This window comes from Pseudomonas cannabina (assembly GCF_900100365.1).
Lineage (GTDB): Bacteria > Pseudomonadota > Gammaproteobacteria > Pseudomonadales > Pseudomonadaceae > Aquipseudomonas > Aquipseudomonas cannabina.
In genome coordinates, this window is the sequence record NZ_FNKU01000001.1 from 171,126 (window position 1) to 227,799 (window position 56,674).

51 protein-coding genes and 3 pseudogenes (2 of these 54 only partly in view) are annotated in these 56,674 nt (G+C 59.5%); 27 read left to right on the top strand and 27 right to left on the bottom strand.

The genetic code is table 11. From position 1 onward, the window contains the following. The 3 genes in view from BLT55_RS00835 to BLT55_RS00845 are tightly spaced (at most 20 nt apart) and all read left to right on the top strand, a layout consistent with a single transcriptional unit that may run on beyond the window. On the top strand, window positions 1-75 hold the end of the coding sequence (locus BLT55_RS00835) for a DUF3649 domain-containing protein (RefSeq protein ID WP_055001778.1). The gene continues 270 nt to the left of window position 1, outside the view; the window shows 75 of its 345 coding nt (coding positions 271-345); the start codon falls outside the window, past its left edge; it ends in the stop codon at window positions 73-75. A 20-nt stretch (window positions 76-95) separates the two neighbouring features. Continuing rightward, entirely contained in the window at window positions 96-1,637 is a 1,542-nt protein-coding gene (locus BLT55_RS00840; RefSeq protein WP_055001779.1) for a PepSY-associated TM helix domain-containing protein, read from the top strand. Further along, on the top strand, window positions 1,637-1,969 hold the full coding sequence (locus tag BLT55_RS00845; RefSeq protein ID WP_055001780.1) for a DUF3325 domain-containing protein: 333 nt from the start codon (window positions 1,637-1,639) through the stop codon (window positions 1,967-1,969). Before BLT55_RS00840 ends, BLT55_RS00845 begins: the two co-directional genes overlap by 1 nt. Here BLT55_RS00845 and BLT55_RS00850 read toward each other — a convergent pair. Next, window positions 1,958-2,833, bottom strand: a complete 876-nt coding sequence (locus BLT55_RS00850; protein WP_055001781.1) for an AraC family transcriptional regulator — start codon at window positions 2,831-2,833, stop codon at window positions 1,958-1,960. The genes BLT55_RS00845 and BLT55_RS00850 overlap by 12 nt on opposite strands. A gap of 135 nt (window positions 2,834-2,968) precedes the next feature. On the opposite strand from BLT55_RS00850, the gene BLT55_RS00855 reads away from it, so the two are divergent. Beyond that, window positions 2,969-3,871, top strand: coding sequence for a DMT family transporter (locus tag BLT55_RS00855; protein ID WP_055001782.1), 903 nt, complete (start codon window positions 2,969-2,971; stop codon window positions 3,869-3,871). Window positions 3,872-3,921: 50 nt separating this feature from the next. On the opposite strand, the gene BLT55_RS00860 is transcribed toward BLT55_RS00855, so the two are convergent. Continuing rightward, complete coding sequence (locus BLT55_RS00860) at window positions 3,922-4,896, bottom strand: 2-hydroxyacid dehydrogenase (protein ID WP_055001783.1); 975 nt, start codon at window positions 4,894-4,896, stop codon at window positions 3,922-3,924. A gap of 87 nt (window positions 4,897-4,983) precedes the next feature. Then, window positions 4,984-5,931 (bottom strand): LysR family transcriptional regulator, encoded by a 948-nt coding sequence (locus BLT55_RS00865; RefSeq protein WP_055001784.1) that lies wholly within the window; start codon window positions 5,929-5,931, stop codon window positions 4,984-4,986. A gap of 215 nt (window positions 5,932-6,146) precedes the next feature. Between BLT55_RS00865 and BLT55_RS00870 the strand changes: the two are divergent. The 4 genes and pseudogenes from BLT55_RS00870 to BLT55_RS00885 all read left to right on the top strand — a co-directional run bounded on the left by BLT55_RS00870 (window position 6,147) and on the right by BLT55_RS00885 (window position 10,870). Continuing rightward, window positions 6,147-7,613, top strand: a pseudogene (locus tag BLT55_RS00870) (efflux transporter outer membrane subunit). Continuing rightward, window positions 7,610-9,796, top strand: a complete 2,187-nt coding sequence (locus tag BLT55_RS00875; RefSeq protein WP_055001785.1) for an FUSC family protein — start codon at window positions 7,610-7,612, stop codon at window positions 9,794-9,796. Before BLT55_RS00870 ends, BLT55_RS00875 begins: the two are co-directional and overlap by 4 nt. After that, entirely contained in the window at window positions 9,786-9,986 is a 201-nt protein-coding gene (locus BLT55_RS00880; protein WP_055001786.1) for a DUF1656 domain-containing protein, read from the top strand. The genes BLT55_RS00875 and BLT55_RS00880 overlap by 11 nt, the downstream gene beginning before the upstream one ends. A 23-nt stretch (window positions 9,987-10,009) precedes the next feature. Further along, window positions 10,010-10,870, top strand: a pseudogene (locus tag BLT55_RS00885) (efflux RND transporter periplasmic adaptor subunit). Window positions 10,871-11,215: 345 nt separating this feature from the next. Here BLT55_RS00885 and BLT55_RS00890 read toward each other — a convergent pair. The 15 genes from BLT55_RS00890 to yaaA form a co-directional block, all read right to left on the bottom strand. Continuing rightward, window positions 11,216-12,034: an SDR family oxidoreductase gene (locus BLT55_RS00890; protein WP_055001629.1), complete on the bottom strand. Its 819-nt coding sequence runs from the start codon at window positions 12,032-12,034 to the stop codon at window positions 11,216-11,218. 18 nt (window positions 12,035-12,052) lie between these two features. Further along, the gene (locus BLT55_RS00895; RefSeq protein ID WP_055001628.1) at window positions 12,053-12,517 is read right to left on the bottom strand and encodes a hypothetical protein; all 465 of its coding nucleotides are present in this window, start codon (window positions 12,515-12,517) and stop codon (window positions 12,053-12,055) included. 168 nt (window positions 12,518-12,685) lie between these two features. Beyond that, window positions 12,686-14,137 (bottom strand): mannose-1-phosphate guanylyltransferase/mannose-6-phosphate isomerase, encoded by a 1,452-nt coding sequence (locus tag BLT55_RS00900; RefSeq protein WP_054079491.1) that lies wholly within the window; start codon window positions 14,135-14,137, stop codon window positions 12,686-12,688. 119 nt (window positions 14,138-14,256) lie between these two features. Then, on the bottom strand, window positions 14,257-14,925 hold the full coding sequence (locus BLT55_RS00905; protein WP_055001627.1) for an alginate O-acetyltransferase AlgF: 669 nt from the start codon (window positions 14,923-14,925) through the stop codon (window positions 14,257-14,259). A 12-nt stretch (window positions 14,926-14,937) separates the two neighbouring features. Beyond that, window positions 14,938-16,113 carry an alginate O-acetyltransferase gene (locus tag BLT55_RS00910; protein WP_055001626.1) on the bottom strand — a complete coding sequence of 392 codons (1,176 nt, stop codon included), beginning with the start codon at window positions 16,111-16,113 and terminating at the stop codon, window positions 14,938-14,940. Window positions 16,114-16,123: 10 nt separating this feature from the next. Next, window positions 16,124-17,680: an MBOAT family O-acyltransferase gene (locus BLT55_RS00915; protein ID WP_055001625.1), complete on the bottom strand. Its 1,557-nt coding sequence runs from the start codon at window positions 17,678-17,680 to the stop codon at window positions 16,124-16,126. Window positions 17,681-17,867: 187 nt separating this feature from the next. Next, entirely contained in the window at window positions 17,868-19,004 is a 1,137-nt protein-coding gene (locus tag BLT55_RS00920; protein ID WP_055001624.1) for a mannuronate-specific alginate lyase, read from the bottom strand. An 8-nt stretch (window positions 19,005-19,012) separates the two neighbouring features. Beyond that, window positions 19,013-20,452: an alginate O-acetyltransferase AlgX-related protein gene (locus BLT55_RS00925; protein ID WP_055001623.1), complete on the bottom strand. Its 1,440-nt coding sequence runs from the start codon at window positions 20,450-20,452 to the stop codon at window positions 19,013-19,015. Between the two features lie 14 nt (window positions 20,453-20,466). Continuing rightward, a complete protein-coding gene (algG, locus tag BLT55_RS00930) occupies window positions 20,467-22,074 on the bottom strand; it encodes a mannuronan 5-epimerase AlgG (RefSeq protein ID WP_074799849.1) in 1,608 nt (535 codons plus the stop codon). Between the two features lie 26 nt (window positions 22,075-22,100). Beyond that, window positions 22,101-23,582 carry an alginate export family protein gene (locus BLT55_RS00935; protein WP_054999158.1) on the bottom strand — a complete coding sequence of 494 codons (1,482 nt, stop codon included), beginning with the start codon at window positions 23,580-23,582 and terminating at the stop codon, window positions 22,101-22,103. Next, window positions 23,579-24,991, bottom strand: coding sequence for an alginate biosynthesis TPR repeat lipoprotein AlgK (gene algK / locus BLT55_RS00940; protein ID WP_007252965.1), 1,413 nt, complete (start codon window positions 24,989-24,991; stop codon window positions 23,579-23,581). The genes BLT55_RS00935 and algK overlap by 4 nt, the downstream gene beginning before the upstream one ends. A gap of 2 nt (window positions 24,992-24,993) precedes the next feature. Beyond that, window positions 24,994-26,166: an alginate biosynthesis protein Alg44 gene (locus BLT55_RS00945; protein WP_007252966.1), complete on the bottom strand. Its 1,173-nt coding sequence runs from the start codon at window positions 26,164-26,166 to the stop codon at window positions 24,994-24,996. A gap of 40 nt (window positions 26,167-26,206) precedes the next feature. After that, entirely contained in the window at window positions 26,207-27,688 is a 1,482-nt protein-coding gene (alg8, locus tag BLT55_RS00950) for a mannuronan synthase (protein ID WP_007252967.1), read from the bottom strand. A gap of 100 nt (window positions 27,689-27,788) precedes the next feature. Then, entirely contained in the window at window positions 27,789-29,105 is a 1,317-nt protein-coding gene (locus tag BLT55_RS00955; protein WP_007252968.1) for a nucleotide sugar dehydrogenase, read from the bottom strand. Between the two features lie 821 nt (window positions 29,106-29,926). After that, entirely contained in the window at window positions 29,927-30,706 is a 780-nt protein-coding gene (gene yaaA, locus BLT55_RS00960) for a peroxide stress protein YaaA (protein WP_054999157.1), read from the bottom strand. 202 nt (window positions 30,707-30,908) lie between these two features. Here yaaA and BLT55_RS00965 point away from each other — a divergent pair, with 202 nt between their 5' ends. From BLT55_RS00965 to BLT55_RS01000, 8 genes are all read left to right on the top strand, one after another. Then, window positions 30,909-32,087: a polysaccharide deacetylase family protein gene (locus tag BLT55_RS00965; RefSeq protein WP_054999156.1), complete on the top strand. Its 1,179-nt coding sequence runs from the start codon at window positions 30,909-30,911 to the stop codon at window positions 32,085-32,087. Window positions 32,088-32,381: 294 nt separating this feature from the next. Then, window positions 32,382-33,776, top strand: a complete 1,395-nt coding sequence (locus tag BLT55_RS00970) for a PhoH family protein (RefSeq protein WP_007252971.1) — start codon at window positions 32,382-32,384, stop codon at window positions 33,774-33,776. 562 nt (window positions 33,777-34,338) lie between these two features. After that, on the top strand, window positions 34,339-34,824 hold the full coding sequence (moaC, locus tag BLT55_RS00975) for a cyclic pyranopterin monophosphate synthase MoaC (protein WP_054999155.1): 486 nt from the start codon (window positions 34,339-34,341) through the stop codon (window positions 34,822-34,824). After that, window positions 34,821-35,066: a molybdopterin converting factor subunit 1 gene (gene moaD, locus BLT55_RS00980; RefSeq protein ID WP_054999154.1), complete on the top strand. Its 246-nt coding sequence runs from the start codon at window positions 34,821-34,823 to the stop codon at window positions 35,064-35,066. Before moaC ends, moaD begins: the two co-directional genes overlap by 4 nt. Before the next feature lie 2 nt (window positions 35,067-35,068). Beyond that, window positions 35,069-35,515 (top strand): molybdopterin synthase catalytic subunit MoaE, encoded by a 447-nt coding sequence (gene moaE / locus BLT55_RS00985; RefSeq protein ID WP_054999153.1) that lies wholly within the window; start codon window positions 35,069-35,071, stop codon window positions 35,513-35,515. 248 nt (window positions 35,516-35,763) lie between these two features. Beyond that, window positions 35,764-36,414, top strand: coding sequence for a CsgG/HfaB family protein (locus BLT55_RS00990; RefSeq protein WP_007252975.1), 651 nt, complete (start codon window positions 35,764-35,766; stop codon window positions 36,412-36,414). A 27-nt stretch (window positions 36,415-36,441) separates the two neighbouring features. Continuing rightward, window positions 36,442-36,819, top strand: coding sequence for a DUF4810 domain-containing protein (locus BLT55_RS00995; protein WP_054999159.1), 378 nt, complete (start codon window positions 36,442-36,444; stop codon window positions 36,817-36,819). After that, window positions 36,816-37,475 carry a DUF799 domain-containing protein gene (locus BLT55_RS01000; RefSeq protein WP_054999152.1) on the top strand — a complete coding sequence of 220 codons (660 nt, stop codon included), beginning with the start codon at window positions 36,816-36,818 and terminating at the stop codon, window positions 37,473-37,475. The genes BLT55_RS00995 and BLT55_RS01000 overlap by 4 nt, the downstream gene beginning before the upstream one ends. Window positions 37,476-37,553: 78 nt before the next feature. On the opposite strand, the gene rhlB is transcribed toward BLT55_RS01000, so the two are convergent. Beyond that, a complete protein-coding gene (gene rhlB / locus BLT55_RS01005) occupies window positions 37,554-39,014 on the bottom strand; it encodes an ATP-dependent RNA helicase RhlB (RefSeq protein ID WP_054999151.1) in 1,461 nt (486 codons plus the stop codon). Between the two features lie 115 nt (window positions 39,015-39,129). Beyond that, window positions 39,130-39,789 (bottom strand): alpha/beta hydrolase, encoded by a 660-nt coding sequence (locus BLT55_RS01010; protein ID WP_054999150.1) that lies wholly within the window; start codon window positions 39,787-39,789, stop codon window positions 39,130-39,132. A gap of 483 nt (window positions 39,790-40,272) precedes the next feature. Here BLT55_RS01010 and BLT55_RS01015 point away from each other — a divergent pair, with 483 nt between their 5' ends. From BLT55_RS01015 to BLT55_RS01055, 8 genes are all read left to right on the top strand, one after another. Then, window positions 40,273-41,301, top strand: coding sequence for an amino acid ABC transporter substrate-binding protein (locus BLT55_RS01015; protein WP_054999149.1), 1,029 nt, complete (start codon window positions 40,273-40,275; stop codon window positions 41,299-41,301). Between the two features lie 70 nt (window positions 41,302-41,371). Continuing rightward, window positions 41,372-42,553, top strand: coding sequence for an amino acid ABC transporter permease (locus BLT55_RS01020; protein ID WP_054999148.1), 1,182 nt, complete (start codon window positions 41,372-41,374; stop codon window positions 42,551-42,553). 10 nt (window positions 42,554-42,563) lie between these two features. Next, window positions 42,564-43,661, top strand: a complete 1,098-nt coding sequence (locus BLT55_RS01025; protein ID WP_007252982.1) for an amino acid ABC transporter permease — start codon at window positions 42,564-42,566, stop codon at window positions 43,659-43,661. A 10-nt stretch (window positions 43,662-43,671) separates the two neighbouring features. Continuing rightward, window positions 43,672-44,436 carry an amino acid ABC transporter ATP-binding protein gene (locus tag BLT55_RS01030; RefSeq protein WP_005891362.1) on the top strand — a complete coding sequence of 255 codons (765 nt, stop codon included), beginning with the start codon at window positions 43,672-43,674 and terminating at the stop codon, window positions 44,434-44,436. A gap of 167 nt (window positions 44,437-44,603) precedes the next feature. Next, window positions 44,604-45,833, top strand: a complete 1,230-nt coding sequence (locus BLT55_RS01040) for a CynX/NimT family MFS transporter (protein WP_042914261.1) — start codon at window positions 44,604-44,606, stop codon at window positions 45,831-45,833. Between the two features lie 73 nt (window positions 45,834-45,906). Further along, a complete protein-coding gene (locus BLT55_RS01045; protein WP_054999147.1) occupies window positions 45,907-46,398 on the top strand; it encodes a nuclear transport factor 2 family protein in 492 nt (163 codons plus the stop codon). Beyond that, window positions 46,391-46,732 carry a GIY-YIG nuclease family protein gene (locus tag BLT55_RS01050; protein ID WP_007252986.1) on the top strand — a complete coding sequence of 114 codons (342 nt, stop codon included), beginning with the start codon at window positions 46,391-46,393 and terminating at the stop codon, window positions 46,730-46,732. Before BLT55_RS01045 ends, BLT55_RS01050 begins: the two co-directional genes overlap by 8 nt. A gap of 64 nt (window positions 46,733-46,796) precedes the next feature. Continuing rightward, window positions 46,797-47,729, top strand: coding sequence for a glutathione S-transferase family protein (locus BLT55_RS01055; protein WP_054999146.1), 933 nt, complete (start codon window positions 46,797-46,799; stop codon window positions 47,727-47,729). A gap of 79 nt (window positions 47,730-47,808) precedes the next feature. On the opposite strand, the gene BLT55_RS01060 is transcribed toward BLT55_RS01055, so the two are convergent. Together BLT55_RS01060 and yejK are read right to left on the bottom strand one after the other, a co-directional pair. Continuing rightward, window positions 47,809-48,159, bottom strand: a complete 351-nt coding sequence (locus BLT55_RS01060; RefSeq protein WP_054999145.1) for a glutaredoxin family protein — start codon at window positions 48,157-48,159, stop codon at window positions 47,809-47,811. Window positions 48,160-48,164: 5 nt separating this feature from the next. Further along, the gene (gene yejK, locus BLT55_RS01065) at window positions 48,165-49,166 is read right to left on the bottom strand and encodes a nucleoid-associated protein YejK (protein WP_054999144.1); all 1,002 of its coding nucleotides are present in this window, start codon (window positions 49,164-49,166) and stop codon (window positions 48,165-48,167) included. A gap of 393 nt (window positions 49,167-49,559) precedes the next feature. Here yejK and BLT55_RS01070 point away from each other — a divergent pair, with 393 nt between their 5' ends. After that, window positions 49,560-49,841 carry an HU family DNA-binding protein gene (locus tag BLT55_RS01070; RefSeq protein WP_007252990.1) on the top strand — a complete coding sequence of 94 codons (282 nt, stop codon included), beginning with the start codon at window positions 49,560-49,562 and terminating at the stop codon, window positions 49,839-49,841. A gap of 248 nt (window positions 49,842-50,089) precedes the next feature. Here the strand turns inward: BLT55_RS01070 and rlmF are convergent, their stop codons facing one another. Continuing rightward, a complete protein-coding gene (rlmF, locus tag BLT55_RS01075; RefSeq protein WP_104442709.1) occupies window positions 50,090-51,076 on the bottom strand; it encodes a 23S rRNA (adenine(1618)-N(6))-methyltransferase RlmF in 987 nt (328 codons plus the stop codon). Window positions 51,077-51,178: 102 nt separating this feature from the next. Further along, window positions 51,179-54,025 (bottom strand): valine--tRNA ligase, encoded by a 2,847-nt coding sequence (locus tag BLT55_RS01080; RefSeq protein WP_054999142.1) that lies wholly within the window; start codon window positions 54,023-54,025, stop codon window positions 51,179-51,181. Window positions 54,026-54,194: 169 nt separating this feature from the next. Here BLT55_RS01080 and BLT55_RS33345 point away from each other — a divergent pair. After that, window positions 54,195-54,938: pseudogene (locus BLT55_RS33345) on the top strand (RHS repeat-associated core domain-containing protein); the annotation flags it as partial. 160 nt (window positions 54,939-55,098) lie between these two features. Further along, a complete protein-coding gene (locus BLT55_RS01090; protein WP_054999141.1) occupies window positions 55,099-55,431 on the top strand; it encodes a hypothetical protein in 333 nt (110 codons plus the stop codon). A gap of 49 nt (window positions 55,432-55,480) precedes the next feature. Here BLT55_RS01090 and BLT55_RS01095 read toward each other — a convergent pair whose 3' ends face one another. The 3 genes in view from BLT55_RS01095 to BLT55_RS01105 are tightly spaced (at most 59 nt apart) and all read right to left on the bottom strand, a layout consistent with a single transcriptional unit that may run on beyond the window. After that, window positions 55,481-55,906: a hypothetical protein gene (locus tag BLT55_RS01095; protein ID WP_054999140.1), complete on the bottom strand. Its 426-nt coding sequence runs from the start codon at window positions 55,904-55,906 to the stop codon at window positions 55,481-55,483. Between the two features lie 7 nt (window positions 55,907-55,913). Beyond that, window positions 55,914-56,342 carry a DNA polymerase III subunit chi gene (locus tag BLT55_RS01100; protein WP_054999139.1) on the bottom strand — a complete coding sequence of 143 codons (429 nt, stop codon included), beginning with the start codon at window positions 56,340-56,342 and terminating at the stop codon, window positions 55,914-55,916. Between the two features lie 59 nt (window positions 56,343-56,401). Then, window positions 56,402-56,674: the final stretch of a leucyl aminopeptidase gene (locus tag BLT55_RS01105; protein WP_007252997.1), read on the bottom strand. Its footprint extends 1,218 nt past the window's final position; only the last 273 of its 1,491 coding nucleotides appear in the window; its start codon lies off the right edge, out of view; its stop codon occupies window positions 56,402-56,404.

Here is a 56,674-nt window from a genome sequence, read left to right on the forward strand (position 1 = left end):
CAAGCCTGGGCGGGTGTGCTGGCACCTTGCGCCGTGCTCGGCGCAGCTTGGGCCTGCACTCGGTGGTTTTTGTGAAGGAGGGCTTTCGGCAGGCAATGGCCTGGTTGCACACCTGGGTTGGTCTGCTGTTTGGCTGGCTGCTGTTCGCCATTTTTCTGACCGGCACGCTTTCCTATTTCAAGGACGAGATCACCCAGTGGATGCAGCCGGAGATTCCGCTGCGCGCCCTTGACGCCGGTGCCAGTGTGCAACGGGCTCAGGATTACCTGCAAAACCATGCCGCCGGGGCGACGCGCTGGTTTATCAGCCTGCCTGACGAACGCACGCCGGGCCTGACGGTGGGCTGGTTGCCGGAGGGCAAGGCCGGGCAGCGCAACAACTTCGTGCGCAAACGGCTTGACCCGCAGATCGGCAACGAAGTGCAGGCGCGCGACACGCGGGGCGGTGACTTCTTTTATCGATTCCATTATCAATTGCAGATGCCGCATCCCTGGGGGCGCTGGCTGGCGACCATCGCCGCCATGGTGATGTTCGTTGCTTTGATCACCGGGATCATCATTCACAAGAAGGTCTTCAAGGAATTCTTCACCTTCCGCCCGCGCAAGGGGCAGCGCTCATGGCTGGACGGGCATAACGCGTTGGGCGTGCTGGTGCTGCCGTTCCACCTGATGATCACTTACAGCAGCCTGGTGATCTTCATGTCGATGGTCATGCCTGCGAGCATTCTGAGCCAGTACGACACGGTTCAGGCGTTCTATCGCGACGCCTACCCGTCCCCTGGCATGCTCAAACCCGCGGGCCAACCCGCGCCGTTGGTAGCCCTCGCGCCGTTGGTCAACTCGGCGAACGCGAAATGGGACAGCGGCCAAGTCGGTCGGGTGGTCGTCAATAATCCGGGGGACAGCACAGCGATCGTCCTGCTCACGCGCGACGACAAAGGCAGCATCGTGCCGGACCGTGGCGGGGCGCTGACCTTCAGTGGTGTCAGCGGTGAGCTACAGAACGAGGTGCCGCAGCGTCCGACGGCTTTATTGATAGCGAGCGGGATGTACGGATTGCACGTTGGCCATTTCGCCGAACCGCTGTTGCGCTGGCTGTATTTCATCTTTGGTGTTGCCGGGACCGCCATGATCGGCACCGGGCTGGTGATGTGGCTGGGCAAGCGTCAGCTCAAACACACCAAAACCGGTGTGCTGCCGCTGGAGTTGCGTTTGGTGGAAGTGCTGAACATCGCCAGCATGTCGGGGCTGATGATCGCTGTGGCGGGCTTCTTCTGGGCCAACCGTTTGCTGCCCTCGGGTTTCTCCGGGCGCGCCGACTGGGAAATCAGCGTGTTTTTCATACTCTGGGCCTTGTCAGTCGTGCATGCGCTGATGCGCAAAGGGCGTAATGCATGGCAAGAACAACTGGGGCTGGGCGCGCTGCTGTTTGCCGGGCTGCCGCTGCTCGATCTGCTGACCAGCGGCCGCTATCTGCTCGATTCGCTGTCGGCAGGCAGCTGGGTGCTGACCGCCTTTGACCTGACAGCGCTGGTCACTGGCGTGTTTCTTGGCTGGGCGGCGCTGAAATTCAAGGCTGTACCTGTCGCCAAAACAGCCCGCGTTGCCGTGCAGGCCACACCTCAGGAGACTCACTGATGCTGTTGGCAGCCTTGCTGTGTTACGTAGGCTTCACCTGCCTGTGTCTGTCGATGGCGCGCCATTACAGCGAGCTGCTCAAAGGCCCGCTGACCGGGCGTCGTCGCCGTGTGCTCAAACTGATCGGCTGGAGCGCATTGGCGCTGTCGTCATGGGCGGCGGTGGATGCCGACGGCTGGATGATGGGGCCGGTGCACTGGTTTGCCGTATTGATGAGCAGCGTGCTGTTGCTGGTTGCGCTGCTGGCTTTTCGTCCGCGCTGGGTGCTGATGCTGGCAGGGTGCGGCGTGCTGCTCACTCCGCTGGCAGCCTTGAGTCAATCATTGGCCTAGCGCCAAACGGTACTCGCCAGGCGTAGCCCCCACCGCCTGGCGAAACCGGTTGCTGAAGTGACTTGCGCTGGCAAAGCCGCAGGCCAGGGCAATCTCACCGAGCGACGTTGCGGTCTGGCGCAGCAATCGGCGGGCTTTGTCGATGCGTCGTGCCAACAGGTATTGATGCGGCGGCAGTCCGAAGCTTTCGCGGAACATGCGTGCGAAGTGGTATTCCGACAGCGCACACAGCCCCGCCAGTTGGCCAAGGCTCAGCGGGTCGGCGAGGTGCATTTCGATGAAGTCCACCAGATGACGCCGCAAGTGCGGCGCCAGTCCGCCTTTCAGGCGTAAACCCTCGCGCAACCCTGCCTGGCTGAGCAGCGCATGGCTGACCATCTCGTGCGCCAGGCTGCTGGTCAGCAGGCGCTCGCCGGGCTCGGCCCAGTTCAGGCGGATCAACTGCTGGAAGCGGGTCGCTTGTGCGTGGTCTTCCAGGAAGGTGTTTTCATGCAGTTGCATCGCGCGCGGCTCGCGATCCAGCAGCGTGATGCAGCCCAGCGCAAAGTGTTGCGGGCTGAAATACAAATGCGCCAGACGGATCTCGCCATTCACCACCCAGGCCGATTCGTGGCCTGCGGGCAGTATGCAAAGCTTGCCCGGCGCGCCTTTTCGATCCGGCTGACCGCGCCGAAACGTACCGGTGCCGTCTGCGATGTAGCACGATAAGGTGTGGTGAGTGGGCGCGTGATATTCCTGCGAGTCATGCCGATTGTTCCACTGCGCCGCCACCAACCCGTCGCCCAGCGGCGCGCTCTGCTCCAGACGGGCGTGCGGTGAGCTGTTCAAAGCCTGGAAGACCTGGATGGATTCAATGGCTGGCATGGCGATTCCTCTAGGCTTCGTATCCTACCCGCAGCCTGTGCCGCTGCCATTAGCTGTTCAATCAAAAGCGCAAGATTATGCAAACGGGTTGCGCACAGGACGCAGCAGACTGATGGCTCATTGAGGAGCCGCGCTATGAACATCTCGCTTTATCTGCTAACCGTGCTGATCTGGGGCACGACCTGGATCGCCCTGAAACTTCAACTCGGCGACGTCGCCATTCCGGTCTCCATCGTCTATCGCTTCGCACTGGCGGCCTTGGTGCTGTTTGCGTTTTTGCTGCTGAGCAAACGTCTGCAACCGGTCAACCGCCGCGGCCAGCTGATCTGTCTGGCGCAAGGCGTGTGCCTGTTCTGCGTCAACTTCATGTGCTTCTACACCGCCAGCCAATGGATACCCAGCGGTCTGATCGCCGTGGTGTTCTCGACCTCGACGTTGTGGAATGCGCTGAATGCGCGGGTGTTCTTTCGCCAGAAAATCGCTGGCAACGTCCTGGCGGGCGGTGCGTTGGGCCTGTTGGGGCTGACGTGTCTGTTCTGGCCCGAACTGTCCGGGCACAGTGCCAGCCATGAAACCCTGCTCGGCCTGGGTCTTGCACTGCTCGGCACGCTGTGTTTCTCGGCGGGCAACATGCTGTCGAGCCTGCAACAGAAAGCCGGTCTGCGTCCGCTGACCACCAATGCCTGGGGCATGTTCTACGGCGCGAGCATTCTTGGCATTTACTGCGTGCTCAGCGGTACACCCTTCACGTTTGAGTGGAACACTCGTTACGTCGGCTCGCTGTTTTATCTGGTGATCCCCGGCTCGGTGATCGCCTTTACCGCCTACCTGACCTTGGTCGGACGCATGGGCCCGGAGCGCGCAGCGTATTGCACGGTGCTGTTCCCGATTGTGGCGCTGAACATCTCGACGTGGCTTGAGGGCTACCAGTGGACCCTGGCCGCTTTGCTGGGGCTTATACTGGTGATGGCGGGTAATGTGCTGGTGTTCAGAAAAGTCAGGCCGGTTGCCGTTGCGGTCGGTGCCAGGCTGGCTTGAGCCAATGTCGATCGTTCCTCATACAAGGAACGATCGATAGCGGTATGACCTCAGCCCTTCCACACCTGCGGATTGACCAGATCCTGCGGACGCTCGCCCAGCAGTGCACTGCGCAGGTTGTTGACGGCGCGGTCGGCCATGGCCTGACGGGTTTCGGTGGTCGCTGAGCCGACGTGGGGTAGGGTGACGGCGTTCTTGAGCTGGAACAGTGGCGATTCGCTCAACGGTTCTTTTTCATAGACGTCCAGGCCGGCACCGCGAATAGTGCCGTTCTGTAAGGCTTCGATCAGTGCGGGTTCGTCGACGATCGGGCCACGCGCGATGTTGATCAGGATGGCGCCGGGCTTCATCAGGCTCAACTCGCGACGGCCGATCAGGTGTCTGGTCTTTTCGCTCAACGGCACCACCAAGCAAACAAAATCCGCTTCGGCCAACAGTTGATCCAGGCTGCGAAACTGCGCGCCCAGTTCCTGTTCCAGTTCAGTCTTGCGGCTGTTGCCGCTGTACAGGATCGGCATGTTGAAGCCCAGACGACCGCGTCGCGCAATCGCTGCGCCGATATTGCCCATGCCGACGATGCCCAGCGTCTTGCCATACACATCGGTACCGAAATGTGGCGCTTCGATGCTGCGGGTCCACTGCCCGGCCTTGGTGAAAGCGTCCAGTTCGGCAACGCGGCGGGCGCAGCTCATGATCAGGGTGAAACCCAGGTCAGCGGTGGTCTCAGTCAACACGTCCGGGGTGTTGGTCAGCAGAATGCCGCGCTCGCTGAGGTAGCCGACGTCGTAGTTGTCGTAGCCCACCGAGATGCTGGACACCACTTCCAGTTTCGCCGCGTTCTGCAATTGTTCGCGACCCAGTTTGCGGCCCGCTCCGATCAGCCCGTGGGACTCGGGCAGCGCTTCTGCGAACTGGGCGTTGATGTCGCCCTTCTTCGGGTCAGGCACGATCACGTTGAAGTCTTGCGACAGACGCTCAGCCATTTCAGGGGAAACACGGCTGAAGGCGAGTACGGTTTTTTTCATCGGGCAGTCACTCTTGAGCGATTGAATGAGTAGCACGCTAACATTCCTGTCCGCTCTTGGGCAGCCGCTTTTTGCAGTTGTACGATGTCAGCAGGACGCCTTGAGTGCCTGCACGTGCAAGTCGGCTTCATCGGCGGCGAGGATTTCCGGCAGCGAGCCGCGCAGGTATTCGACCCAGGTCCTAATCTTTGCGTCCAGGTACTGGCGCGACGGGTAGATGGCGTACAGGTTCAGCTCCTGCGAACGATAGTCGGACAGCACGCGTACCAGCGTGCCGTTGCGCAAGCCTTCGATGGCCGAGTAGATCGGCAGGATGCCCACGCCCATGCCGCTGGAAATCGCGGTTTTCATCGCGTCCGCAGAATTGACTAGCAATGGCGAGCTGTTGATGGTGACCATCTCCTGGCCATCCGGACCGTCGAACAGCCACTTCTCCAGTGGGAACACCGGGCTCACCAGGCGCAGACACGCGTGGTTCAAAAGGTCTGCGGGCTTGTGCGCCATGCCGAAGGTTTTGACGTACTCGGGAGACGCACAGACGATGCTGTAAGTGATGCCCAGCCGTTGCGACACAAAACCCGAGTCGGCCAGTTCGCTGGCCAGCACGATCGACACGTCGAAACCTTCCTCGAGCAAGTCCGGCACCCGATGAGTCATGGTCAGGTCGAACGCCACGTCAGGATGATTGCGTCGATAGCGGGCGATGGCATCGATCACGTAATGCTGGCCGACGCCGGGCATCGAATGCACCTTGAGCTGTCCGGCCGGGCGCGCGTGGGCGTCGCTGGCTTCGGCCTCGGCCTCTTCCACCGACGCGAGAATCTGTTCGCAACGCAGCAGGTAGCGTTTGCCCGCTTCAGTGAGTGCGATGCGGCGGGTGGTGCGGTTGAGCAAACGGGTCTGCAAGTGCGCTTCCAGGTTGGAGACAGCGCGCGAGACGTTGGCCGTTGTGGTGTCCAGCACGGCAGCGGCAGCGGTAAAGCTGCCCGCTTGCGCCACACAACTGAAGGCACGCATGTTTTGCAGGGTGTCCATGGGTACTTCTCTGAGTGGTTACTTCTCTGAATGGGGACTTCGCCGGGTGATGGCAAATTGTGACATGAAGTAACGGGGGCATGTCAGCCAGACCAAAGCATTATCGCCATTTCGGTAACAAAGATTCACACAACTCCCTGCTTATCGCCGCGCAGAGCGCCGCCTAGAATCGCCGCCAACGCTCGTGTATCACCTCCGTTCGGGAATTTTTCGCTGTGCCGCGTCGCATCATCAGAGGGCTTGAACCTCTCGGTATTCTGGCTTTGACGCTGGTCATCAGCGGTTGCATCGGAACCCATGGCATCCAACCGCACGCCAGCCTGCTGGCCGCTGACCGTCTGACGACCGATCAGGCCATCCAGAGCGCTGCGCGCGACGCACGTTGGCCGACAGCGCAGTGGTGGCGTGCCTATGGAGACGCGCAACTGGATCGCTGGATTGAGCTCGCAACGCTCGGCAGCCCAAGCCTGGCGATAGCGGCGGCTCGGGTGCGGCAGGCGAAGGCAATGGCGGGCATTGCCGAATCGAACGAATCGCTGCAGATTCAGAGCAACGCCAGCCTGCAACGCCACGACTGGTCGAGCGATCAGTTTTATGGGCCAGGCGCCCTGGCCGATACTCGCACCTGGGACAACAATGCGTCGCTGGGCTTGAGCTACTCGCTCGATATCTGGGGCCGTGAGCGCAATGCCAGTGAGCAGGCGCTCGATCTGGCACACGTGAGCGCGGCCGAGTTGCGTCAGGCGCAGCTCGAGTTACAGGAAAATATCGTCCGCGCCTACATTCAACTGGCCCTGAACTACGCCCGTCTGGACATCGCCGAGGCGGCGCTGGAGCAGCAGCAACAGATACTCGACCTGGCACAACGTCGCTTGAAGGGCGGCATCGGTACGCATTTCGACGTCAGTCAGGCCGAGACGTCCTTGCCCGAAGCGCATCGGCAGATCGATGCACTGGAGGAGGCCATCGCCCTGAGTCGCAATCAACTGGCGGCGCTTGCCGGCAAGGGGCCGGGGCAGGGCGTCGAGTTGCAGCGGCCGGCGTTGGCATTGCACAGCGCATTGAAACTGCCATCCGCCTTGCCAGCCGAGTTGCTGGGTCAGCGGCCGGATGTGGTGGCTGCTCGCTGGCAGGTCGAGGCACAGGCGCGCGGTATCGATGTGGCTCGTGCCGGTTTTTATCCGGATATCGATCTGGTCGGCAGCCTGAGTTATATGGCCACGGGCGGCGGCCTGCTGGAGTTTTTGAGCGGCAGCAAACTCGGTTACAAGGTCGGCCCGGCCATCAGCCTGCCGATCTTCGACGGCGGACGCTTGCGTGCGCAACTGGGCCAGGCGTCATCCGGTTATGACCTGGCGGTGGCGCATTACAACCAGACGCTGGTGATGGCGCTGCGCAGTGTTTCCGATCAATTGATTCGTCGCGCATCAATGGACAACCAGCAGGTGTTCGCCGCCCGTTCGGTGGCGTCGGCGTAAAAGACTTATGACATCGCCCTGATCGCCTGGCAACGCGGCCTGACTGATTACTTGAACGTCCTCAACGCCCGGACACAGCTTTTTCATCAGCAGGAGGTACAGCAGCAGGTCGAAGCGGCACGCTTGAAGGCGTATGCCGGGTTAGTGGTGGCGCTGGGTGGCGGAGTTGCGGCAGGCAACGAGCGCGGAACGTCGGGACAATGAGCACCACCGTGCAACGCCTGGTAGCCTTACCCTGGCGCCGCGAATTCAACAGTTGGGCGCGCATCGACGGGGTGACATGGATTTACCTCTTCAAGGTGCTGATCGCTGCATTCCTCACCTACTGGCTGGCGCTGCGCCTGGAGTTGCCGCAGCCGCGCACGGCGCTGATCACAGTATTCATCGTCATGCAGCCGCAAAGCGGGCAGGTGTTTGCGAAAAGTTTCTATCGGCTGTTGGGCACGCTGGCCGGATCGGCGGTGATGGTGGTGCTGATGGCGCTGTTTGCGCAGGACCCGGTGCCTTTTCTCGGCTGTCTGGCGCTGTGGGTGGGGGTCTGCTCGGCAGGTGCTGCGCGTTATCGCAATTTTCGTGCTTACGGTTTTGTGCTCGCCGGGTACACCGCCGCGATGGTCGGTCTGCCGGCGCTGGCCCATCCTGAAGGGGCGTTCATGGCGGCCGTATGGCGCGTGCTGGAAATCACCCTGGGGATTCTCTGCGCCACCGCAGTGAGTGCCGCGATCTTGCCGCAGAGTGCCAGCGCCGCCATGCGCAACGCGCTGTACCTGCGCTTCGGGGGCTTCGCCGGTTTTATGAGCGACGGCCTGCGCGGCGGTATTTCACGCGCTGCATTCGAAACCGGCAACGTGCGTTTCGTTGCCGAAGCCATCGGCCTTGAGGGCATGCGCAGCGTCACAGTGTTTGAAGACCCGCACATGCGCCGTCGCAACGGTCGGCTCAATCGCCTGAACAGCGAGTTCATGGCGGTGACGACACGTTTCAACGCGCTGCACCAATTGCTCGAACGGCTTCGCAACGAGCGCGCCGAGGCCGTGTTGACGCACATCGATTCCGGTCTGCAAACCCTGACCGAGCTGCTCGACGCTTTTGCAGAGCGCGCCCTGACCAACGACGACGCCGCTGTCTTGGTCAGGCGGCTGGAGCACTGCAAAGCGCAGTGGCCAGACCGGGTCAGGAAGGTGCGCGCCGAGCTTGAGAACACCTGTCCGAGCGAGGCTGAGCGGCTGGACTTTCACACTGCATTCGAGCTGCTGTACCGGCTGATCAGCGAACTGCTCGATTACGCCCGGACCCATGCATCACTGGCGGATCACACGCATGTGCGTGAGCGCTGGAAAGAGCCCTTCGTGTCACGCACCCACTGGCTGACGGCGCTGGCTGCGGGTGCGCGCGCAACCAGTGTGGTCGGCCTGATGAGTGCCTGGTGGGTGCTGACCGCTTGGCCCAGCGGCGCCAGCATGACTTTGGCATCGGCCGCCACGGTGGCGCTGTCATCGACCACCCACAACCCGAAGCGCATGTCGTTGCAGATGGCCTGCGGCACGTTGCTTGGTGCGCTGCTGGGCTTTATCGAAACCTTTTTTCTGTTCCCGCTTATCGACGGGTTTGCGCTGTTGTGCGTGCTCCTTGCACCGGTCTTCATGTTCGGCGCGTTGCTTGGTTCGCGGCCGCAATGGGCTGGATACGGGCTGGGCCTGCTGATCTTTTTCAGCCTCGGCTCGGTGCCGGATAACCTGACGGTCTACAACCCTTACACCTTCATCAATGATTACCTGGCGATGGTCATCGGCATGCTGACGTGCGCGGCGGCCGGCGCGATCATCCTGCCGCCCAATAGCCGATGGATGTGGCAGCGGCTGGAGCAGGCGTTGCGCAATCAGGTGGTGTTCGCGATCAGTGCGCCGCTGCCTCGTCTTGGTTCCAGCTTCGAAAGCCAGACCCGAGACCTGATGCATCAGGCTTACGGTCTGGCCATCAGCAAGCCGCTGGTGCAACGCGATCTGCTGCGCTGGATGTTCGTGGTGCTGGAAATCGGTCACGCGATCATCGAATTACGCCGCGAGCAGGCCGTGTTGCCGATTCATCCCGCTTACGCCGAATACCAACCCTGGCGCATCGCGTTGCGGGTCATGGGCCGGGCCTTGATTCGCCTGTTCATTCAGCCCGACGCCGTCAACCTTCAACGCTGTCTGCTGGCCGTCGATCAGGCGATCAAACGCGTGCAGGACGCGGATGAGCCGTTTGCTTCGCACTTCGACACGTCGGTGTTGCGTCGGGTGAAAAGCTACCTGCACTTCATCCGTACCTCGCTGCTCGACCCGCAGTCGCCGCTGGCTGCCTACGGCCTTGATCACACTTCTTCAGGACAGGCGCATGCCGCGTGAAATAGCGTTCCACGGCGTTTACCTGCCGACCCTGACCCTGATGTTTCTGATCGCTGTCGTGCTGGCCTGGGCGCTGGATCGCTTGCTGACCGGTTTCGATCTGTACCGTTATTTCTGGCACCCGGCCTTGCTGCGCATGAGTCTGTTCATGTGCCTGTTCGGCGCGCTGGCGCTGCCCCTTTATCGTTGATGTCTGAGTCGAGAACGCTCTGGATGAAAAAGTTGTTCAGTCTGATCGCCACCTTGCTGGTCCTGGCCGTGGCGCTGTGGATCGGCCGGGCCCTGTGGGTCGATTAAATGGAGACGCCGTGGACCCGCGACGGCCGGGTGCGCGCCGACATCATCAATGTGGCTGCCGATGTGTCGGGCACCGTGGTGGAGGTGCCGGTGCGCGACAATCAGTGGGTCAAACGCGGCGATCTGCTGATGCAGATCGATCCCGAGCATTATCGGATTGCCGTCAAACAGGCACAGGCGCTGCTGGCGTCGCGCAAGGCGACCTGGGAGATGCGCAAGCTCAACGCCAAACGCCGCTCCGACATGGATGAGTTGGTGATTTCGGCAGAAAACCGTGACGACGCGAGCAACGTGGCTACTTCGGCGCTGGCCGATTATCAGCTGGCACAGGCGCAACTGGAGGCGGCGGAGCTGAACTTGTCACGCACACGGGTACTGGCGGCGGTCGACGGGTATGTCACCAATCTGAACGTGCATCGCGGCGACTATGCGCGGATCGGCGAAGCGAAAATGGCGGTGGTCGACATGAATTCGTTCTGGGTCTACGGCTTCTTCGAGGAAACCAAATTGCCGCACCTGAACGTGGGCGATTCGGCAGATCTGCAACTGATGAGCGGTGAAGTCCTCAAAGGGCACGTCGAAAGCATCGCCCGAGGCATCTACGACCGCGACAACCCGCAAAGCCGCGAACTGATTGCCGACGTCAACCCGACCTTCAACTGGGTGCGCCTGGCCCAGCGCGTGCCGGTGCGGATCCATCTGGATCAAATACCGGAGGGCGTGTTGCTGGCCGCAGGGATGACGTGCACAGTGATTGTCAGACCGGTAGGCGGCTGATGATCGTCGAGGACCGGGCGACGCTTCGTTTGTCCGCGATCTCTCGGTTTTCGTAGGAGCGGACTTGTCCGCGAACTGCCGGGAACCGGCAGCAAAACCAGCCGCCTCGGTGTATCAGACAGCACCGAGGTAGCCTGTTTTAGGGCCGCTTCGCACCCCTTCGCTTTTGTGGGAGCGGACTTGTCCGCGAACTGCCGGGAACCGGCAGTAAAACCAGCCGCCTCGGTGTACCAGATACAACCAAAGTGGCCGGTTTTGGGCCGCTTCGCAGCCCATCGCAACCGTTGTAACCTCCTGAAGTTTTACGCCCTCCGGGCAAAAGCCCGCTCTTCATAGCGTTCTGCGTCACAAATCAATATCCAGCCCGAAGCGCTTTCTCAGCCCTTTTTCCAGCAACCCCTTGGGCAACAACCACGCCATCAGCGGCAGGATGCGCGAGCCGTTGCCCAGGCGCAGCAGGCGGGGTGGATCGGCTCGCTGCACGGCTTCGAGCAGATCCCGGGCGAACGCTGTAGCGGATGTCGGGTTGTCCAGCGAAGCCCTGGCACGTGCCCGGATACCTTCGCGGATCGGCCACCAGGGTGACTGTTCGCTGATCAACTGTTCGGCTTCATGACTGGCGTTTTTTGCAAAGCTCGATGCAATCGCCCCAGGTTGCACTTCCATCACCTGCACACCGAACGGCGCCAGTTCCAGACGCAGGGCATCACTGAGCGCATGCACGGCGGCCTTGGACGCGCAATAAGCGCCCGCGAACGGGGTGACCAGAACGCCCGACACGCTGCCAATGTTTACCACGAGCCCTTTGTTGCGCCGCAATGCCAGGAACAGTGCCTGAGTAACACCGACAATCGAGAAGACGTTGGTTTCAAACTGGCGCTGCAAGGCACCCACACCACCGTCCAGCAGCGGGCCCATTGCGCCGTAACCTGCGTTGTTGATCAGTACATCAAGGCCGCTGTGTTCCAGCCTGAAAGCCAGTTGCGCCAGCGCCAGGCCGTCGTTGACGTCCAGTTGCACGGCAATAAAACCGGCAGCGCTTAGCGTTGCAACGTCCTCTGCTTTGCGCGCCGTAGCCCAGACTTCATAGCCAGTGGCCTTGAACGCATCGGCCAGGGCACGGCCAATTCCACTTGAGCAGCCGGTGATAAGAGCGACGGGCATGAATGAGGTCCTTGAGGGTCAGTCCGAAAAACTGCCTTGCAGATGTTCTGCGCGAAACTCCAGGGTTTGCGGGCGATAGCCATTACGCAGCGCAGGTAACGGTACACAATCCTGCCACGCCGCTTTTGCCTGAAGCTGGCCGGGGCCGCGATAGCGCGCAGACGTGTAGGTGTTGTCCACCAGATTTACCGTGTCACCAGGCGCGTAAGCCGCGATTCGCCAGTGCAGCTCCAGCAGCGCAGCCTGATTGTCGTTGGTGATCGATACATGCAGAGGTTTGTCTGCCGGGCAGCCTTGCGGGTCGTAACCGAGTTGAATGTCCAGACGCTCAAGCTGGCGCGTTTCCCGACTGTCCTGCCAGATCACGATGGCCGCCACGATCCCCAGCCCCGCAGCCGCCGCCAGCGAAACCGGCAAGGCCTTGGCCGGGTAGCGCAGCAGAAGGATCAGCCAGGTGAGGATTAACAGGATGCCGATCAGCATGCGGTGGGTCTCCAGCAGGGGCAGTGCTGGACATCCTACAGAACCGGGGAGGCGATTGACCAATATGGCTGATCACGCTCAAAAAAAGCCCCCGACAACTCTTCGCGGATGAAATACGCAAAAAGTTACCGAGGGCCGTCTTATTTGCAGCTTGCAGCTAAAACCCTATCAGCGAGCGATCGTCTGCGTCTTGACACCCGCTTCCAGTGCATTCGAACGACCGTAGATATCTTCGAAACGCTCGATATCGTCTTCGCCCAGGTAGCTACCCGATTGCACTTCGATGATTTCCAACGGGATCTTGCCCGGGTTTTTCAGGCGATGTACCGAGGCGATCGGGATGTAGGTGGACTGGTTCTCGGTGAGCAGGAACACGTTCTCGTCGCAGGTCACTTGCGCAGTGCCGGATACCACGATCCAGTGCTCGGCGCGGTGGTGGTGCATCTGCAGCGACAGGCTGGCGCCCGGCTTGACCGAAATGCGCTTGACCTGGAAGCGGCCGCCCATGTCCACCGAATCGTAGGAGCCCCACGGACGATACACTTCGAGGTGGTTCTGGGTTTCGCTGCGGCCACGTTCATTCAGGGTGGCGACCATCTGCTTGACGCCCTGAACCTTGTCTTTGTGGGCAATCATCATGGCGTCTTTGGTTTCGACGACGACGATGTTGTCCAGACCGATCACCGACACCAGTTTGCCGTTGCCGTGGATCATGCAGTTGCGGCTGTCCTGGATAACGACGTCGCCCTTGGTGACGTTGCCGTTGGCGTCCTTGGCGTTGACTTCCCACAGCGACGACCAGCAGCCGACATCGCTCCAGCCAGCCGACAGCGGTACGACGCAGGCGCGTTGAGTTTTTTCCATGACCGCGTAGTCAATGGAGTTGTCCGGGCAGCAGGCGAAGGTAGAGGCGTCGATTTCAAGCGCGTCGCCGTCCTGCACGCTGCGCTCGAGGGTCAGCAGGCAGGTGTCGTAGATGTCCGGATCGTGCTTTTTCAGTTCTTCCAGGAAGCGGCTGGCGCGGAACAGGAACATGCCGCTGTTCCAGTAGTAACCACCGGCTTCGACGAATTCCTGGGCGCGTTTTTCGTCAGGCTTCTCGACGAATTGCGACACGCGGCTCACGCCTTCCGGCAGCAGGGCGTCGGCGGTCGATTTGATGTAGCCATAGCCGGTTTCCGGCTTGTTGGCAGGCACACCGAACAGCACCATTTCGCCGCGCTCGGCCGCAACGGTGGCCAAAGCCAGTGCGCGTTGCAGGGCTTTCTGATCTTCGATGACGTGGTCGGCAGGCAGCACCAGCATCAGGCCGTCGTTGCCTTCATTGACCAGCTTCATGGCGGTCAGGGCGACGGCTGGCGCGGTATTGCGACCAAACGGTTCCATCAGAATGGCCTGGGTTTCCAGGTTCAGTGCGGCAAGTTGCTCGTTGACGATGAAGCGGTGGTCTTTGTTGCAGACCACGATAGGCTCCTGCATACCTTCGAACAGCAGGCGCTGCAGGGTTTGCTGGAACAACGTGTGTTCGCCGGTCAATGCCAGGAACTGTTTCGGGAATTGTTTACGCGAAAGCGGCCAGAGTCGTGAACCACTACCGCCTGACAAGATAACTGGAATCATTTTGTTTCTCCAATAGCATTCAATTTGGGCTGTACGAGGTGTCTGTCGTTTCTGTCTTGTTCTTGTTCCGCGCCGGTCGGCTCAACGCTGAGGCCCTGAACCGACCGGCATAATCCGTATTAGCGGGTTGCGACCGGTGGCTTGACCCACACTGGCGAGAGGCTGCTGCCACTGCCGGTGATGTAGAGCACGGCGGCTTCGCCACGCTCCAGCGCCACGGGTTTCACATCGGTGACTTTCTTGTCGCCGTCGTACAGCGCCAGGCTGACCTTTACCGGGTTGATTTCACGCTCGCCGGTGCCTTTTGCCGCTACAGCCTTGACCACATCGGTCTTGCCGTCAGCGGTTTTCAGGGTCAGGGACTTGTCGCTCAGGTTCTGAACGCGAACCAGGGATTTCTGCTTGTTCTTGAACGGTGGTTCTTCAACCAGCTGCGGCTTGCCGCTGGCGTTGTTGACTAGGGTGTAATAGTGGTCGCCGGCCAGTTTCACCGGCAGGGTCTGGCTGCCAAGCTTGGCGGTGTAGTCGCCCTGTGGCATGAAGCTGAACGCGGTGCTGCCCAGTGGCGCCACTTCGTTGAGGTTGGTGTTGCCGACGCTGGCGCTTATTTCTGCGCTGCTGGCGTTGTAGACCCGCACGAAGGTCGAGCCTTTCGGCGCAGTCGGGCCGTACAGGGCGGAGTCACCGGCGAATGCTTGCAGGGACATCAGGCCCAGACCGGCGGCCAGCGCGCAGGTTTTGAAAAGGCGTTTGGTGGTCGAGCGGTTAGCAGTAGTGTTAAAAGTCATGAGTCAGTCCTCTCAGTTTTGCGCCCGGTTGGGCGACTCGGATGGTTTGGCGTTGAGTGCCACGTTTTCTTGTGTGTCACGCGATTTCTTCAGCTCGGCGATCCATTTCGGATCGAACTCGCCAAGATCGTTGTGGGCCGGCAGGTAGCGTTCCGGGAATTCCCAGATCACCACTTGCGGCGGAGTGTTTTTGAACGCGTCGGTCTGCAGGTACTTGAGCATCGGCAGAATCGGGCCATGGCCGTCTTCGGCGTAGTTGACGACGTCACTGCGCAGCGCCTGTTTCAGGGCGCCGACGAAGTTCCAGTTCGGGTTGGCGCTGTAGCTGGTGCCCACCAGACCGACCGGGATGTCGCTGTCTGCGAACAGGGCGTCATCGCCCGCCGGAGCGCCTTCAACCGGGTCGGTGCTGCGTTTCTGCAACTCGTCCGGCTTGGGCAGCAGGTTGCTGAACAGCGGGTCGAGTGGCAGGAAGGTGGTCAGGTCGCCCTTGTACGCTTCAGTGCCCTTGGCCTGGGTGACGAACTGCTCGGGTTCGCCCTCCAGCGGCGTTTTCTGGGCAATCGCGGCGCTCAGTTGCTGCGCAGCCACTTCGGCACCCATCGGCGTCCAGTGCGTGTCGGTACGCAGGAACACCTGGCCCTGTTGCTTGGCCGCTTGCAGCGGCGCGAGCAGGTCCGGCGCGAAGATCCCGGCCTTGGCGACCTGCTCGTGGAACTGCTGATACAGGTCCACATGCAGGCTGGCCGGCTTGGTGTCACCGATATGTTCCGGGTACAGACGGGTCTTCGCCGGCACGATGGCCAGTACCAGCTTGGTGCCCTGTTTCTCCAGTGCGTCGCGAACACCCTGAATCAGCGCCAGGTTGTCGGCTTCGTTCTGTTCGCCATTGGCGATGGCATCGAACTCTTCGTCGGTGTACAGCCACTGGTCTTTGCCCAGCACCACGCCTGGACGGCCTTCATTGAAGAGTTTGAAGTCCAACGCCGCCCAGAGGTTGGTGCCCAGACGCTTGATCGGGAACTCATCGTCGTAATGAGTTTCCGCCGCCTTGGTCCACTTGCCGTTGAGCACGGTGGTCTCTGCCGACGTCGAAAAGGTGCTGAAGCTGCGCAGCGACCAGATCCCGAGGACCAGCAGGATGCCCAGAAAGATGGCGATGTAGAGGATTCGTAATGAACGTGTCATGTCAGGCTCCTCAGAACTGGAAATAAAGGAACGGCGAGAAGCTTTGCGCCGAGAGTTTGAGAATCGAAGCCACGAACAGCAGCAGGATCAGTGCGCGCATGGCGTAGCGTGGCCAATCGGCTTCCCAGTAGGCCGGTTGCACCTGGGCTTCGCTGCCCACGGTGTAGCCAGGCATATGCAGGCTGCCAGGCGCATCGCCGGGAACCGCTTTGATGGTGCCGGGTTGAGCAGTCGCAGGACCGTCAGCCTTGGCGCTCTTGCCGGTGTTTTGTTCGCGGTTCTGGTAGAAGTCACGCAGCCCGAAGAACGCCAGCGTGAGGTACGCCACCACCAGGGTTGCCACTTGCAGACCGGTCAGGCTGGCACGGTTGAGTTCAGACAGCTGCCACTCGCCGAAGCTGAACATGGCGCCGTACATGCGACCGGCCACGTGCAGGTTCTCGGCGCGGAAGATCACCCAGCCGATGACCACTAGCAGGAAGGTCAGTGCCCAGCGGATCACGTTGAAGCTGTAAGGCTTGGTGTTGATGCCGACCGCTTTTTCGATCGCCAGCCACATGCCGTGCCATGCACCCCAGATGATGTAAGTGACGTTGGCACCGTGCCACAGACCACCGAGCAGCATGGTCAGGAACAGGTTGCGATAGGTCGCGAACTTGCCGCCACGGTTGCCGCCCAGGGTGATGTACAGGTAGTCACGCAACCAGGTGGACAGGCTGATGTGCCAGCGCCGCCAGAACTCGGTGATCGACTGGCTGATGTAAGGCTGTTTGAAGTTTTCCATGAAGCGGAAACCCATCATCAAGCCCAGACCAATCGCCATGTCGCTGTAACCGGAGAAGTCGAAGTACAGCTGCGCGGTGTAGGCCAGCGCGCCGAGCCAGGCGTCGCCGGTGGTCGGGTTCTGCAGGGCGAAGCAGTGGTCGGCAACGATGGCCAGGGTGTCAGCGATGAACACTTTCTTGATGAAGCCCTGCATGAATCGCGTGGCACCTTCGGAGAACTTGTCCAGCGTGTGGGTCCGGTTGTTGAACTGGTCCGCCAGATCGCGGAAACGCAGCACCGGCCCGGCAATCAGGTGCGGGAAGATCGCAACGAACGCCGCGAAATCGATCAGGTTGCGGGTGGCCGGGGTGTCGCCGCGGTACACGTCGATGATGTAGCTGATGGACTCGAAGACATAGAACGAGATACCGATCGGCAACAGCACGTGCGTCAGGATGAACGGTTCCAGACCCATGGAGGTCATGGCCGCGTTGATGCTGTCCACGCCGAAGTTGGCGTACTTGAAGTAACCCAGGATACACAGGTCCACGATCACGCCAAGCAGCAGCCATTTCTGCGCCGGTTTGGTTCGTACACCCGCCGCGCCTACCTTGAGGCCGATCCAGTAGTTCCACACCGTCACGCCGATGAACAGTGCCAGGAAGTCGACACGCCACCAGGCGTAGAAGATATAGCTGGCAATCAGCAGTAGCAGATTGCGATAGCGTTGCCCGCTCAGGTAGTACAAGCCGAGAAAGATCGGCAAGAACAGGAACAGGAACACGTTGGATGAGAAAACCATCCTTATCTCTCCGTTGGTCCAACATTCAAGGGCTCAAAGCCCCCCCAAACCCCCCCCGTAGAAAAGGGGGGGTGAATCAGTTCACAGCGTGTTCGCGACGTAGATCAGGCGAGATCCGGCTTTATGGATGCATTGCCTGGATGTGCGCCTTCGCGAGCGAGCTCGCTCCCACAAAAAACTCAGCGAATCACGAGCCGTCGTGGTCGCCCTTGTCGCCTTTTTCATGGGTCGGGTTGTAGACCTTGGTCAGGTCGCCACCCAGGCGGAAGGTTTTGAACGGCTGTTTTTCATGCTTTTCTTCCAGCACATCCGGGCTGCAGGTGTAGAGCGAGCAGTACGGTTCGAGCCAGGCGAATTTCGGGTCCTTTTTCAGGTCCGTCATGTCCTGTTTTTCACCGTTGTGCTGAGTGAAAACCGATGGGTCTTTAACGCCCGCAAGGACGCGATCACCCAGACGCTTCAGAGCGCCGTTGTTTTCCTGACGCAAATCCACACCGTTGGCCCGGGCAAAGCTGGCGATCATGGCCAGTGGCGGCAGGGCGTAGTTGTGATAGGACAGGGCGCGTTGACGGCGCTTCATCTCGTTGGGCAGGAAACCGTCCTTGTCCACCTGATTGGCGGCGACCTTGAATTCCTTGACGGCCCAATCGAACAAGTCCTGACGGTTGGTCACGACGGCAGTCGCCATCACCGACCAGGCAGCCCAGTACGAGTGGTTGTTGATTTTTTCCGGCGGCAGATTGCTCCAGTCGCTGACCACCTGATCGGCCAGTTTGCTGAACCAGGCTTCAATGATCTGCGCGTCCTGCTGACGATTGGCCAGCGGACGCGATTCGGAGAATTTCAGGCGCAGGTAGGCGGAGGACATGCTGCCCAGTGCCCATTTGCGCATGGACTTGCCGGTGTGGTTAAACTCGCGGGACTCCAGCGCATCGGCCTTGGCCCAGGTGGTCATCATGTTCAGCGCGCAATCGAGCTGTTCAGGACGACCGTCGCGCATGTACTGCATGACGATTTTGCTGACGCCACGCTCAAGGTCGGTGATGTCCTTGGTTGCGTCGCGAAACGCTTCTTCGGAGACCGCGTTAAGGGTCGCGCGGGCTTTGTCCGAACCTTCGTATTTGCTGCGGAACACCAGCTTGTCGGTGTACGGCTTGGGAATGGCTTCACAGGTAAAATTGTGATCGCCCGTCTTCATTTTTTCGATTGGAGCGTCATAACCCTTGGGTGGAACCAGCGCGGCGGACGCGCCCGCAGCCCAGGCCATCGATGACAGCATTGCCAGCGACAGCAGGGTAGGGCGGATCAGTTTAGGAGTCTGCATAATTCACCTCATAGTCCGGCTTGAGCGTTGTTTTTCGCGACGCCCGGGAACACGTTGCGTTTGCATACTTTGGCTTCGACTTTCTGTGGTGCAGTGCCTGCTTCCGGTCCCTGGATTTCCAGTGCCAGCAATTGCTGGTTGGCCCAGTCCTCGTCTTCGCGCAATTCGAAAGAGAAACGTCCATCGGTATCGGACGTTTCAGGCTTCTCGATTTTCAGATCCTCGTGGCGACCGTTCATGTACCAGAGCCTGGCCTGAAGGGTTTTCACCGACGTGTCGTCAAATTTGATATCGATCTGGTTGCTGCCGTTACGGATGTCTTTGATGCCGTTTTTGCCGTTGACCAGTACCTCGTTGTTGCCCGGCTTGAGGGTCGTGCTGGCGCTCATGACGGCAGGCTTGCCTTCGCAGCCGTTGTCCAGCAGCGACATCATCTGGCGATAGATGGTTTCCTGGTCCAGGCGGTACAGCGGCGAGAACTCCCAGATCAGAATTTTCGGCGGACGCTTCTGGAAGTCTTCGCTGCCCAGGTACTGCAACATCGCCCCTTCCAGACCGCCCCCGGGGAACGCCACGTTCAGCACGTCGGCGCTGAGGTCTTCCTGCAGGAAGCCGCCGAAGTTGTAGTTCTTGCCGCTGTGACTGGTGCCGACCAGGGTGATTTCCGGGTTGCCGGAATCGCCGAACAGGTCGCCGTCGGCGGCCTCACCCTTGGGCTCGGTGCTGAACTGGTCCATGTACTGCACCGCATAACTGGTGCCGCATAACTGACCGGCCATGTTATGCAGGGTGCCGTTCTTGCCCATGCGTCCAGAAATGTGGCTTTCGAACTCCCGCTTCGGGATGCTGGCGTAGGACGGAATTTTCTTCACGGTTTCGGCGACGATTTTCGCCGTGCGCTGCGCGCCGTATGGCGTCCAGTGCTGGTCACCGCGGAAGTAGAAATCATGCGCCTGCTGCTCGTTGGTCAACGGCGACAGATCAGGCACCCAGTAGCCCAGCTTGCTGAAGCGACCGAGCATGGCCTGATAGTTGGTCAGCGCCTTGTTGTAGTCGAACTTGTCGCGATCAGCCGGAAACAGTTTGTTGCGATCCACCAGACCACGGGTTGGCTGATACACCACGACCAGCTCGACGCCTTTGCTCTTGAACGCATCGTGCAGTTCTTTCAGACGGCGGTAGCCGGCCGGCGTGGTGTCGAACTCGGTGCGCAAGTCTTCCTGAGTACGGAACAGCCAGTCACCCTGCGCCTGGATCAGCGTGGTGAAGTTCTGCTGATAGCGCGAAACGTAGTTTTTTGCATCGTGCGCGGCCGGGCACAGGCTGCAGCAAGGCTCGGCCTTGAACACCGGCGCTTGCAAGTCGTCCGCGCGAGCTGCACCGGCGGCGGCCATCAGTGCGGCGGTGAGGCTGGACAGACTCAACAGCTTGATCAAATGTGCGTGCATAGCAATACCCTTCCTCATTCCCGCAGCTCGGTCTGGCTTTCGACGGGGTCGATCAATACGGCTTTCTTCTGGCGTACCAACAGGTCGAGGATTTCGTCCTGGCGATCACCGAGGACGCCGTTGAGGCTTATGCCCACTTCTTTGGTCGGCATCAGCATCGAGACGCGATACAGCTCGACGCTCAATGGCGAGTCGATGGACAGCGGGCCAGAACCGTTGCCGGCCAGTTCGCCACCTACCATGATCAGCGACACCTGAGCGTCGAACGGGTCGAGCTCAATGTCGCGGTCGGTGTCGCTCAGGTCTTTGATGTGGCCGTAGACACCCATCAGGCCATTGGCCGTGGCGATGTTTTCGTACAGCTTGATGTTCACACTGTTACGCACGCGGATACCGTGGCGGCGGTTGGCAATCACGCGGTTGCCCCACAGCAGGTTATTGCCGCTTTCGTACAGGGTGATGCCGTCGGTGTGGTTCTGATAGATCTCGTTGTACGCGACGATGTTGCCGACGCTGTTACGGTCCAGAACCACGCCGGACTGTTTGTTGTTGTGGCTCTTGTTGCGGAAGATGAAGCTGTTGTCCACTTCCCGGGAAATAATGATCCCGTGCTTTTTCTTGGTCCCGTACACGTCGTTCTCGGCGATGATCAGACCGTGTGAACGGTCGTGCGGGTCAATGCCGTAAACGATGTTGTCGCGGTAGGTGTTGCCCTTGACCACGAAGTCGCGGGTCTCATAGCAGTAGAAGCCATACCACAGGTCCGAGAACTCGGAGTCGATGATCCAGCCGGTAGGCTCGGGACGCTTGAGGATCTTCGCGGTGTTCGGCGTGTACTGGGAAATACTGATGCCGTACGACTTGCTCTGGTCGTAGCCCATGCTCGCCATTTTGGTGTTGGCGATCCAGGTTTCCGAGCCGCCCCAGGTCAGCAGGAACGGGCGAAATTCGTCGGGCTTGCGATACGCCGCCAGACCGTTGCGGGCTTCACTCCAGGCGTTGACCTGGGTGTGAGTGATCAGCATCTTGCCTTCGCTGACGATGAACGAACCCTTCTCCTGAGACAGACGCAGTTCCTTGGTTCTGCTGTCGATCTCGAAGATCCCGGTCTCTTTGACGAGGATCGGCAGGCGCGCCACGTAGACACCCGGCGACACTTCATCGAGAAACTGCCTGGGCACTTTCTTCGCCAGGTCCTGCAGGCTCACGTAGCCATCGGAAATCATGATGGCCTGCGGGATGCCCCGCTGACGGGTTACCCATTCGGCCATCTTGTTATCGCCGCCGATGAATTCCTTGAGGCCGGTTTCTTCCATCATCCGCGCGACGGTGACCTTGCCGGGCTTGTTGCGCACGATTTTTTTCAGCGCGGCCTCGGCGGTGTAACCGCTGAGGTCAGGCAGTACCGGTTTGGCCATTTCCAGCGGTGCAGTCGGCGGGCTGGTGATGGTGTAGGTCTTGGCCTGTTGCAGTCCCTTGACCAGCTTCGGGGCCTCGGACACGACAGGCGCGTTGGCCAACGCGACGCCGCTGGCCATCAGCAGGGCGCTGGTCAGCACTGCGCTTTCGAGCAGGACCTGTGACCAGTTGCGATTGCGCCCGTTGCTAGCTTGACTGTTCATCTCTCGCACTCCTATGGCGGTTCGCATCAGAAGCGCCAGATGACGTCGACGACAGCGCGGTGCATGTAGCTGTCCACGTTGCTCTGATAGGCGTCGCCGGGCTTGAAGACACCTGCGCGCAAGCGCACCAGTGCCGAAGGTTCATCGAACGACTGACTGAGCGAGGCGGGCAGCAGGCCTTGCTTGAAGTACTTGGTCACGACCAGGTCCATTTCCTGACCCAGGTCCTTGCTTCCGTCTTCCAGGGGCAGCGAGCTGAACGTACCGTCGCGGTTGTCATTGACCGCGTTGATGCCCGAACCGCCGATGCCGGTGTTGCCGTCGACACGACGGAATTTGTGATAGATCAGCGAGGCGTCATATTCCTCGTTCATCTGCCAGGAGGCGAACAGCGAGCCGGTTTCCACGTTGGCCATTTCGCCCTGGAAGGCTTCGCCGAAGCGATGAATGCGCGAACGGGTGCCTGTCCAGTTGGAGCGGTTACTTTCCAGACCGTTCTGGACGTAATCCTTGCTGGCGCGCGAGTAGGCCGCGCCGACTTGCCATTGCGGATCAAGACGCAGGCGCAGGCCCAGGTCGGTGGCCCAGCCGTTCATGTCGCGGCTGGTCTTGGGGCCGGCGATAAACTGGTCATTGCCGGGCGAGGTCACGCCGATCTCGTCGCGCGTGCCGTCCAACCAGGTCAGGCTACCCCAGTAGTTGAGCTGATTCATGTTGCTGCGATAGTTGTAAGCGTCGCTGTCCGCCTGCAGGCCTACCCAGGTCAGGTCGCCATTGGAGGTCTTGTCGAGATCGTCGAGGACCTGACCCTGCGACTTGAGTTTGCCGTCGTCGGCACTGTGATGCGCGCGGATGCCAGCCCAGTGGCCCGGTGTCCACTGATAGCTGACCGAGCCGAACAAATGCTTGCGATCTTCGTCGTCTGGCGCGAGTTCGGTCAGGTCGGTGCGGTATTCGCTGAAACGCTGGGCAGCGCCCAGTTCAGCCCGCAACAGGGTGGTATCGAACGACCAGTTGATGGCCTCGATGTTGGTATCGTGCCATTGACCGTCATCGTTACGCAGGCGCTGACGACCGACTTTCAGGATCTCGCCGGGGTAGGGCGTGAAACCGCTGTAGCCGATCCAGAATTCACGCAGGGCCGCGTAGGTTTTGTCGGCTTCACGCTCGCTGGCGGTGCCGCGCGAGGTTTGCGTGCCGCTGCCGTCGGCGTTGTTCTGCTCCAGCGGGTCGGTCTGAATGATGTCGGTGGCGGTGACCACCTGGCCCATGGCATAACCGCTCCAGTCGCCGCGCTCGCCATACACCCAGGGGCGCACGTCCAGGCCCACACCGTTGACGTCGCCGCCCGAACGGGTGCCCAGATCGCGATCATCCTCGGCCTGTGCCGTGGCTTTGATTTCGATACCGAAATTCTGTTGTTCGGTCAGCGCTGCCAGCGTCGGGCAGGCCCACAACAGGGTGAAGCCAAGGCCCATGCCGGCGGCCATCAGGGGATTCAACTTCATAGTGCTTCCTCACCGTCTTTTTCTTCTTGCAGGGCCTGCATCGCCATCGTGTTCTGAGTGGCGGTAGCGCCCCGGACTTTTTGCTCGCGGGCCAACAGGTCTTTGGCAGTGGCGAGCTTTTCAGGCGGCAGTTGGGTGTTGAGGGCCTCGGCAAGCTCGGTGGCTTGCGGGGTCTGGCTGGCCAGCGCCAATTGGGCGAAAACCCAGGCATTGACCGGATCAGGCTTGGTGCCCTTGCCCTGCGAGAACAGCTGAGCGAGGGCGAAGTCGGCGCTGTTCTGGCCACCACGGGCGGCGGTCAGCAATTCGTCGACGGCTTTCTGTGGGTAGACCTGACCCAGGTAACCCCGACGATAGATCTGCCCCAGGTAGTAATGGGCGGAGATTTCCGTCGCGGTGGCTTTTTTCAGATGTTCTTCGGCTTTGAATGCATCAGGTGTGACCCACTTGCCTTCGTAATACAGGCGGCCAAGCAACAGTTCGGCACGTGGCTGATCCGCTGCACGGCCGTTATCGAGGTATTCCATCATCTTGTTGACGTCGCCCAGTTCGGGGAAGTCGTAAAGCAGTTTGGCCAGCGTGACCCACGAGATCGGGTAGCCCGGCGCGATGCCTTCCAGCAATTGCTGAGCGGTTTTTTCGTCCGGCGTGCCGATGGTGGCGTCGCCCAATACGCGCGCAACGCTGTCGACTCGCTGAGCGTTGACGCGACCTGCCGCGTGCTCGCTCTTGAGTTTTTCGATCAACGCCGCCCGTTGCTCGGCCTGACCGCGGGTCTGGTAGACAGTGGCCAGTTCGACGTAGCAGATGTCAGTGGCTGCCAGCGCCTGCTTGCAGATGCTTTCGACTTCATCCAGATGCTGCGCGTAAGTGCCTTGAGTGCGGTACAGCAGCACTTGCGCCAGACCGGCTTCCGGATAACCGGCGGCACGCCACTCGCTGATTTTCTGCTGCGCGTTCACGTCCGGAAACGTGTGCGGATATTGCAGATACAGCATGGCCAGCGGGATCAGCGTGCCGGATTCACCATTGGCGAAAGCCTTTTTCAGCAGGCCTTCGGCTTCGCGGTGCTCGGCTTCGGTGGCGTCTGGCTTGGCTGCCAGCAGGCGGCCAAGGCGCGACTGCGCGCGAGGCGAAGTCTGTGCCGCGGCCCGATAAGTGGCCTCGGCCTGCTTGAGCAGGGCCGGGTCGCGGGTGCTTACCTGAATGTCGGCCAGGCCGACCTGTGCATCGCTGTAGCCCAGGTCCGCCAGCTGCCGATAGTTCTGCTCCGCCAATGCAGTGTCACCGTTTTTCAGGGCTTCATTGGCAAGGCGTTGATCAGGCAGGCCGGCACAGCCGCTCAGGCCGAGCGCGACGGCGAGGCTCAGTAGCGTGGGGGTCGACAGGCGTCGTAGTGGGCTGCTCATGGTTACAGACCCGCAGCCATGGCTTTATCGAGCAACCAGTTCACGGACGGACCGCGATCGCTGACGACTTCGACAGGACGACCGGCCAGTGAGCTGCTGAGGGTTTCGTCAGGCTGGATCTGCACGCGGATGTCGGTGGACAGATCGGTGTTGCTCAGGTTGGTGCTGCTGACGATCTTGCCGGTACGAAGCTGGTCTTCGCCGGCGATCTGGAAGCTGACACGGGTGCCTGGCTTGACGTCGTTGAACTGGCGATAGGTGAAGCGTGCTTCAACGGTCGCCGGTGCGTTGCGCGGTACCAGTTGGAAGATCACCTGGCCCTTGGATGCGAACTGACCATCGGCCACCAGCTGACGACCGACAACGCAATCGCACGGGCTGGTGAGGGTGCCGCTCATTTGCTTGCCATACAGCTCTTCGATCTTGGCAGGCTGCAGGTCTTCACCGGTCAGGCTGCCCTTGAGCATTTCCAGCATGCTGGTGTTGAAGGTTGCCAGTGGCGCACCTTTGGTGGCTTCGCCGTTCGGACCCACCAGGCTCTGCACGGTGCCTTCGCGGGGCATGGTGACGTCCATGCTCGGAATCGACACCAGACCGGCCGACGCGTGGCTGACGAAGTACAGGCCGTAGACGGTCTTGAAGATGAAGCCGAACGCCGCCAGCCCGACAATGAAGATGCCCAGGCTGAAGGTCACAGCGCGCAGACGCCCCAGAGCGCTCATGCCGCTGTCCTTGCCCTTGACCTTGCGAGCCTTGGTGAAATTGTCGCGCTGCAGCGTAGCAAGTACTTCACCCAGGGTGACGACTTCGCCGGACAGGTGCGAGGTGATCAGGTGGCGCAGGGTGGCGATGTCCTGAGGTTCCAGGTTCTGGAACTGGCAGCCGATCCGGTGTGTGGAGTTGTCGATCGAGCGCACTTGCAGGTCGACGTCCATGGCCAGGCCAAGGTTGTCGATGATGAACTGCAGGCGGCCTTTGACGATTTGACCTTCGCTGAATTTCTGCCCTGACGGCGCAACAAAACTCAGGCCACCGGCCGACAGGTCTTCGACCCTTACCAGCGGCGCGTTGGGCTGATCATTCAGCAGGCGCAGCTTGGCAGGAATCTTGATCCGGGCGTGTTGGCGCTGGGCTTCGGATTCATGTACGACGTTCGCATTCACGGCTGTATTCATGGCTATTTTTCCTACTTAAGCAATTAATCCGTTGGCCCGGTCAAACCATCGTCAACAGCACGGCGACGAAGATGGTGCCAGCCGAGAAAGTCATGGTTCGGGACGACCACGTGTTGAACCAGCCCTGGAAGCTGGCCATGTCGCGACTGAGTTTTGTGTCCTGGCGCGTCCAGGACTGGCGGTCCAGGCGGAAGAAGACGTAAATCTTCATCAGGGCGCCGACGATCTGGTTGTAATAGAGAATCATCGGGTAGGCAGGCCCGATCCTGTGTCCCGAGAAGGACAGCAGCAGGGTGAGGATCAGGCGAGTCATGCCGATCCACAGCAAGTACATCAGCAGGAACGCACCGCCATATTTGAAGCTGGCAATGAGGGCGACGGTCAGGCCGAGGATGGAGGTCCACATCGACACTCGCTGGTCGAACAGCACGATGCTGGTGAAAATCCCCAGACGACGAACGCCTAGGCCCAGTGCGCGCGAGTTCTGACGCAGGTTGTTGCCGTACCAGCGATACATCAGCTTGCGGCTGGCTTTCAGGAAGCTCTTCTCGGGCGGGTGCTCTACGGTGTTGATCGCCGCATCCGGCACGTAGAACGTGTCGTAACCCAGACGCATCAGGCTGAACCAGCTGGACTTGTCGTCGCCGGTCAGAAACCTGAACGTGCCCAGGCGCCAGTGGTTCAGCGAGTCGCTTTCCACGTCGGCGATGAACTCGGGGTCGGTCACCACGGTAGCGCGGAACACTGACATTCGGCCGGTCATGGTCAACACGCGCTTGGACAGGGCCATGGAGCACATGTTGATGTGACGCTGGGCGAAACGCAGCTTGTGCCACTCGCTCATGATGTAACCACCACGTACTTCGCAGAACTCGTTGGTGGTCAGGCCGCCAACGTTGTCGAACAGCTGGAACCAGGGCACGGTCTTGGCGACCACACCTTCGTTGAGCACGGTGTCACCGTCGATGACCGCAACCACGGCACGGCTGTCGGGCAAGTGACGCGAAATGGCGCGGAAACCATACGCCAGGCCATCGCGTTTGCCGGTGCCCGGAATACGTACGAAGTCGAGCTTGACGCGTTCCGGCGGGTTGAATTTGGCCCACATGCTCTTGACCAGCAGCTCATCGGACATTTCCACCAGCGAGCAGACGATGGTCGTCGGCAGGCCGCAATCGATCGCTTCGCGGATCACCGAGTTGTACACCTGGGCGGTGGTCAGTGCATCAATGCGGAAGCTGGTCACCATCAGAAACACATGGGACGGATCTGCCGCGCTGCCCAGCTTGCGAACCTTGCGGCGCAAGTGCGGGTAGACGATGTACAGAAAAATCATCCCGCGCACAAAGTGCGTGATTCCCATCGAGTAGCGCCAGATACCCACAGCGCCAATCAGGAAAATGAAGTTCTTCGACTGTGAGTCGAAGATACTGGTGGGCAATGCAGCTGCAAGGCCCATTAATAAACTCAGATAGAACAGCCAACCGGCGGCCTGAAGCAGGCCGTGCTTGAGCCTCTGCATAATCGTATCCCTAAGTCAGTTGCAAGCCTCAAGCCCCAGGCTGCAAGCAGTTGGTTTGAGCTCGTGGCCTGGAGCTTGGCGCTTGTGGCTTGCGGCTGATTTACCAGCAGATACCTTCGGCACGACCGTCTTCGGTGGTGGCATTGGCCATGAAGCCCACCAGGTCGATGACGCGCTTGCCTTCAGGGGTCTTGTTGGCGAGGGCGCGGAAACGCTCGTCGCGGTTACCCAGAATGATGATGTCGGAGTCGTTGATGACCTGGTCGAAGTCGGAGTTCAGCAGCGACGAAACGTGCGGAATCTTCGATTCGATGTAGTCCTTGTTGGCGCCGTGAACGCGTGCATATTCAACGTTGCTGTCGAAGATGCTCAGGTCGAAGCCTTTACCGATCAGCATTTCGGCCAGCTCTACCAGCGGGCTTTCGCGCAGATCGTCAGTACCGGCCTTGAAGCTCAGACCCAACAGTGCAACTTTGCGGGTGTCGTAGCTGGCAACCATGTCGAACGCGTTCTGAACCTGCGACGTGTTGCTGCGCATCAGGGAGTTGAGCAGAGGCGCTTCAACGTCCAGGCTGCTGGCGCGGTAGGTCAGGGCGCGAACGTCTTTCGGCAGGCAAGAGCCGCCAAACGCGAAGCCAGGGCGCATGTAGTACTGGGACAGGTTGAGCGCCTTGTCCTGGCAGACAACGTCCATCACTTCACGACCGTCGACGCCGACTGCCTTGGCAATGTTGCCGATCTCGTTGGCGAAGGTCACTTTGGTGGCGTGCCACACGTTGCAGGTGTACTTGATCATTTCAGCGACAGCGATGTCCTTGCGGATGATCGGCGCATCGAGTTCTTCGTACAGCGATTGCAGAACGTCGCCCGACGCTTTGTCGAACTCACCGATGACGGTCATCGGTGGCAGATCGTAGTCTTTGATCGCGGTGCTTTCACGCAGGAATTCAGGGTTTACCGCAACGCCGAAATCAACACCGGCTTTCTTGCCGGAGCAGTCTTCCAGGATTGGAATAACCACATTGGCCACAGTGCCCGGCAGAACAGTACTGCGAACGACGATCGTGTGGCGAGTGTCTTTATCGCGCAGGACATAACCGATTTCACGGCACACGGATTCAATGTAATCCAGTTCCAGGTCGCCGTTTTTCTTGCTGGGCGTGCCGACACAGATCATCGACAAGTCAGTGGCGCGAATGGCTTCGGCGAAGTCGGTAGTGCCACGCAGTTTGCCGGTAGCAAGGCCTTTTTGCAGCAGTTCTTCCAAGCCTGGTTCAACGATAGGCGATTTGCCGTTATTGATCAGGTCGATCTTGGTGCTGGAGATATCCACACCCACTACGTCGTGACCGCGTGCAGAAAGGCAACCGGCACACACGGCACCGACATAACCCAAACCAAATATGCTGATACGCATCGTATTCTCCTCGATTTTCACGCCATAAAGTGGCTGGATATTAATTTTGGCCAGCAGATGTCACGCGTCAGCAGTAACGGCTGATTAAGCCGACTAACTAACGCAGGCATATTTAATGAGTGAGTGCCCAAATAACGAGGCGAACTCAAATGACACTAAGTGCAAGCGGCAAGTGACCTGTCCAGCGGGCAGGGCCCTGCTCTCCTTGGATGCAGTAAACCACTCCTGTCTGACGATCGATGGCGGACCTCGGTCGGAAAGCCGTTGTTTAAAGCGGCGGCTGCCCTTGTCGAATCCTGCGCTTCACACCTCGCGGCGTATCGCCCGTCTACAAACATCAACTAGTGATGTGATCGTGTTTCTGGTCACTGACACTGGCTCCTGGGGACCAGGCTTCCTTGTCAGTACTTCGCCATTACCTCTTGAGCGTCCCGTCAACCTGTAAGTGATCACTTACACGTTAGCCCGGAATTGTTACGGGATGTAGGAGCGCATGAAATCATATTTAGTTCCGGGCCACTCGTCCTGATTTGCAGGTTTTGATGTGTCAAGGCTGTGACAAAGGACTGAGCGGAAGTGCGCGATACCCGATGAAAGCCTTATAAAACGGGGCTTACGCAAGGATTAATATGAAAGTGCTACTGCGCAAGATAACCAAAAGGCCACTACTTAAAAAAATTAATTATTTTTCGAGGAGAAAATCGGCAGGAGCGAGAGGGTTTTGTTTTGACGTTTCTCTGGCGTCACGATGTTGTCGTTAGTGGCTGTTAAGCGCGCGTTCAGGATGTGTAACAGCGAGCTGTTACACAATTTTGACGCTGTTAGTGGTCGGCGGTATCGCGCAGAAACACCAACTTGTCAGGTGTTGATTGTTCGCTGTTATAACGATAGCCCTGCACGTCAAACTCTCTGAGTGCTGCTGGCGTATTGATACGCTCTTCTATAACAAAGCGACTCATCATGCCGCGCGCCTTCTTGGCATAGAAGCTGATGATCTTGTACTGGCCGTTCTTCAGGTCCTTGAACTCGGTATCGATGATTCGTGCCTTGAGCGCCGAACGCTTGACCGCCGAGAAGTACTCGGTGGACGCCAGGTTCAACAGCAGGTCATCGCCCTGTTCGGCGAGGGCCTCGTTCAGCCATTCACTGATCCGCGTGCCCCAGAACGCATAAAGGTCCTTGCCGCGAGCATTGGCCAGGCGAGTTCCCATTTCCAGCCGATAAGGCTGCATCAGGTCCAGCGGGCGCAACAGGCCATACAGACCGGAGAGCATCCGCAAGTGACCCTGGGCGTAGTCGAGCTGCGCTTCGGTCAGCGTTTCGGCCTGCAGGCCCGTGTACACGTCGCCCTTGAAGGCCAGTAACGCCTGCTTGGCGTTGTCGAGCGTGAACGCCGGGTCCCAGCTACCAAAACGCGCCGCGTTCAGCCCGGAAAGCTTGTCGGACAGGTGCATCAGTTCACCAATCTGCGCCGGGGTCAGCGCTCGCAACTGCTCGATCAGCTCCTGCGAGTGGTCCAGGTACTGCGGTTGAGTGAAGCGGCCGGTTGTGGGCGGTGTTTCGAAATCGAGGGTTTTCGCTGGGGAAATCACCATCAGCATGAAGTCGTCTCCTTTGAACGTCACAGGATTCTAGGGGGTGAGGGCGCTTGACTCCAGCAATGCTGGCAATAGAGGCTGCGGTACACAGAGCTGCGCACCCAAAGCGGCCGTTGTATGCGCGTCGACATAAGAAGGCATGGCTATTTCAGCTATAGTGGCGCGCCGGTCATCGCGTTGAAGGCTGATCAAGAGGGCATCGGGTTTGCGTATTGTTTTAGCAGTGTGTGCGAGTCTGTTCTGGTTCCAGGCTCAGGCGGCAGCGCCGGCCGTGGCAACCATCGACCGCAGCGTGTGGCCTGAGCGTCTGGAGACGCCTGCGTTGTTCGACGTCGCTTCGCGTGCCGAGATTCTCTCGTTTGCCCACGAGCTTTACCTCAGCGAAAAACTCGACGAAGAAGGTTTGAAGCAACGTCTGGGCTTGCGATTCGTCAACGTGTCTTCGCTGAATGTGGTCCGTCATCGCCTGTGGCTGCGCTTGCTGGAAAACTACCAGGCGGCACAGAAGAGCTGTGCAGAGGATGCCAACTTTTGTGTGCTGGTCGAAGACATGGATCAGTTGCGTCAGCGTGCCGAGGAATATCAGGTGGCGAACGACTCGTTCTATGCCGCCTGGGCCGCGCCGGGGGCGACGTTTCATCAGCGCTACCTGAACGAGCTGCTGTTCATGGCGGCGCTGTTTCCGCAAACCAGCAGCGAGATCGAGCGTTACAACTCCGATGAAATGAGCGGCGATGAAATGCCTGATCGCACATTCATGCTCAATTTCGAAAGCGTTCCGAGCCCGGCGGACGGCGGGACCGACTGGCTGGCCGATTTCATGCGTCAGCAGAAGATGAACGCCACGTTCTTTGTATTGGGCAAGAGTCTGCAAGAGCGTCTGGACGCGACGTCGGCGGTCAGCCTGCAATCGGTCTATCGCCAGCAGTGCGTGGGTATTCAGGGTTGGGAGTACCGTTCGCACAGTCAGTGGCTGGACTGGCAGGGTTCTGTGCAACGCAGTGCCACTCTGGTGCAACACGTTCTGCCGGATAACTTCGTGCCACTGTTTCGCCCGCCCTACGGCCACCGACGGGCCGACAGTGGCGACTTCTTCCGCGCCCAGCACTTGCGCGTGTCGTTGTGGAATATCGACGCTCAGGACGACAGCGGCCGGCTCACGGCCGAGCAGGTCGGTGACCGGGTACTGACGCTGATGCTGCTGTGGCGCAAAGGGACGGTGGTGTTCCACGACGTGGCCAACAAGGCGCAGTCTGCACTGCCATTGCTGCTGGCCAATACCGCGCAAAGCGAGTTGGTCTGGGATGACTGCCGGAATATCTCTGAAGCGCCCGTGGAACAAGGGCTGGAGAGCAGCGAAGAGGCTGCGCCGGACGGGGAGTGAAGGCTGATTCGGTGCGGGCGGACTTCCGACTTTAAACGTGCCGGGTACGTCCGCCAAGTCCTATTCGTCATCCTGTGAAATAAACTTCAAAAAAGTGTCAAAGAGCTTTTTTCTGTCATCCCTTTTGCTGTATTACGAGTACAGACCGCCGAAACCTGCAACACAGGTGGCGTCTTCCAAGACCCACCTTGAGCGACATTTCTACCCTGCCTCAAGGGAAGAATCCGGCGGCCTTTTCGTGGCGCAGTACTGTCGTGGTTCTGCGTCACCTGGCTTCTAAAAAGGTGAGCGAGTATGGATGATCACGGACGCAGCCCTTCCACTAACCAGCCAATCCTTTACGTGCTCGATACCAACGTATTGATCCATGATCCAAACGCTTTGTTGAATTTCGAAGAACATCACGTCGCCATCCCCATGACGGTTCTGGAGGAACTGGACAAACTCAAGGCCGGTAAACACTCGGTGGCCGCCGAATGCCGTCAGGCCATTCGCCTGATCGACAAGACCCTCGGAGAAGCCAACCCTGAAGAAGTCGAAAAGGGTGTGCCCATTGATCGCGGCACCGGCGTATTCAAGGGGTTTCTGTCCATTCTGATGAGCAAGCGCGAGGAACCCAACAGCCTGTTGCCCGAGCACCTCAACGACAACATCATCATCAACCAATTGATCGACCTGCATGCGCGCAACAAGGACTTGAGCGTCGTGCTGGTGACCAAAGACATCAACATGCGCCTCAAAGCGCGTGCCTGCGGCATTGCTGCCGAGGATTACAGCACTGACCAGCTGGTGGACGACGTTTCACTGCTGTCGCGTGGCTATCACGACATGACCGGCTCGTTCTGGGACCGCGTCAACAAGGTCGATACCCGTCAGGAGCGTGGCCGTACCTGGCACCGGGTGCAACTCAATGAAATGCTGCCTGCCGTTCATATCAACGAGTTCATTGTCGACGAACAGGGTTTCGTGGGCTGGATCAAGGGCGTCAAGAACGACGAGTTGCTGATTCTCGACATGCATCAGGAGCCATTGCTGCACCAGGAAGCCTGGGGCCTGAAGCCGCGTGACATCTATCAGGGGCTGGCGCTGTTTGCGTTGCTCGACCCGGACATCCATCTGGTCAACCTGTCGGGTGCTGCCGGTTCGGGTAAAACCATTCTTGCCCTGGCCGCGGCCATCGAGCAGACCATGGTCACCAAGCGCTATCGCCGGATCATCGCGACCCGCAGCGTTCAGGGGCTGGATCAGGAAATCGGCTTCCTGCCCGGCACCGAGGCCGAGAAGATGGAGCCCTGGCTCGGCGCGATCACCGATAACCTCGAAGCCTTGCACATGGATGACGAAAACACCCATGGCAGCGTCGATTACATCCTCAGCAAAGTGCCCTTGCAGTTCAAATCGCTTAATTACATTCGAGGTCGCAGCTTCCAGCAAAGCCTGATTCTGATCGATGAATGCCAGAACCTGACCCCGCACCAGATGAAAACCATTATCACCCGTGCCGGTGCCGGTTCAAAAGTGGTCTGCCTGGGCAATCTGGCGCAGATCGACACCCCTTACCTGTCAGCCACCAGTTCCGGCCTGACTTACCTGACGGAGCGCTTCAAAGACTTCCCGAACGGCGTGCACATCACCTTGCAGGGTGTACCACGCTCGATACTGGCCGAATACGCGGAGAGTCATTTGTAGAGCGGCAGTTTCAAGCGGTAGCTGCAAGTGGGGGAACCCCGGTGTACGGGAGCCCCTCGCTTGCATGTGCCACGCTCATTGGCATACACAAACTCTGCTTCTGCCCAAAGGCCGCGAACGTATTTGCGAATAGGTCTGTACATTCACAAATACTTTATTGCCTGAAACATAGCCTTCGCGAACAAGCGAAGCGTCGCCCGGTTCGCTCCCACGCCCTTCGGGCAGAAGCCAGGGTTTCTGCGCACTTCAAACGTATGTATAACGCCGAGTGACGCATGCGAGCGTACCGGACGACGCTTCGTTTGTCCGCAATATCTCGGTTTCTGTAGGAGCGGACTTGTCCGCGAACTGCCGGGAACCGGCAGCAAAACCAGCCGCCTCGGTGTACCTGACACAGTTGAGATAGCCTGTTTCAGGGCCGCTCCGTAACCCATCGCAGCCGTCGTAATCTCCTGAAGCTCCTACGGCCATTCAAGCCTACGTATAACGCCGGGCACTTGCAGCTTATAGCTTCCAACCGCCACTCCCTCTACACTTCGTGCTTCTGCCAAGGAGTAACGTTGTGCTCACTCATCTCGATTCCCAGGGTCGCGCCAATATGGTCGACGTCACCGATAAAGCCGTGACGTCCCGTGAGGCTGTGGCTGAGGCGTTGGTGCGCATGTTGCCCGCCACGCTGCAAATGATCGTCAGCGGTGGTCATCCCAAAGGCGATGTATTTGCAGTGGCGCGTATTGCCGGCATTCAGGCTGCCAAGAAAACCAGCGATCTGATCCCGCTGTGCCATCCGCTCATGCTGACCAGCATCAAAGTCCACCTCGCCGCCGAAGGCGAGGACGCGGTGCGCATTACCGCGAGCTGCAAGCTGGCCGGGCAGACCGGTGTGGAGATGGAAGCGCTGACCGCCGCCAGTATCGCGGCACTGACCATTTATGACATGTGCAAGGCGGTGGATCGCGGCATGGTCATCGAGTCGGTTCGTCTGCTGGAAAAACTGGGCGGCAAGAGCGGCCATTTCATCGCCGACCCGGTGCAGGCAACGCCATGAAGATCCAGGTGCAGTACTTTGCCCGTTATCGCGAAACGTTGGGGCTGGACAGCGAGTCTGTCGAAGGTGAATTTGCCACGCTGGATGCGCTGCGTGAAACGCTGGTGCAGCGCGGCGAGGGCTGGCAGGTCCTGGCTGAGCAAAACCTGATGTGCGCGCGCAATCAGGAGCTGTGCAAGCTGACCGAGCCGCTGTCTGACGGCGATGAGGTCGCGTTCTTTCCGCCCGTGACCGGAGGCTGATCATGGCTATTCGCGTGCAGGCGGCAGCCTTCGATCCCGGCACTGAAGTCAACGCGCTGCATGCTGCCAATCTGGGCATCGGCGCAGTGGTCAGTTTTGTCGGCTACGTGCGTGACTTCAACGAAGGTCGCGAGGTGTCCGGCATGTTTCTCGAGCATTATCCGGGTATGACCGAAAAGGCCCTGGCAAAGATCGTCGAAGAGGCCGGGCAGCGCTGGCCATTGCTGAAGGTCGACGTCATTCATCGGACAGGCGCGCTGGAACCGGGTGAGCCTATCGTGTTTGTCGGCGTTGCCAGCGCGCACCGGCAGGCCGCATTCGAAGCGTGTGACTTTGTCATGGACTACCTCAAGACCCGCGCGCCGTTCTGGAAGAAAGAAAACACCTCGCAAGGCCCGCAATGGGTTGAGGGGCGCGCCAGCGATCAGAGAGCAGCGGAGCGCTGGTAGTTGAACCCTGCCAGTCGCCTGAACGTGTGACCTTGCGTTCATCTGCTCTTCTAATTGTATCTAATTAGTACAGTCGAATGGCTTCCGGCTATTATGCCGGCCACCGAAAGGCGTCTGGCGCTGGCTTTGGCCCACTCTATTCAATAATTGTCCGAACGTGATTGCCCTTGCGGCTGTCACGTTGCGGGCAGGTTTTTTATCGCTCGGAGCAGAATGTGAAAAAACTTCAGCAGTTTTTGGTTTCAGGGATGACGACAGCGGCGTTAGTGCTGGTGGCTGGTTGTGCAACGGAAAGCTCGCGGGCGCTGCCTGTGACAAAGGTTGAAAGTGCCGGTGTTGCCTATGCCGGCAAGCGTTACCCGGTTGCCGTGGGTAAATTCGATAACCGCTCCAGTTACATGCGCGGGATCTTTTCCGACGGTGTCGATCGGCTCGGCGGTCAGGCCAAGACCATCCTGATCACTCACATGCAACAGACCAACCGGTTCAATGTGCTGGATCGCGACAACATGGAGGAGATCAAACAAGAAGCCACGATCAAATCCACCGCTCAGCGTCTGAAAGGCGCGGACTATGTAGTCACTGGCGATGTGACAGAGTTTGGTCGCAAGGAAGTCGGCGATCAACAACTGTTCGGTCTGCTGGGCCGCGGCAAATCGCAGATTGCTTACGCGAAAGTCGCACTGAACATCGTCAATATCAGCACTTCGGAAGTGGTGTATTCGACGCAGGGTGCGGGCGAGTACGAGCTGTCCAACCGTGAAGTCATCGGCTTTGGCGGCACTGCCAGCTACGACTCGACACTTAACGGCAAGGTACTCGACCTGGCCATGCGCGAAGCCGTCAACAACATGGTGCGTGCGCTCGACAGCGGTGCCTGGAAACCGACGGCCAACTGATCTTTCAAAAGGGAATTTGTGGTGTTCATGAACAGCAGTAATGTTTCATTGCGCAGTGTCGTCCTGTTTTTAGTCGCGGGCGCCTTCGTGACAGGTTGTGCCGAACAACCGAAAACCTTGTACCAGTGGGGCAGTTACCAGCCTGAGGTGTACGAGTATTTCAAAGGCGAGGGCGAGTCCAAGGAGGCGCAGGTCGCAAAGCTCGAAGAAGACCTGCAGAAGATCCGTGCCGCCAACGCAACGCCACCGCCGGGCTATCACGCCCAGTTGGGCATGTTGTATGGCAGCCTCGGCAAGGATGACCAGATGGTGCAAGAGTTGCGCACGGAAAAGACACTGTTTCCCGAGTCAGCCACGTACATGGACTTCCTGCTCAAAAACGCTCACGCAGGAGTCGCCAAATGAACCTGGGTCATCTGAAAATCGCGGTCAGCCTGTTCGCCGTTGCCCTGCTGTCGGGTTGCGTGACACCGCCGACGGTGGACTACTCGGCCTTCAAGGAAAGCAAACCGCGTTCGATTCTGGTGCTGCCGCCGGTCAACGAGTCGCCTGACGTCAAGGCGACGTACAGCACCTTTTCGCAGGTCACCTATCCGCTGGCCGAGTCGGGCTACTACGTGCTGCCGGTGGCGCTGGTCGACGAGACCTTTCGCAATAACGGCCTGACCAACGCCAACGACATTCAGGCCACATCGCCCGCCAAGCTGCGCGAGATCTTTGGCGCCGATGCCGCGATGTACATCACGGTCAAGCAATACGGCACCAGTTACGTAGTCATCAGCAGCCAGATCGTCGTGACGGTCACGGCAAAGCTGGTTGATCTGCGTACCGGTACTGCGTTGTGGACCGGTACAGCGTCGGCTTCCAGTGAAGAGGGCGGCAACAACAGCGGTGGTGGTATGGTGGGCATGCTGATTACAGCGGCGGTCAAACAGATCATTAACAGTTCGACCGATGCCGGTCATCCCATTGCCGGGATCGCCAGCAACCGTCTGCTCTCTGCAGGGCGGCCTGCCGGCATGCTGTATGGTCCGCGTTCGCCGAAGTACGGCACTGACTGACCGTCACGCTGCTGACGTCTGACAGGCACAAAAAAAGCGCAGCCCGCAAAGGCTGCGCTTTTTTGTTAAGCGAAGCGGTCAGCTGGTTTGCCGCACCACGGGCCTCAGCAAATGAGTCGGTGGTGTCTCGCAACTGATCTTGCGGCCCAGCTTCTCTTCGATGGCAGGCAACTGGTACGAGTCGTCTTCACCGGCAAAGCTGATCGAGACGCCGTCAGCCCCGGCACGGCCGGTACGCCCGATGCGGTGCACGTAATCGTCCGGCACTTCCGGCAAGGTAAAGTTGATCACGTGGCTGATGCCGTCGATGTGAATCCCGCGACCGGCCACGTCGGTGGCGACCAGCACGCGAATCTTGCCTTCGCGAAAGCCTTCCAGCGTCTTGATGCGCTTATGCTGAGGCACATCGCCTGACAACTGCGCCGCATTGACGCCGTCGCGCACCAGACGCTCTTCGATACGGCGGACTTCGTCTTTGCGGTTGGCGAAGACCATGACCCGTTCCCAGCCGTTGTCGGTGACCAGGTTGTAGAGCAACTTGTACTTGTCCGCACCGGCCACGGCATAGATATGCTGTTCGACGTTGTCGCTGGCCACGTTCAGTGACTCGATTTCGACGATGGAAGGGTCGGTGGTCCACTGTTTGGCGAGGTTCATCACGTCTTCGGTGAAGGTCGCGGAGAACAGCAGGGTCTGGCGTTCGCCCTTGTGCGGGGTCTGGCGAATGATCTGACGCACTTGCGGGATGAAGCCCATGTCAAGCATGCGGTCGGCTTCGTCGAGCACCATCACTTCGACCATGTCCAGATGCACTTCGCCGCGCTGATTGAAGTCCAGCAGGCGGCCTGGCGTGGCGACCAGAATGTCACAGTGACGCGCTTCAAGCTGCTTGAGCTGCTTGTCGAAGTCCATGCCGCCGACGAACGTCATGACGTTCAGGTCGGTGTACTTGGTCAGGTCGGCGGCGTCCTTGGCAATCTGCACCACCAGCTCACGGGTGGGCGCGATGATCAATGCGCGCGGTTCACCCATGTAGCGCTCGGCCGGTGGCGGTGTCTGGGTCAACTGCTCGATGATCGAGATCAGGAACGCCGCCGTCTTGCCGGTGCCGGTCTGGGCGCGGCCGATTGCATCCTTGCCCTTGAGGGTGAAACCCAGCACACCCGCCTGAATGGGCGTGCAATACGGGAAACCCAGGTCCTGAATGGCATGCATCAGTTCGGGCGCCAGGTTGAAATCGTGAAAGCGGGTCTTGCCTTCCTGCGGCTCGACGACGAAATCTTCGAGTTTCCATTCCGGCGCAGGCGGCTTGGCCACACGTTCCCGGCGCGGGCGTTCGGCCCTTGGCTTGTCGGTACGCGGCGTGCGTGTCCTGGCGGGCTCGTTGACGGTGTCCAGAGCCTGAGCCTGGACAGCGTGATCCTGTGAGTCGCCTTCGACAGGCGCGGGGGAGGCAGGGAGGGGGGCTGTCGGTATAGGCGCGCGTTGTTCAGCCTCGCTCTTACCGAACATCTTTTTTAGTGCTTTGAGCACGGTCATCTCGTCAATTGGTTAAGGAATGTACGCCGGGCAGTGTAAAGCAAGAACCGTGCTCGGCGTAGTGCCATCCATGGCCAGCTACAGAAGAGGTCTGTTTCAGGGCTTTGCGGCGCTGTCAACGAAGCTTTTCTGCGAGCCAGACGCCAATGTCGTGGATTTCCTGCGGTAACACTTGGTGCTCCATTGGGTACTCCTGCCATTCAACGGTTACACCCTGAGCCTTGAGACGCTCGTAAACAGCCCGGCCCATCGGACAGGGAACCACGCCGTCCTGTTTGTCGTGCAGACAAAGGGCCGGGATGCGTTGCTGGCTGGCGGACAGGGTCATCTCATCGCTGAATGTCGGTGCATAAGTAGAGAGCGCGAGCACGCCACCGAGCGGACCCTGCCAGCGTTTGTAGGCCGTATGGAGCACGACCGCACCGCCCTGGGAAAAGCCCGCCAGAAAGATTCGCGCCGGATCGATGCCGCTGTCGCGCTGCTGCTCGATCAGGTCCAGCACCTGCTGCGCCGAGGCTTCCATCTGATCGTGATCGATGGCGCGGGCCTCGCTGCTCATGGCCTTGATGTCATACCAGCTGGGCATTTCGTAGCCGCCATTGACGGTCACGGCGCGGGTCGGAGCCTGTGGCAGGACGAAACGGGTGCTGTGCAGCGACGCTTGCAGCGCTTCGGCAACCGGCAGGAAATCGTAGCGGTCGGCACCCAGTCCGTGTAGCCAGATAACGCAGGCGTCGACGGAAGTGGAAGGTTCGATGATCAAAGGCTCGCTCATGACTGCTCCATTTGTGTGCGCTGGCGCTTTTTTGGCGCATTAATAAGGTGCGCGGGTCTATTAAAAGTGAACGAAGATGTCGCAAGATTACAAGTTTTTGTCTTGACCTGTCGCTAATTCGACATAGCTGACGTACTGGTACGGGCTTTGCTACAGCAGGACTGGAGTCCAGGCGCGCTCATCGTTCGGTAACACTGCAAGACGCATACTTGTAGCGATCGAAAAGCGTGCCGGGAGTTCCTGCGTCAGGATTCGCGGCACGGTTCGTCCCGTACTTCTCTGGTTCGGGAAATCATGAAGCTTCAGTCCACGGGGCCGATTCTGGATGACGAAAAACAGTGGCAGGTCGATCCTGTCATCGACTCGATATTCAGACTCGGTACCGCATGACCCAAAAATAAGCCAGCACGGGTCACAAGCGCCTCACAAAGGTGCGATGCGACTGAGGCTTCCACACAACAAAGAGCAAAATGGAGTTTTTGAATGAAGATGTTGAAATCCACCCTTGCTGTTGTCACGGCGCTAGCCGCATTCGGTGTGACCGGGGCTGCCAACGCAGGCGCTACCCTTGATGCTATCCAGAAGAAAGGCTTTGTACAGTGCGGCGTCAGTGATGGCCTGCCAGGCTTTTCCGTTCCGGACTCTACCGGCAAGATCACCGGTATCGACGCTGACGTCTGCCGCGCCGTAGCGGCCGCTGTATTTGGCGACGCCACCAAGGTCAAGTTCAGCCAGTTGAACGCCAAAGAGCGCTTTACTGCGCTGCAGTCCGGCGAGATCGACATCCTTTCGCGTAACACCACCTGGACCAGCTCCCGCGATGCGGGCATGGGCCTGGTCTTCACTGGCGTGACGTACTACGACGGTATCGGCTTCCTGGTGAACAACAAACTGGGCGTCAAAAGCGCCAAGGAACTGGACGGTGCGACCATCTGCATCCAGGCCGGTACCACCACCGAGCTGAACGTCTCCGACTACTTCCGTTCGAACGGCCTGAAATACACGCCGATCACGTTCGACACCTCCGATGAAAGCGCCAAGTCGCTGGAAGGCGGCCGTTGCGACGTACTGACTTCCGACCAGTCGCAGCTTTACGCACAGCGCAGCAAGCTGGCCAAGCCGGACGATTACATCGTTCTGCCGGAAGTGATTTCCAAGGAACCGCTGGGCCCTGTCGTGCGTAAAGGCGACGAAGAGTGGTTCTCGATCGTGCGCTGGACCCTGTTCGCCATGCTCAACGCCGAGGAAGCCAAAATCACTTCCAAGAACGTTGAAGCAGAAGCCAAGGCGACCAAGAACCCTGACGTTGCCCGTATGCTGGGTGCCGACGGTACTTACGGCAAGGACCTGAAGTTGCCTAAAGACTGGGTCGTCCAGATCGTCAAGCAAGTCGGTAACTACGGCGAAGTGTTCGAACGCAACCTGGGCGAAGGCACTCCGCTGAAAATCAAGCGTGGCCAGAACGCACTGTGGAATGCCGGCGGCATTCAGTACGCTCCACCTATTCGTTGATTGACCCGGCGCCCGGCAGACTTTGCAGTCTGTCGGGCGTTGTTCTGTTGGATTTTTCCTGGGGCCTTTCATGGAAAAGCAAATCGTCGCACCCAAGCAAAAGCTCACGCTGAGCGATCCGAAAGTGCGCGCGTGGTTATTTCAGATCATCACTGTCGTGGCGGTGATCTCGTTGGGCTGGTTCATTTTCGACAACACCCAGACCAACCTGCAACACCGTGGTATCACCTCGGGTTTCGGTTTTCTCGAGAACAGTGCCGGTTTCGGTATTGCTCAGCACCTGATCGACTACACCGAATCGGACACCTATGCCCGTGTGTTCGTCATCGGCTTGCTGAACACCCTGCTGGTGTCGGTTATCGGTATTGTCCTGGCGACCTTGCTGGGCTTTGTCATTGGTGTCGCTCGCCTGTCTCCGAACTGGATGATTAGCAAGCTGGCCACCGTTTATGTCGAGGTCTTCCGCAACATTCCGCCACTGCTGCAAATCCTGTTCTGGTACACCGCCGTATTCCTCACGCTGCCCGGTCCGCGTCAGGCTCATGGCTATCTGGACATGTTCTTCGTCAGCAGCCGCGGACTCAACATGCCCCGCGCCCTGCCTGCCGAAGGTGCCTGGGCGTTCCTGATCAGCATCGTTGTCGCGGTGATCGCGATCGTGATGATGGTGCGCTGGGCCAACAAGCGTTTCGAAGCCACCGGCCAGCCGTTCCACAAGTTCTGGGTCGGCCTGGCGTTGTTGCTGGGGATTCCCGGCCTGAGCATGCTGATTTTCGGCAGCCCGGTGCACTGGGAGCTGCCGCAGCTCAAGGGCTTCAACTTCACCGGCGGCTGGGTGCTGATTCCCGAGTTGATCTCCCTGACCCTGGCACTGACGATCTACACCGCAGCCTTCATTGCTGAAATCGTGCGCTCCGGCATCAAGTCGGTCAGCCATGGTCAGACCGAAGCCGCCCGTTCGCTGGGGCTGCGTCCCGGGCCGACGCTGCGCAAGGTCATCATTCCGCAGGCGCTGCGAGTGATCATCCCGCCGTTGACCAGTCAGTTCCTGAACCTGGCGAAAAACTCGTCGCTGGCAGCAGCCATCGGTTATCCGGAAATGGTTTCCCTGTTTGCCGGTACGGTGCTCAACCAGACCGGACAGGCCATTGAAGTCATTGCCATCACCATGAGCGTGTACCTGGCGATCAGTATCAGCATTTCCATGCTGATGAACTGGTACAACAAGCGCATTGCGCTGATCGAGCGGTGAGGAAACGCGCATGACAACCCATACTTTCAAACCTGATATGCCACCACCGGGCAAAGTGTTCGGCCCGGTCGCGTGGATGCGGCAGAACCTGTTCTCCAGCTGGATCAACACCCTGCTGACCCTGTTCTCGCTGTATCTGATCTACCTGATCGTTCCGCCTATTCTCAGCTGGGCCTTGCTGGATGCCAACTGGATCGGCACGACCAAGGAAGACTGCACCAAGGCGGGCGCCTGCTGGGTGTTCATCGAGCAGCGCTTCGGCCAGTTCATGTACGGCTACTTTCCCAATGAACTGCGCTGGAGGGTCGATCTGACCGCCATCCTGGCGATTGTCGGCGCTGCACCGCTGTTCATCTCGAAGTTTCCGCGCAAGGCTGTCTACGGCATCTGCTTCCTGGTGATCTACCCGATTGTCGCGTTCTACCTGCTGCACGGCGGCGCGTTCGGGCTGACCAACGTACCGACCAGCCAGTGGGGCGGTCTGATGCTGACGCTGGTGATCGCCACCGTGGGTATCGTCGGTGCCTTGCCGTTGGGTATTCTGCTGGCGCTCGGTCGTCGTTCCAACATGCCCGCGGTGCGCGTGGTGTGTGTGACGTTCATCGAGTTCTGGCGCGGCGTGCCGTTGATCACTGTGCTGTTCATGTCTTCGGTCATGCTGCCGCTGTTCATGCCGGAAGGGATGAACTTTGACAAGCTGCTGCGGGCGCTGATCGGCGTCATCCTGTTCCAGTCGGCGTACATTGCCGAAGTGGTGCGCGGTGGCATGCAGGCCATCCCCAAAGGTCAGTACGAAGCGGCCTCGGCGATGGGCCTGGGCTACTGGCGCAGCATGGGTCTGGTGATTCTGCCGCAGGCGTTGAAGATGGTCATTCCGGGCATCGTCAACACCTTCATTGCCTTGTTCAAAGACACCAGTCTGGTGATCATTATCGGCCTGTTCGACCTGCTCAACAGCGTCAAGCAAGCCACCGCCGACCCGGCCTGGCTGGGTATGGCCACCGAAGGCTACGTCTTCGCGGCCCTGGTGTTCTGGATCTTCTGTTTCGGTATGTCCCGCTATTCCATGCATTTGGAACGTAAGCTGGACACAGGCCACAAGCGTTAGGAGTTTTGTGATGAGTGAAGCTATCAATAAGCCTCTGGGCGCTGAAGGCATGATCCGCATGGAGGGCGTCCATAAATGGTACGGCCAGTTCCATGTACTCAAGGACATCAACCTGAATGTGCGTCAGGGCGAGCGTATCGTGCTGTGCGGCCCGTCCGGTTCGGGCAAGTCGACCACCATCCGCTGCCTCAACCGTCTGGAAGAGCATCAGCAGGGCCGCATCATCGTGGATGGCACCGAACTGACTTCCGACCTGAAGCAGATCGAAACCATCCGCCGTGAAGTCGGCATGGTGTTTCAGCACTTCAACCTGTTCCCGCACCTGACCATCCTGCAAAACTGCACGCTGGCACCGATGTGGGTCCGCAAGATGCCGAAGAAGAAGGCTGAAGAAATCGCCATGCACTATCTGGAGCGCGTGCGTATTCCGGAGCAGGCCCACAAGTTTCCGGGTCAGCTTTCCGGTGGTCAGCAGCAGCGTGTGGCGATTGCCCGTGCCTTGTGCATGAAGCCGAAAATCATGCTGTTCGACGAACCGACTTCGGCGCTTGACCCGGAAATGGTCAAGGAAGTACTCGACACCATGGTCGGTCTGGCAGAAGAGGGCATGACCATGCTCTGCGTGACCCACGAGATGGGCTTTGCCCGTACCGTGGCGAACCGGGTGATCTTCATGGACAAGGGCGAAATCGTCGAACAGGCTGCGCCAAACGACTTCTTCGACAACCCGCAAAGCGACCGTACCAAGCTGTTCCTCAGCCAGATCATTCATTGAGTCGGTAGCTGTTGCACAGAAGACCGGGCCCTGCGCCCGGTTTTTTTACGGCCGCTTTTTGCCGTCCTTCCTGTATGCAATTGCAGCTGAACCTTGTATTCAAGATGATTCTCCAACAGGATACCGTCCCCTGAAACGGGTCGACATACCTGATGACCGAGAAACCGATGACTGCCAAGGCCCCACTCAGCCCCCAACCGACTGCTGCCCAACCCAATCCTGTTCTGCAACGCCCCTGGCTTTTGCTGCTGGGCCTGGTGCTGGTCGCGCTCAATCTGCGTCCCGCATTGTCCAGCATTGCGCCGCTGCTCAACGATGTGTCGAAAAGTCTTGGCATGTCGGCTGCCGAAGCCGGTCTGTTGACCACCTTGCCAGTGTTGTGCCTGGGCCTGTTCGCGCCACTGGCACCGATCCTGGCTCGTCGTTTCGGCAGCGAGCGTGTGGTGCTGATGGTGTTGCTGACGCTGGCGGCAGGCCTGGCGCTGCGCAGTCTGTTTGGCGAAGTCGGGCTGTTTGGCGGCAGCCTGCTGGCGGGCGCCAGCATTGGCGTGATCGGCGTATTGCTGCCGGGCATCGTCAAGCGCGATTTCCCGCAAAAGGCCGGTGCCATGACCGGTGTCTACACCATGGCACTGTGTCTGGGGGCCGCCATTGCCGCCGGGTCGACGGTACCGCTGAGTCAGCACTTCGACGGAAGCTGGCAGATTGGCCTGGGGTTCTGGCTGATTCCGGCGCTGATCGCAGCGCTGTTCTGGTTCCCGCAGACACGTGCAGTGCATGGCACGCATCGCGACGTCTATCGCGTGCGCGGCCTGTTGCGTGATCCGCTGGCCTGGCAGGTGACGCTGTACATGGGCCTGCAATCGTCGCTGTCATATATCGTTTTTGGCTGGTTGCCGTCGATCCTCATCGGTCGCGGCATGACGCCGACCGAGGCCGGTCTGCTGCTGTCCGGGTCGATCATCGCGCAGGTTGTCAGCTCATTGGCCGTGCCGTATCTGGCCACACGTGGCAAGGATCAGCGCCTGGCGATCATGCTGGTCATGTCGCTCACCCTGATCGGCCTGTTCGGCTGCCTATATGCACCACTGGGCGGGCTGTGGGGCTGGGCGATTCTGCTGGGGATCGGGCAGGGCGGCACCTTCAGCCTGGCGCTGGCCCTGATCGTGCTGCGCTCGCGGGATTCTCACGTGGCAGCCAACCTGTCGAGCATGGCGCAGGGCTTCGGTTACACCATTGCTTCGACTGGTCCGTTTGCGGTCGGTGTGGTCCACGACATGACCGGCAGCTGGAACGCCATCGGCTGGATTTTCGCCATATTGGGCCTCGGCGCGATGATCGCCGGCCTGTGTGCGGGGCGGGCACTGCATGTGCAGGTGAGCAGCGAGAAGGTCTGAAGCCATCAACCCCTCGCCATTTTCTGCTGCGCCGCTTATCGTGCACGCATCTTTCGCCAAGGGATTTGCACGCATGAGCTACGAAGAACAAAGTCAGGCCAACAGTGCGCTGATCACCCGTTTATACGCGGTATTCGCGCAGCTGGATGGCGAGGCGATGAGCGCCTGTTACACCGACGACGTGGTGTTCAGCGATCCTGCATTTGGCGAACTGCGCGGCCCTCAGGTGGGCGACATGTGGCGGATGCTGACATCGAAGGCGAAGAACTTTTCGGTGGTCTTCGATCAGGTGCGCGCCGATGACCGGACCGGCAGCGCGCACTGGGTGGCGACCTATCTGTTCAGTCAGACCGGGCGCACGGTGGTGAACGACATTCAGGCCCGCTTCGTGTTTCGCGATGGCAAGATCTGCGAGCACCGCGATCAGTTCGATATGTGGCGCTGGTCGCGACAGGCGCTGGGTGCAAAAGGTCTGTTGCTTGGCTGGACACCGCTGGTGCGTAACGCCGTTCGCGCGCAGGCGCTCAAAGGCCTGAACGCCTTTACCGAGAACCGCCGTGCCTGACGTGCAAGTCTCAGCCGCGGCCCCTGCTGTGGAATCGGCCGTTGGCAAGCCTTGGTACGTTTATCTGGTGCGCGCCGCCAACGGCTCGTTGTACTGCGGCATCAGCGATGATCCGCAGCGACGGTTCGCCGCGCATCAGAGCGGCAAGGGCGCGCGCTTTTTCTGTTCCAGCCCGGCGATGGCGCTGGTCTACATCGAACAGTGGCCCAGTAAGGGAGAAGCGTTGCGTCACGAGCGCCTGATCAAGAAGCTGAGGAAAAGCGCCAAGGAAGCACTGGCAGCCAGTTATGCCGCATCGCCGATTCATCAGCGTGATGCCGCACCATCCGGTTGAGCCTGTGGGCGGGCAGGGCGCAGGAGGTCAAGCTGTCTGCTTCCCATGTGCGCAGAGGCTGAACATGTCCGAACTGATTCTTCACCATTACCCCACGTCGCTGTTTGCCGAAAAAGCCCGGCTGATGCTGGGTTTCAAAGGCCTCGCATGGCGTTCGGTGACCATCCCTTCGATCATGCCCAAGCCTGACCTGACGGCATTGACCGGTGGCTATCGCAGAACACCCGTGTTGCAGGCCGGTGCGGATATCTACTGTGACACGGCCCTGATGGCGCGGCGACTCGAGCAGGAAAAAGCCTCGCCCGCGTTCTTCCCGCAAGGTCAGGAGTTTGCAGTGGCCGGCCTGGCGGCGTGGGCCGACTCGGTGTTGTTTCTGCACGCGGTGAGCCTGGTGTTTCAGCCTGAATCAATGGCTGTGCGTTTCGCCAAAGTGCCGCCAGACGCCGCCAAGGCATTTATCTCTGATCGTTCGACGCTGTTCAACGGTGGTACGGCATCCCGCCCGCCTGTCGAGCAGGTCAAGCATCAATGGCCGACGCTCATGTCACGTCTTGAGTCGCAGCTGTCGCACGGCGGCGCTTTCCTGTTTGGCGAACCCTCTATAGCCGACTTTTCGGTCGCCCATACCTTATGGTTTCTCAAGCAAACGCCGGTGACTGCGCCCTTTGTCGATGATTATCCAAGTGTTCGCGCCTGGCTGGATCGCGTGCTGGGTTTTGGTCATGGCACCTTTACCGACCTGAGTTCGGCCGATGCCATCGAAATCGCCAGAAACGCCACGCCTGCACCGCTGCCCGATGAAGCCCTGGTTGACCCGAACGGCTTCAAAGCGGGCGATAGCGTCGCTATTGCGGCGGTCGACTATGGTGTCGAAGCGGTTCAAGGCGAACTGGTGTTTACCGGCCGCGAAGAGCTGATCCTGCGTCGCGAGGACGATCGCGCCGGTGTGGTACACGTGCACTTCCCGCGACTGGGGTTTCGGGTCGAGAAACGCTGAAGCTACAGGACTCCAGTGAGAGCGAGCTTGCTCGCGAGAGTGGCTTGTCAGGCCTCTGCAACCGGCAAGCTAAGAGTTCCTACTTCAAAGCAGCCAATATCTCATCCGGGGCGAAACCCCGGATCAGGGTGCCGTTGACGTCGATCATCGGGATGCCTCTGCCGCCCAGCGCTTCATAGGCCTTGCGGCCTTCTTCCGACTTTTCGATGTCGAACTCCTGATACGCAATCCCTTTGCTGTCGAGAAAACGCCGGGTCTGTTTGCAGTAGCCGCACCAGTCGGTGGCGTACAGTACAACGTTTGCCTGGCTGTAACGCTGCGCGACCTCCGCTGGCGGAGGATTGACGAAGTTCTCGATTCGGCCCCAGTTCTGATAAATGACCACCACCAGCATGATCAGGGCAAACTTCTTGAGGGTGCGTATCAGCATACGGATTACCGGCGCTTCAACTGATCGGTCAGTTGCGTCGGCAGCCCCTTGATGATCAGGGTGCCTGCGGTTTCGTCGTACTCGATCTTGTCGCCCAGCAGGTGAGCTTCGAAGCTGATCGACAGGCCTTCCGCGCGGCCCGTGAAGCGGCGGAACTGGTTGAGGGTGCGCTTATCTGCCGGAATCTCGGGTGACAGGCCGTAGTCCTTGTTGCGGATGTGATCGTAGAACGCCCGTGGACGCTCTTCGTCGATCAGCTCGGACAGCTCTTCAAGGCCCATCGGCTCGCCCATCTTGCTCTGGCTGCTGGCGTAGTCGACCAGCGTCTTGGTCTTTTCGCGCGCCGACTCCTCCGGCAGGTCTTCGCTTTCGACGAAATCGCTGAAAGCCTTCAGCAGGGTGCGGGTTTCGCCGGGGCCGTCCACGCCTTCCTGGCAGCCGATGAAGTCGCGGAAGTACTCCGAAACCTTCTTGCCATTCTTGCCTTTGATGAACGAGATGTACTGTTTGGACTGCTTGTTGTTCTGCCACTCGGAGATGTTGATGCGCGCGGCGAGGTGCAACTGGCCCAGATCAAGGTGTCGGGACGGGGTCACGTCCAACTCGGCATTCACAGCCACGCCTTCACTGTGGTGCAGCAGGGCGATGGCCAGGTAGTCGGTCATGCCTTGCTGGTAATGGGCGAACAGCACGTGGCCACCGACTGACAGATTGGACTCCTCCATGAGCTTTTGCAGGTGTTCGACTGCCACCCGCGAGAACGCCGTGAAGTTGCTGCCGCCGTCGATATATTCCTTCAACCAGCCGCTGAAAGGGTGCGCGCCGGACTCGGGATGGAACAAGCCCCATGCCTTGCCCTGTTTGGCGTTATAACTTTCATTGAGGTCCGCCAGCATGTTCTCGATGGCCTGGGACTCGGCGAGTTCGGACTCGCGGGCATGAAGAACAGCTGGCGTACCGTCGGGTTTTTTCTCGATCAGGTGGACGATGCAATGGCGGATCGGCATGGGCTTCTCGGCTGAAAAAAGTGAAGAGCGTGCAGCTCGTTGCAATGCGCCCAGTGTAACGCACGCATGTGCCTACGGGCCTTGATGCAGCTGGTTTTCACGATTGAATGGCACTGGCTGAGCGTTTTTTGCGCAATTGCCATCAAAACCTGACCAAAAGGATAGGTAGGAGCGGATATTTGCCCGGCTCTGTGCTAGTTTTGCGCGGTCTTGCGCACTTAGCGCGTCAAGCATGCAGATTGTGCACACGTAGGCCGAACCATTACCCGGTTTCAGTATCTACACTTTCGCGATTAATCGTGACTGTTAGCGGGTGGCAAGGTTCTTTGCCTGGCTACCGGCCGATGTTGCGCTCTGCAATCCAAATGAATTTGATAGGGAAGGAACACCACCATGGCTCTTACTAAAGACCAATTGATCGCCGATATCGCTGAAGCTATCGACGCGCCAAAAACCACCGCGCGTAATGCTCTTGAGCAATTGGGCCAAATTGTTGCCGACCAATTGGAAAACGGCGCGGAAATCACTTTGCCAGGTATCGGCAAGCTGAAAGTTGCAGAGCGTCCAGCCCGCACCGGTCGCAACCCTTCGACTGGCGCAGCCATCGAAATCGCTGCCAAAAAAGTTATCAAGTTCGTCCCTGCCAAAGTGCTGACCGACTCGATCAACAAGTAAGCAATCGCTTGCTGTAGAAAGCCGTGCACCGGATAACCGGGCACGGCTTTTTTGTGGGCGTTTGATTAGCCTCTTTCCGCAAGACCGGACACCTATCGTTGCGCACGCTCCCGCGTGGGAATGCCTGGCGTGACGCTCCGCGTCACAAAACTGCGCCGCGCTGCATCATTCAAGACCGGACGCAGAGCGTCCAGAACGGCATGCGACGCAGAGCGTCGCACGATACCTGGGCACGAGAGTCGAGTCCGTCAGCCGGTTATGCGCTGTGCCTTGTCGAGGAAGGTCCAGGCCACGAAGCGGCTTTGTTTCTGACCCTGGCCCATTTCCACGATCTTCACTTCAAGCGCGCTGGCTTTTTTCAGGGCGCTCTGGATCGGGGGCAGGTTGGTTGCTTTGGACACCAAGGTACTGAACCACACCACCTGACCAGGTAATTTGGCGCTTTCCTGGATCAGTTGCGTCACGAAACCGATCTCGCCGCCTTCGCACCACAATTCCTGAGACTGCCCGCCAAAGTTGAGCACTGGCAGTTTGCGCTTGGGATCGGCCTTGCCCAGTGCGCGCCATTTGCGCTGGCTACCGCGTTGCGCTTCGTCCAGCGAAGCATGGAAGGGCGGGTTGCAGAGGCTCACGTGGAAGCGTTCGCTGCTGTCGAGGAGCCCGAGCAGGATCTGTTTGCGATTGCCCTGCAAGCGCACGCTGACGGCCTTTTGCAAACCGTTCGCTTTGACGATGGTGGTCGCTGCTGCGACGGCCGTAGTGTCGATGTCTAAACCCACGAACTGCCAGCCATAATCGCTGTGCCCCAGCAGCGGGTAGATGCAGTTGGCGCCGGTGCCGATATCCAGTGCCTTGACCGACGGCCCACGCGGGATCACGCCTTCGTTGTCTTCAGCGAGCAGGTCGGCAAGGAAGTGCAGGTAATCCGCACGCCCCGGAATAGGCGGGCACAGATAGTCGGCCGGAATGTCCCAGTGCGCGATGCCATAGAACGCCTTGAGCAGCGCGCGATTGAACACCCGCACCGCCTGCGGGTTGGCGAAGTCGATGCTTTCCTTGCCATAGGGATTGAGAATCACGAATGCGGCCAGTTCAGGACTGGACTTGATCAGCTTCGGAAAATCGTAGTGCCCCTGATGACGATTGCGCGGGTGCAAGGTGGCTTTCTCACGCGGCGCGGGTGGTTTTGCCGGCCGTTGAGGCTTCTTGCGCGGAGGTTTCGGGGTATCGGTCATGGATTCGATTTCGGCTGCGAGTAGGTCAATACAGGACATTGGGATGACAAAGGCCAGATAACAAAAAGCCAGCCCACGTATGGGCTGGCTTCTCTGACCACCTTACAGGCTGGCGATGCGCGCGTGTTGCTCGGCCAGCTTGCCCAGCGCCTGTTCGGCCTCGGTCAGCTTGGCGCGTTCCTTGGCGATGACCTCAGGCGGTGCCTTGTCGACGAAAGCTGCGTTGGACAGCTTGCCGCCTACGCGTTGCACTTCGCCTTGCAGGCGCTGGATTTCCTTGTCGAGGCGCGCCAGTTCGGCACCCTTGTCGATCAACCCGGCCATCGGCACCAGCACTTCCATGTCGCCCACCAGTGCGGTGGCAGACAGTGGCGCTTCAGCGCCATCGGTCAGCACGGTCATGGATTCAAGCTTGGCCAGCTTCTTGAGCAGGTAATCGTTTTCGCTCAGACGACGCTGGTCTTCGGCGCTGACGTTCTTGAGGAACAATTGCAGCGGCTTGCCCGGACCGATGTTCATTTCGCCGCGGATATTGCGCACGGCGAGCATCAACCCCTTGAGCCATTCGATGTCGTCTTCGGCAGCCTGATCGATGCGTGCTTCGTTGGCCACGGGCCAGGGTTGCAGCATGATGGTCTTGCCTTCCACACCGGCCAGCGGCGCAAGGCGCTGCCAGATTTCTTCGGTGATGAACGGCATGAACGGATGCGCCAGACGCAACGCCACTTCCAGTACCCGAACCAGCGTGCGACGCGTGCCGCGCTGGCGCTCGACCGGTGCGGTTTCGTCCCACAGTACCGGCTTGGACAGCTCCAGATACCAGTCGCAATACTGGTTCCAGATGAACTCGTACAAGGCCTGCGCGGCGAGGTCGAAACGGAACTGATCCAGTTGACGGGTCACTTCGGCTTCGGTGCGTTGCAGTTGCGAGATGATCCAGCGATCAGCCAGCGACAGCTCGACCGGTTCGCCGTTTTGCCCGCAGTCTTCGCCCTTGTCCAGCACGTAGCGCGCGGCGTTCCAGATCTTGTTGCAGAAGTTGCGGTAGCCTTCGACGCGGCCCATGTCGAACTTGATGTCGCGACCCGTAGAGGCCAGCGAGCAGAAGGTGAAGCGCAGGGCGTCGGTGCCGTAGCTGGCGATGCCTTCGGCGAATTCCTGACGGGTCTGCTTCTCGATCTTCTTCGCCAGTTGCGGCTGCATCAGGCCGCTGGTGCGTTTCTGCACCAGCGTTTCGAGGTCAATGCCGTCAACGATGTCCAGCGGGTCCAGAACGTTGCCCTTGGACTTGGACATCTTCTGGCCTTGGCCGTCACGCACCAGACCGTGGACATAAACGGTCTTAAATGGTACTTGCGGCGTACCGTCTTCGTTTTTCACCAGGTGCATGGTGAGCATGATCATCCGGGCAACCCAGAAGAAAATGATGTCAAAACCGGTGACCAGCACGTCGGTGGAGTGGAAGGTTTCCAGCGCCTTGGTCTTTTCCGGCCAGCCGAGCGTGGAGAACGTCCACAGCCCCGAGCTGAACCAGGTGTCGAGCACGTCGTTGTCCTGTTGCAGCGTGACGTCCGGGCCAAGGTTGTTTTTGGCGCGAACTTCGGCTTCGTCGCGGCCTACATAGACCTTGCCGGACTCGTCGTACCAGGCCGGGATGCGATGGCCCCACCAGAGCTGGCGGCTGATGCACCAATCCTGGATGTCACGCATCCACGAGAAGTACATGTTTTCGTACTGCTTGGGCACGAAGGCGATGCGGCCGTCTTCGACCGCGGCAATCGCCGGTTCGGCCAGCGGCTTGGTGGACACGTACCACTGATCGGTCAGCCACGGCTCGATGATGGTGCCGGAGCGGTCGCCCTTCGGCACTTTCAGGGCGTGATCATCAACGCTGACCAGCAGGCCGGCAGCGTCGAATGCAGCAACGATCTGCTTGCGTGCTTCGAAACGGTCGAGACCGGCGTAAGCCGCAGGCAGGCTGCCGTCAACGCTTTCATTCAGGGTGCCATCGAGATTGAACACCTGAGCAGCAGGCAGCACGCTGGCATTCTTGTCGAAAATGTTCAGCAGCGGCAGGTTATGACGCTTGCCGACTTCGTAGTCGTTGAAATCGTGCGCCGGGGTGATTTTCACGCAGCCGGTGCCGAATTCAGGGTCACAGTAATCATCGGCAATGATCGGAATGCGACGGCCGACCAGCGGCAGTTCGACGAACTTGCCGATCAGCGCCTTGTAGCGCTCGTCCTGCGGGTTCACGGCAACCGCCGCATCACCGAGCATGGTTTCCGGGCGGGTGGTGGCAACGATCAGGTAATCCAGGCCTTCGGCGGTTTTTGCGCCATCAGCCAGCGGGTAGAGCAGGTTCCACAGATGGCCTTTCTCGTCGTGGTTTTCGACTTCGAGATCGGAAATCGCGGTGTGCAGCTTGGTGTCCCAGTTGACCAGCCGCTTGCCGCGGTAGATCAGGCCGTCCTCACGCAGGCGCACGAATGCTTCTTTCACGGCTTCGGACAGGCCGTCGTCCATGGTGAAACGCTCACGGCTCCAGTCGACCGACGAACCCAGGCGGCGGATCTGACGGCTGATATTGCCACCGGACTCGGCTTTCCATTCCCAGATCTTGTCGAGAAACTTTTCGCGGCCCAGCTCATGACGACTCACGCCTTGCGCTTCGAGACGACGCTCCACCAGCATCTGCGTGGCAATACCGGCGTGGTCGGTGCCCGGCTGCCACAGCGTGTTGCGACCCTGCATGCGACGGAAACGGATCAGCGCGTCCATGATCGCGTTGTTGAAACCGTGACCCATGTGCAGGCTGCCGGTGACGTTCGGCGGCGGGATCATGATGGTGTACGAGTCACCCGCGCCTTGCGGAGCGAAATAGTTCTCGGACTCCCAGGTCTGATACCAGGAAGTTTCGATGGCGTGCGGCTGGTAAGTCTTGTCCATGCGCGGCGGGAACCTGTGGCCTTGATTCGGAAACCGGTAAGTATAGACCTGTGGGCAAGCGACAAGCCATAAGCGCGGGGCCACAAGCTGGCAGTTCTGTCAGTAGGCGGCGAGCGGGCGAGGGGGCATGATTTCGTATCAAACCTTGAGTTGCAGGACGAACGCGGCCATGAACGAGACTTTGAAAACCGGGCGCGTACTGTGTCGGTATCGCTATGACGCGCTGGACCGGATTGCCGTCGTCGATCCCGAGGCGCAGGACGTGGTTTCGCGTTTCTATCAAAAGAACCGTTTGACGGTCGAGATACAGGGCGCTGTGCGTCGTTGTGTGTTTCACGGAGCAGACCGTTTGCTGGCGGAATATAAGACTGAAGGCTCCAGTGTCAGGGCGGACCTGCTGGGCACGGACATGCAAGGCAGCGTGCTGGAAGCTGTGAGCGGGCAAGAGCGCCAGTCGTTGGCTTACAGTCCCTATGGTCATCGCGCGCAGGGCGGCCCCTTTTCCGGTTTCAACGGCGAGCGCGCGGATCCCGTGACCGGGCATTACTTGCTGGGTAACGGCTACCGGGCGTTCAATCCGGTGCTGATGCGGTTCAATAGCCCGGACAGCCTGAGCCCATTCGGGCGGGGAGGCTTGAATGCGTATGCGTATTGTCAGGGGGATCCGGTTAATCGGAGTGATCCTGGTGGGCATATTTCATCGTTCAGGCTGAAAAGCATGCGCATGCAATTCAATAAGAGCAGGCCGCTCACCATTGAGGGGCTGCCGGTCGAAATGATGGGAGAGATAATCAAGCACCTGTCTTTCACGGACGCGGCAGCACTGGGTCAAACGTCCATCAGGATGAAAGGGATAGTCGCCGGAGAGGTAGCCGGACAATTAGATAAGCGTTGGGTAGATGCGAATAATTTAGGGAGACGCTGATTTATTCTAAAACCCAGCTGTTGCCCCCAGATAAATCAAGGCCTCCAGAGCGTTGCAGGGACGAAAAATCGAATAAATCAGCGCCTCCTTAGATGTACTATCCGACTTGCACAATGCTGTGAAAAGCGAAACGGGCTCATCGCCCAGCATGTTCAAGAATGGCTCCTTCAAATCAAGGTTCGACAACGCGAAGGCGAACGCCGCGCGAAAAACGAGTGATCAAATTAAGAAGGCTAAGAGTGAAGCACAAGCAGTACCTGATGAATTCACGAAGATACTGAATGCCACTGACCACCAATTTAATGAGGCAGTAGCTACTAACCGCCAAGCGCACGCAGGGTCTCCTGAAATGCTGCAATATATCGATGGGGTGGTGACACAACGTGCGAGCCTGTTGGACGCCTGGTATTACCGCGTTCATCTCAAAGGAAACATGACGCGGTTGGTAAATAAGATCCGCTCCACATTGAGTTCTCCCTGATAGGGTCTCGACGCGCGCCCGACCGAGCCAGGTCCCAAACCACACACCCTCACTTCTGCTGCTGCGCCAACAACCGCTCCAGCCTGGCCTCCAGCCGACGCTTGATCTCGGTCTCTATATGCGGGGCAAAGTCATCAATCACGTCCTGCATGATCAATTGCGCGGCGGCGCGCAGTTCGGTGTCCAGGTGCAACAGCGCATCGGGATTAGGCAGCGCTTGAGCCTGCTGAACCTGTTGCACCTGCGCGACAGACTCATCAGGCGTCAGGGTCGGGATATCTTCTTCGTCGAAGTCCTGTTGATGCGCGGTATTGGGCCGGTTGCCGACCACGTCGAACAACAACGGAATCTGCCCTTCGCGTTGAACCGTGTCGTTCAGCAGCGGGGGTTGGTTGGCGTCGTCGCCGAGCAATTGGCGGATCGATTCGAGGTCGTCCAGTAAATGCGCGGATCCAGCTTTGTTTGAAGTGTCCATCGGGTCCTCAAAGACGCTGCAGTCGGTGATCTTGCGGAGGATAGCCCTGTTCGCGGTAGGAACGGAAACTCTCGCGTGCGGCAAGGCGTATGGCCGGGTCTTCGACAACCACTTCCGCCACGCGGGCGAATCGGCTGAAAAAGGCCGGAATGCTCAGGTCGAGGTTGACCAACAGGTCGTCGTGCGCACCCGGATCTGCGCCAAGGCCCAGCACCACCGGGGCATCGTGATCGCTCTCGGCGTCGCCATGGGGCAGAAACACTTCGCCCTTGAAGCGCCAGAGTCGGGCGTCGAGGTCTTTGCGCTGCGCGGCATCGCTGCAGTGCAGGTAAACCTTGTGACCGAGCCGCCAGGCTTTTTCCGTCAGTTTGCAGGCAAAGTCCAGGCGAGCAGCCGGGTCGGCACTGGGCAGAATGTAAAAATCGACTTGAGTCATGTGGGGTCCGGAACCAGTGGCGTATCGAGGGTGAGCCCGATACGCCAGGGTTGCTTTACTTAAACGCCCGCGCGGTCGAGCAGGTACTGGGTCAGCAGCGGAACCGGACGCCCGGTGGCGCCTTTGTCCTTGCCGCCGCTCAGCCATGCAGTACCGGCGATGTCCAGGTGAGCCCACTCGTAGGCTTTGGTGAAGCGCGACAGGAAGCAGGCTGCGGTGATGGTGCCGCCTTTCGGACCGCCGATATTGGCGATGTCGGCGAACGGGCTGTCCAGTTGCTCCTGATACTCATCGAACAACGGCAACTGCCAGGCACGGTCATCCGCTTGCTT

What these genes read in the sequence shown, in the direction of transcription:
- BLT55_RS00935 (WP_054999158.1), bottom strand. Translation starts at nt 23,582, where the DNA reads ATGAAGTTGAATCCCCTGATGGCCGCCGGCATGGGCCTTGGCTTCACC.
- BLT55_RS00850 (WP_055001781.1), bottom strand. Translation starts at nt 2,833, where the DNA reads ATGCCAGCCATTGAATCCATCCAGGTCTTCCAGGCTTTGAACAGCTCA.
- BLT55_RS01090 (WP_054999141.1), top strand. Translation starts at nt 55,099, where the DNA reads ATGTTCAAGAATGGCTCCTTCAAATCAAGGTTCGACAACGCGAAGGCG.
- BLT55_RS00925 (WP_055001623.1), bottom strand. Translation starts at nt 20,452, where the DNA reads ATGCACGCACATTTGATCAAGCTGTTGAGTCTGTCCAGCCTCACCGCC.
- BLT55_RS00910 (WP_055001626.1), bottom strand. Translation starts at nt 16,113, where the DNA reads ATGACACGTTCATTACGAATCCTCTACATCGCCATCTTTCTGGGCATC.
- BLT55_RS01080 (WP_054999142.1), bottom strand. Translation starts at nt 54,025, where the DNA reads ATGGACAAGACTTACCAGCCGCACGCCATCGAAACTTCCTGGTATCAG.
- BLT55_RS00895 (WP_055001628.1), bottom strand. Translation starts at nt 12,517, where the DNA reads ATGCTGATCGGCATCCTGTTAATCCTCACCTGGCTGATCCTTCTGCTG.
- BLT55_RS00955 (WP_007252968.1), bottom strand. Translation starts at nt 29,105, where the DNA reads ATGCGTATCAGCATATTTGGTTTGGGTTATGTCGGTGCCGTGTGTGCC.
- BLT55_RS00995 (WP_054999159.1), top strand. Translation starts at nt 36,442, where the DNA reads ATGAACAGCAGTAATGTTTCATTGCGCAGTGTCGTCCTGTTTTTAGTC.
- BLT55_RS00900 (WP_054079491.1), bottom strand. Translation starts at nt 14,137, where the DNA reads ATGATTCCAGTTATCTTGTCAGGCGGTAGTGGTTCACGACTCTGGCCG.
- BLT55_RS01010 (WP_054999150.1), bottom strand. Translation starts at nt 39,789, where the DNA reads ATGAGCGAGCCTTTGATCATCGAACCTTCCACTTCCGTCGACGCCTGC.
- BLT55_RS00875 (WP_055001785.1), top strand. Translation starts at nt 7,610, where the DNA reads ATGAGCACCACCGTGCAACGCCTGGTAGCCTTACCCTGGCGCCGCGAA.
- BLT55_RS01055 (WP_054999146.1), top strand. Translation starts at nt 46,797, where the DNA reads ATGTCCGAACTGATTCTTCACCATTACCCCACGTCGCTGTTTGCCGAA.
- BLT55_RS00865 (WP_055001784.1), bottom strand. Translation starts at nt 5,931, where the DNA reads ATGGACACCCTGCAAAACATGCGTGCCTTCAGTTGTGTGGCGCAAGCG.
- yejK (WP_054999144.1), bottom strand. Translation starts at nt 49,166, where the DNA reads ATGCCGATCCGCCATTGCATCGTCCACCTGATCGAGAAAAAACCCGAC.
- BLT55_RS00845 (WP_055001780.1), top strand. Translation starts at nt 1,637, where the DNA reads ATGCTGTTGGCAGCCTTGCTGTGTTACGTAGGCTTCACCTGCCTGTGT.
- BLT55_RS01020 (WP_054999148.1), top strand. Translation starts at nt 41,372, where the DNA reads ATGGAAAAGCAAATCGTCGCACCCAAGCAAAAGCTCACGCTGAGCGAT.
- rlmF (WP_104442709.1), bottom strand. Translation starts at nt 51,076, where the DNA reads ATGACCGATACCCCGAAACCTCCGCGCAAGAAGCCTCAACGGCCGGCA.
- BLT55_RS00905 (WP_055001627.1), bottom strand. Translation starts at nt 14,925, where the DNA reads ATGACTTTTAACACTACTGCTAACCGCTCGACCACCAAACGCCTTTTC.
- BLT55_RS00840 (WP_055001779.1), top strand. Translation starts at nt 96, where the DNA reads ATGGCCTGGTTGCACACCTGGGTTGGTCTGCTGTTTGGCTGGCTGCTG.
- yaaA (WP_054999157.1), bottom strand. Translation starts at nt 30,706, where the DNA reads ATGCTGATGGTGATTTCCCCAGCGAAAACCCTCGATTTCGAAACACCG.
- BLT55_RS00915 (WP_055001625.1), bottom strand. Translation starts at nt 17,680, where the DNA reads ATGGTTTTCTCATCCAACGTGTTCCTGTTCCTGTTCTTGCCGATCTTT.
- rhlB (WP_054999151.1), bottom strand. Translation starts at nt 39,014, where the DNA reads ATGACCGTGCTCAAAGCACTAAAAAAGATGTTCGGTAAGAGCGAGGCT.
- BLT55_RS01030 (WP_005891362.1), top strand. Translation starts at nt 43,672, where the DNA reads ATGAGTGAAGCTATCAATAAGCCTCTGGGCGCTGAAGGCATGATCCGC.
- BLT55_RS01095 (WP_054999140.1), bottom strand. Translation starts at nt 55,906, where the DNA reads ATGGACACTTCAAACAAAGCTGGATCCGCGCATTTACTGGACGACCTC.
- BLT55_RS01070 (WP_007252990.1), top strand. Translation starts at nt 49,560, where the DNA reads ATGGCTCTTACTAAAGACCAATTGATCGCCGATATCGCTGAAGCTATC.
- BLT55_RS00990 (WP_007252975.1), top strand. Translation starts at nt 35,764, where the DNA reads ATGACGACAGCGGCGTTAGTGCTGGTGGCTGGTTGTGCAACGGAAAGC.
- BLT55_RS00855 (WP_055001782.1), top strand. Translation starts at nt 2,969, where the DNA reads ATGAACATCTCGCTTTATCTGCTAACCGTGCTGATCTGGGGCACGACC.
- BLT55_RS00920 (WP_055001624.1), bottom strand. Translation starts at nt 19,004, where the DNA reads ATGCAGACTCCTAAACTGATCCGCCCTACCCTGCTGTCGCTGGCAATG.
- BLT55_RS00945 (WP_007252966.1), bottom strand. Translation starts at nt 26,166, where the DNA reads ATGAATACAGCCGTGAATGCGAACGTCGTACATGAATCCGAAGCCCAG.
- BLT55_RS01045 (WP_054999147.1), top strand. Translation starts at nt 45,907, where the DNA reads ATGAGCTACGAAGAACAAAGTCAGGCCAACAGTGCGCTGATCACCCGT.
- BLT55_RS01015 (WP_054999149.1), top strand. Translation starts at nt 40,273, where the DNA reads ATGAAGATGTTGAAATCCACCCTTGCTGTTGTCACGGCGCTAGCCGCA.
- moaE (WP_054999153.1), top strand. Translation starts at nt 35,069, where the DNA reads ATGGCTATTCGCGTGCAGGCGGCAGCCTTCGATCCCGGCACTGAAGTC.
- BLT55_RS00880 (WP_055001786.1), top strand. Translation starts at nt 9,786, where the DNA reads ATGCCGCGTGAAATAGCGTTCCACGGCGTTTACCTGCCGACCCTGACC.
- BLT55_RS01040 (WP_042914261.1), top strand. Translation starts at nt 44,604, where the DNA reads ATGACTGCCAAGGCCCCACTCAGCCCCCAACCGACTGCTGCCCAACCC.
- BLT55_RS00860 (WP_055001783.1), bottom strand. Translation starts at nt 4,896, where the DNA reads ATGAAAAAAACCGTACTCGCCTTCAGCCGTGTTTCCCCTGAAATGGCT.
- algK (WP_007252965.1), bottom strand. Translation starts at nt 24,991, where the DNA reads ATGAGCAGCCCACTACGACGCCTGTCGACCCCCACGCTACTGAGCCTC.
- BLT55_RS00890 (WP_055001629.1), bottom strand. Translation starts at nt 12,034, where the DNA reads ATGCCCGTCGCTCTTATCACCGGCTGCTCAAGTGGAATTGGCCGTGCC.
- BLT55_RS00970 (WP_007252971.1), top strand. Translation starts at nt 32,382, where the DNA reads ATGGATGATCACGGACGCAGCCCTTCCACTAACCAGCCAATCCTTTAC.
- algG (WP_074799849.1), bottom strand. Translation starts at nt 22,074, where the DNA reads ATGAACAGTCAAGCTAGCAACGGGCGCAATCGCAACTGGTCACAGGTC.
- BLT55_RS01060 (WP_054999145.1), bottom strand. Translation starts at nt 48,159, where the DNA reads ATGCTGATACGCACCCTCAAGAAGTTTGCCCTGATCATGCTGGTGGTG.
- BLT55_RS01000 (WP_054999152.1), top strand. Translation starts at nt 36,816, where the DNA reads ATGAACCTGGGTCATCTGAAAATCGCGGTCAGCCTGTTCGCCGTTGCC.
- BLT55_RS01025 (WP_007252982.1), top strand. Translation starts at nt 42,564, where the DNA reads ATGACAACCCATACTTTCAAACCTGATATGCCACCACCGGGCAAAGTG.
- moaD (WP_054999154.1), top strand. Translation starts at nt 34,821, where the DNA reads ATGAAGATCCAGGTGCAGTACTTTGCCCGTTATCGCGAAACGTTGGGG.
- alg8 (WP_007252967.1), bottom strand. Translation starts at nt 27,688, where the DNA reads ATGCAGAGGCTCAAGCACGGCCTGCTTCAGGCCGCCGGTTGGCTGTTC.
- BLT55_RS01100 (WP_054999139.1), bottom strand. Translation starts at nt 56,342, where the DNA reads ATGACTCAAGTCGATTTTTACATTCTGCCCAGTGCCGACCCGGCTGCT.